We start from the raw sequence: 56910 nt of genomic DNA on the forward strand, positions 1-56910 counted from the left end.
CTTGCAGTTGGCAAAAGAGCTGGGTTTTGACTTCGTCGAGATGTCGGTGGATGAAACCGACGCCCGTCTGTCGCGGTTGGACTGGAGTCGCGAGCAACGTCTGGCGTTGGTCAATGCTATCGCTGAAACCGGTGTGCGGGTGCCGTCTATGTGCCTGAGCGCACATCGTCGTTTCCCGCTGGGCAGCGAAGATGACGCGGTACGTGCGCAGGGTCTGGAGATCATGCGTAAAGCGATCCAGTTCGCCCAGGACGTCGGTATTCGTGTTATTCAACTCGCGGGTTACGACGTTTACTATCAGGAAGCCAACAACGAGACGCGCCGCCGTTTCCGTGATGGGTTGAAAGAGAGCGTTGAGATGGCGAGCCGCGCACAGGTGACGCTGGCGATGGAAATCATGGATTACCCATTGATGAACTCGATCAGCAAGGCGCTGGGCTATGCGCACTATCTGAATAACCCGTGGTTCCAGCTCTACCCCGATATCGGCAATCTGTCGGCCTGGGATAACGACGTGCAGATGGAACTACAAGCCGGAATCGGGCATATCGTCGCTGTACATGTGAAAGACACCAAACCTGGCGTTTTCAAAAACGTGCCGTTTGGTGAAGGGGTTGTCGATTTTGAACGCTGTTTCGAAACACTCAAGCAAAGCGGCTATTGCGGGCCATACCTGATTGAGATGTGGAGTGAAACGTCAGATGACCCTGCGACTGAAGTAGCGAAAGCGCGTGATTGGGTGAAAGCGCGTATGGCAAATGTAGGTCTGGTGGAGGCGGCGTAATGCAAAAGCTCAAACAGCAGGTGTTCGAAGCCAATATGGATCTGCCGCGCTATGGCCTCGTGACCTTTACCTGGGGTAACGTCAGCGCTATCGATCGTGAACGTGAGCGGGTGGTGATCAAGCCCAGTGGGGTCGCCTATGAGAGCATGACCGTTGACGATATGGTGGTGGTGGATATGTCTGGGTGCGTGGTGGAGGGCGGTTATCGTCCTTCTTCCGATACCGCAACCCATCTGGCGCTGTACCAGTGTTATCCATCGCTTGGCGGTGTGGTACATACCCACTCTACCCACGCTACCGCATGGGCGCAGGCGGGGCTGGCGATTCCGGCACTGGGAACCACCCATGCGGACTACTTCTTTGGCGATATTCCCTGCACCAGGGCATTAACGGAAGAAGAAGTGCAGGGCGAATATGAATTGAATACAGGTAAGGTGATCATCGAAACGCTAGTCGACGTTGAGCCGCTACATACACCGGGCATTGTGGTCTATCAGCATGGCCCGTTTGCCTGGGGTAAAGACGCCTATGACGCGGTGCATAATGCGGTGGTGATGGAAGAGGTGGCAAAGATGGCGTGGATTGCGCGCGGCATTAACCCTGGACTTAATCCGATCGACGATTACCTGATGAATAAACACTTCATGCGTAAGCACGGTCCGAACGCCTATTACGGACAGAAGTAAGAAAAATGTCCCGGAGCTAAATCTTTAAGGGGATGTTATCGGTCTGGCTCCGTGGGCGTTTTACAAAAAAAAGCCCCCAATCAAGGGGGCAAGTCAAACTGTGGCAATGTTCTCGTTGGTTATTTCTGAGTAGCTAGCGATAAATATCCGCGCTGGCGTGCATATTTCCGTTACTACCGGGTTCCCTGGTGAGGATCACATGATAGTAGGTTGCGCCTTGCGCATCGGTCTCTTCATTCAGGGCCTGATTTGCTTCACTTTCAGTGGCGAAGTTATGGTTTATGTAAATCACGCCTAAGCTCTGCACATCATCCATATTCCTGGCCTGACGATGGGTAATCTCAATGGCTGCTATTGCATTTGCACTGAGCAAAAGCACAGCCAGAAGGGTCAACACACGGGCTCGCATAGGTACCTCCTCGACTGCCGTCTCTGGTTAGCTCTCTCCTGCGAGTGGATAACTTCTGATTTAATTTTAATCACAATTGACTGCGTCGATAGCGACCATTTCTGATGCAGTTGTTCAAAAAATTACCGCATAGCCGACTTTTCTTTAATTAACAATCAGCTGATACCTTCCGCTGCGGTTAAAAATTCCTGTTTTCCCAGCATAAGCTCTTACCAAATGGTCAATTTAACCAGGCGAGTACGCCGTTTATAGTGAGCTGAAAAATAATATAACTTCATGATTATAAGGCAAAAACTTATGGATACTTCATTCATGGATTTCAGCTACTTCGTGATTATGTTTATGGTTGCGCTGGTGGCGGGTTTTATTAATGTGGTTTCAGGGGGCGGTGGATTTCTCTCTATTGGCGCATTGTTGATTTCTGGGTTGCCGCCAGCCAATGCGCTGGCGACCAATAAAATTCAGGCATTGGGCAGTTCACTCACCTCCGGAATTTACTTTTTACGTCGGGGGCATATCAACGTGCAGGAACACAAGTATGTGTTCTTATCTGCCTTTATCGGTTCCGCGCTGGGTACCACGCTGATTCAGTTCATTGAGCCGGACCTGCTTAAAAAGCTGTTGCCGGTGCTGATTATCACCGTGGCCATTTATTTTATTTTTGCCCCTAATCTCAGTGAACCGAAAAGAAAACAGCAGGTATCGCTATTTCTCTTTTCACTTATCGGCGGTGGGTGCATAGGCTTTTATGATGGGTTTCTCGGCGCAGGAGCAGGTTCATTTTATACACTCTGCTATATCCTGCTGTGGGGATACAGCATCGATAAAGCGCAAATCCATTCCAATTTTATTAACCTGGCGTCGAACATCGCCTCGATTCTGTTCTTCATTTTCGGCGGTAAAATGATCTGGTCGCTGGGACTGGTGATGTTCGTTGGGCAATCTCTCGGTGCGCGTCTCGGAGCCTCGGTGGTACTGACGCGCGGGAAGAAAGTCATCCGGCCGATGATTGTGATTGTCTCGATTTGCATCAGTGTCAAAATGCTGATGGATATGTATTAATGACGGTTTGATAAATATTCATACAATCACCTTGAGTTTACCAGCTGTCGCCAGTATTATGACGCGTCATTTTTCAGCCGACCTTTAACACGTTCCTTGCCTCCATGGGCCTCGGCTGACCCAGACAGGAGGCTGAATAATCCGTAAGGAGCAATTCGATGCGTCATTACGAAATCGTTTTTATGGTCCATCCTGACCAGAGCGAACAGGTTCCGGGTATGATCGAACGCTACACTGGTGCAATCACTGCAGCAGAAGGTACGATCCACCGTCTGGAAGACTGGGGCCGCCGTCAGCTGGCTTACCCGATCAACAAACTGCACAAAGCTCACTACGTTCTGCTGAACGTTGAAGCGCCGCAGGAAGTTATCGATGAGCTGGAAACAAACTTCCGCTTCAACGATGCCGTTATCCGTAGCATGGTAATGCGTACTAAGCACGCTGTTACCGAAGCATCTCCGATGGTTAAAGCGAAAGACGAGCGTCGTGAACGTCGCGATGATTTCGCAAACGAAACCGCAGATGATGCTGAAGCTGGGGATTCTGAAGAGTAATTTCTGATGACCAACCGTCTGGTGTTATCCGGCACAGTGTGCAGGACGCCGCTTCGCAAGGTCAGCCCATCAGGAATTCCTCATTGCCAGTTCGTGCTTGAGCATCGTTCTGTGCAGGAGGAAGCCGGTTTCCACCGGCAGGCGTGGTGCCAAATGCCCGTTATTATTAGCGGACACGAAAACCAGGCCATTACTCACAGTATAACGGTCGGTAGCGCAGTAACTGTTCAGGGGTTCATTTCTTGCCACAAGGCAAAGAACGGCCTGAGCAAAATTGTTCTGCATGCCGAGCAGATTGAATTGATAGATTCTGGAGACTAGCCATATGGCACGTTATTTCCGTCGTCGCAAGTTCTGCCGTTTCACCGCGGAAGGCGTTGTTGAGATTGATTACAAAGACATCGCAACGTTGAAAAACTACATTACCGAAAGCGGTAAAATTGTCCCGAGCCGTATCACCGGTACTCGTGCAAAATACCAGCGTCAGCTGGCTCGCTGCATCAAGCGTGCTCGCTACCTGTCCCTGCTGCCGTATACCGATCGTCATCAGTAATCGGCCGCTGTCTATTAACGACTTTAAGAGGATAAGGTAATGCAAGTTATTCTGCTTGATAAAGTAGCAAACCTGGGTAGCCTGGGTGATCAGGTTAACGTTAAAGCGGGCTACGCTCGTAACTTCCTGGTACCACAGGGTAAAGCTGTTCCTGCTACCAAGAAAAACGTTGAATTCTTCGAAGCACGTCGCGCTGAACTGGAAGCCAAACTGGCTGACGTTCTGTCTGCTGCTGAAGCTCGCGCTGAGAAAATCAATGCACTGGAAACCGTAACCATCGCGTCTAAAGCAGGCGACGAAGGTAAACTGTTCGGTTCCATCGGTACTCGCGACATCGCTGACGCTGTAACTGCAGCTGGCGTTGAAGTGGCTAAGAGCGAAGTTCGTCTGCCGAACGGCGTTCTGCGTACCACTGGCGAGCACGAAGTGAGCTTCCAGGTTCACAGCGAAGTGTTTGCTAAGCTGACTGTAAACGTAGTTGCAGAATAAGTTTTTATTCTAAAAACCGCGTAAAAGCGCCGGCCTTGTGCCGGCGTTTTGCTTTTCTGCCCCCCTGTTTTCGCTCTGGCTATTCTTTATCCTTTTCGCGATAATCATAAAAATAAAACACAATTTCAAAGTGGTGATGGCATGGACACAACGCACCAACCTCTGTTCGCGCGTAAAAACGTGGTCTATCTGAGCGCGGCATTTTGCTGCCTGCTATGGGGGAGCGCCTATCCGGCGATTAAAAGCGGATATGAAATATTCCAGATTGCCACCGACGATATTCCGTCAAAGATTGTTTTTGCCGGATACCGCTTCTTATTTGCAGGATTATTACTGTTGCTGCTGGCGATGGCGCAGCGCAAACCCATTGGTAGGTTAAGTCCACGCCAGTTTGGTCAGCTTACGCTGCTGGGACTGACACAAACATCACTGCAATACATCTTCTTTTATATTGGTCTGGCATTCACCACGGGCGTGAAAGGCTCAATCATGAACGCCACCGGAACGTTCTTTAGCGTGTTGCTGGCCCACTTTATCTATCAGAACGACAAGCTGAGCTACAACAAAGCGTTGGGCTGCATTCTGGGCTTCACTGGCGTGATGGTGGTGAATTTTAACAGCGGGCTGATGGATTTCAGCTTTACCTTGTTAGGAGACGGTTCGGTAGTGATGGCGGCCTTTATTCTCTCTGCCGCTACGCTATACGGAAAACGTATTTCGCAGACGGTTGACCCGACGGTAATGACGGGGTATCAGCTGGGGATGGGCGGTCTGGCTCTGGTTATCGGTGGCTACGCTTTTGGTGGGACGCTCACCGTACACGGCTCTGCGTCAGTGGCAATCCTGGGCTACCTGACGCTGCTCTCCTCGGTGGCCTTCGCACTGTGGAGTATTCTGCTCAAATACAACCGCGTGGGAATGATCGCGCCGTTTAACTTCCTGATCCCGGTCTCTGGCGCGGTGCTGTCGTCGATTTTTCTTGGCGAGAACATTCTCGAATGGAAATACGCAGTGGCGCTGGTGCTGGTATGTTCGGGGATTTGGTGGGTGAATAAGGTGAAGCGGTAACACTTCACCTTGAAGTCTGATGGCACGGCCGACTCTCTTGTAGGCCGGGTAAGGCGAAGCCGCCACCCGGCAATCAGCACGATTAACGCGCGCGAATAAAGCTACCGTTAGGCTGGCGGGTAAACAACACCTGCTGACCGTTGCTGGTATCGATGGTTAACCCCGTGACCACGCCATTGGCATTCTGCCTGATTTGTATCATCTGACCGTCTTTCAGGTTGCTCAGCGGTTTTCCTGCGCCTTCAACCTGCGCCATGGCATACACATCGGTCGGCGGAAGGCTATGGTCACGGAATACCTGGGCCAGCGTTTTTCCGGAGTCTACACGATAGGTACGCCACTGCTGGTCAATCCCGCTATCTGGCTGGAAAGGCTGCGTCTGGGGTTGGGACTGTTGGGCTTGCGGCTGCGCGTCGGGATCGCCTTCCTGGATGGGTTCCGGTGCGACCGGCGCCATCTGACCCGGATCGTTTTGCGGAGCGACCAGTTGCGCCTGAAGCTGGGCTTCAGTAGGTGGCTGCGACTGTGACTGGAAATCCAACTGGGCATCACGCGTGACCGCAGGAGTATCGCTGGTATCGTTGGAAGGGAGCAGGAAACCGATCACCAGTATGATGGCGGCAGCAATAATGCCGCGGCGATGCATAGGCGGTAGCGGGTCCATAATGCGAAAATTGTCCGGTGCATGCCAGATTTTCGCCAGGGTTGGTTTTAATTCAAAGCGCCCGGGCATGGCTTTCCTCCTGCTCCGCGTCTCGTTCCTGAATCATAGAGTATAGATGCCTGATTCTATGATATTTGCCTTCGTGCCCGCTTTCGTGACGTCAACGCGGGATATTCCTATTGTTTATGTTTCCTCGCGATTTGTCATCTGTTCCCGAGACAAAGTTTTACCGGATGCGGCATGGCTGCTATGCTGCCCGCTACTTTACATCCGATGAAAGGAAATATGATGGCCACCCCGACTTTTGACACTATCGAAGCGCAAGCAAGCTACGGCATTGGTTTGCAGGTAGGACAGCAGCTGAGCGAATCCGGTCTGGAAGGGCTGTTGCCTGAAGCACTGGTAGCGGGTATCGCTGACGCGCTGGAAGGCAAACATCCAGCCGTACCGGTTGACGTTGTGCACCGTGCGCTGCGTGAAATCCACGAGCGTGCTGATGCAGTGCGTCGCGAGCGTTTCCAGGCTATGGCCGCTGATGGCGTCAAATATCTGGAAGAAAACCGCGAGAAAGATGGCGTAAACAGCACTGAATCCGGTCTGCAGTTCCGCGTTCTGACGCAGGGCGAAGGGGCTATCCCGGCACGTACCGACCGTGTACGCGTGCACTACACCGGTAAACTGATCGACGGTACCGTGTTCGACAGCTCCGTTGCCCGTGGTGAACCGGCTGAATTCCCGGTTAACGGCGTTATCCCTGGCTGGATTGAAGCGCTGACCCTGATGCCAGTGGGTTCCAAATGGGAACTGACCATTCCTCAGGAGCTGGCTTACGGTGAGCGTGGCGCGGGTGCGTCCATTCCTCCGTTCAGCACCCTGGTATTCGACGTTGAGCTGCTCGAAATCCTGTAAGCAGTGACTTCTGTTCCCCTCAGCCTTGGGGGGAACAGAAAAATAGCGTGAAAAGCTATAGTTATACCAATGTCGATATTTTATCTTGCAAATGTCGTACTTGCGCGTATTTTTGTGAGCTGATTCGCGCTATCAGAGTGATATGACACTCACTTTAAACATAAAATTAACATTATATCTAAATCTTAGTATTCATCCCGCCAATTCTTACCTAATATCGATGAGTCCTGATAACAGGATCGTCGTATCATAGACACACCAAAGGCCGTAGAGCCTGAACAACACAGACAGGTACAGGAAGAAAAAACATGGTAGATCAGGTAAAAGTCGAAGCCGTTGAAGAGGCTTCGTCTGAACAGTCGCTGCGGCGCAATCTCACAAACCGTCATATTCAACTTATTGCCATTGGTGGCGCTATCGGTACCGGCCTGTTTATGGGCTCCGGGAAAACCATCAGCCTCGCCGGGCCGTCGATCATCTTTGTTTATATGATCATCGGTTTTATGCTGTTTTTCGTGATGCGTGCAATGGGGGAATTGCTGCTCTCGAATCTCGAATACAAATCTTTTAGTGATTTTGCCTCCGACCTGCTCGGGCCATGGGCTGGGTATTTTACCGGCTGGACCTATTGGTTTTGCTGGGTCGTGACCGGGATGGCGGACGTCGTTGCCATTACCGCGTATGCGCAATTCTGGTTCCCTGGGCTATCCGACTGGGTGGCATCACTGGCGGTAATCATTCTGCTGCTGGTCCTCAACCTCGCCACGGTGAAAATGTTTGGTGAGATGGAATTCTGGTTTGCGATGATCAAAATTGTCGCCATCGTCGGCCTGATCGTGGTTGGTCTGGTGATGGTGCTGACGCACTTCCAGTCACCTACTGGCGTTCAGGCATCGTTCACCCACCTGTGGAATGACGGTGGCTGGTTCCCGAAAGGCCTGAGCGGCTTCTTTGCGGGCTTCCAGATTGCGGTGTTCGCGTTCGTGGGTATTGAACTGGTTGGGACGACGGCGGCGGAAACCAAAGATCCGGAGAAATCCCTGCCGCGCGCGATTAACTCGATTCCAATCCGTATCATCATGTTCTACGTGTTCGCGCTGATTGTGATTATGTCCGTCACCCCGTGGGGCTCGGTGGTTCCAACCAAGAGCCCGTTTGTCGAACTGTTTGTGCTGGTCGGCTTGCCGGCGGCGGCGAGTCTGATTAACTTTGTGGTTCTGACGTCTGCGGCGTCTTCTGCAAACAGCGGTGTGTTCTCGACTAGCCGTATGTTATTCGGTCTGGCGCAGGAAGGCGTGGCACCGAAAGCGTTCGCCAAGCTGTCTAAACGTGCTGTTCCGGCGAAAGGCTTAACCTTCTCCTGTATCTGCCTGCTGGGCGGCGTGGTGATGCTGTACGTTAACCCAAGCGTGATCGGTGCGTTCACCATGATCACCACCGTATCGGCGATTCTGTTCATGTTTGTCTGGACCATCATTCTTTGCTCGTACCTGGTGTACCGCAAACAGCGTCCGCACCTGCATGAGAAGTCGATCTATAAAATGCCGTTAGGCAAGGTGATGTGCTGGGTGTGCATGGCGTTCTTTGTGTTCGTACTGGTACTGCTGACGCTGGAAGAGGATACCCGTCAGGCGCTGATCGTCACGCCGCTGTGGTTCATTGCGCTGGGGCTGGGCTGGTTGTTTATCGGTAAGAAACGTATGGCAGGTGTCCGCTAATAAAAAAAGAGCCGCGACGCGGCTCTAATACTTCATAAATCAGGGCGCTCTCAGGCGCCCTTTTTATTCACCAGCGAGGGCACGCGGGAACAACACATTGTTTTCCAGACTGATGTGTTCCATCAGGTCGTCGATCAGTTCGTTAATGCCGTTATACATGGCTTTCCAGGTGGTGCAGGCTTCCGGCGGTGGCGTCACGTTTTGGGTGATGTGCTTGATCACTTCGACCAGCTCACCAGCGTCGTCATGCTCGCTTTCCATCACGCTGATTGGCCCCATCGCCTGGCTACCCATTCCCTGTTTGATCATCGGGAACAGGATCTGCTCTTCTTTCATCATGTGGCTGGACAGTTCGTCATGCAGCATGGTCAGGTTTTTCGCCAGACCGCGCGGTACGTTTGGCTTGTCTGCGTGCACGCGTTCAACTTTGGTGGCCTGCAGGATCAGTTCCGGCAGCTGTTCGCGGTGGCGGTCATGATAACGAACGACGATATGGTCGATAATTTCTGCCAGTGCCACGCTGCGCCAGTCTTTTTCCAGCGGTTGCTCAGCCAGTTTTGCCAGTTCGGCTTCGATAGCCTCGACATCCAGCTCTTTACGTGCGGCAGCGCGTGCCAGCGTTTGCTTACCGCCGCAGCAGTAATCCATATCGTACTTACGAAACAGTGCCGAAGCGCGAGGAATAGAGAGCGCCAGTTCACCTAAAGGTTGATCGCGATAAGACATAGCCGTTACCTCATTCTCAATAATATAAGATGTATTTTAAATGCAACTTATAGTGAAGGATATACCCCTTTCGGGGTGGTGGGATTTGTGATGGTTGTCACGAAAATTTCTTATGCCGTTAACCTGCTGAATCTTATTGAAAAGGCGCAAAGCGGCGAAAAAAGCCGCGTCAGAAGATTAAATAAGCGGACGTGGCTGCCGATAGTTAGACCTCAGACAATACCTGCATAATAAAAAGGCAACAGATGTTCAAACGAATCAAAGTGATAACCTTACTTATCACCGTGTTACTTTCCCTGGGCGCGATGCAGCTCATTTCAGCAGGCGTCTTTATTGGCGCACTCAACAACGATAAGCAAAATTTTAACGTGTCTCAGCTTTCCAGCCAGAATGTGGCCGAATTTACCGATGCGTGGATTAGCCTGAACCAGGCGCGCGTCACGCTCAACCGGGGCATGTTGCGTCTGCAGGGCACGATGGCCAGCGAAGTTAACGGCGGGCAGCTAACAGAGCTGGTAAGTACGGCAAATCGCCTGCTGGCAGAAGCAAAAGAGCATTACGATAAATACTATGCGCTGCCGGAAACGCCGGGTCTGGATGAACATCTGGCCGACCGGCTGGAAGAACAGTACGGCATTTATTCGACCACACTGGCCAAAATGAACGTGCTGTTGGCGGAAGGCAAACTGGAAGATATGTTCAAACAGAATGCCGAACAAAAGCAGACGGCAATGCAGGGTGTTTATCAGGAATGGCGTGCGGCGCAATCCGCGCTGGCAAATTCGGGCGTGCAGGATAACGAAAATGACTACCAGAAGATCATCTGGCTGCTGTCTGCCGTCATGCTAATTGTGGTCACGGTGATTGTCGTTAGCTGGATAGCCATGCAGCGCGTGCTGTTGAAGCCACTGCGCGAGGTAATGGAACATATTCGCCATATCGCTGCAGGTGACCTGACCCACAGCATTAGCGCTGACGGCAGCAATGAAATGGCGCTGCTGGCACGTAACGTCCGCGACATGCAACAGTCGCTGGCGAACACGGTTAGCGTGGTGCGCGACGGGGCCGATACCATTTACACCGGGGCGGGTGAAATCGCGGCGGGCAGTAACGATCTCTCCTCGCGTACCGAACAGCAGGCCGCATCGCTGGAGGAAACCGCTGCCAGCATGGAACAGCTTACCGCCACTGTGAAGCAGAATGCGGATAATGCACGACAGGCGACTAGCCTGGCAAAAAATGCCTCGCAGACGGCGCAAAAAGGCGGCACGGTGGTTGATGGCGTGGTGCGTACCATGGATGAAATCGCCACCAGTTCCAGCAAAATTGCGCAAATTACCACTGTTATTGACGGTATTGCCTTCCAGACCAATATTCTGGCGCTAAACGCGGCGGTAGAAGCGGCGCGGGCTGGTGAGCAGGGGCGCGGATTTGCGGTAGTAGCAGGAGAAGTGCGAACCCTGGCGCAGCGCAGCGCGCAGGCAGCGAAAGAGATTAAGGCCCTGATTGATGATTCCGGTCATCGGGTCAATGCTGGTACTGCACTGGTGCATGAAGCGGGTAAAACAATGGCGGAGATCGTCAGCGCCGTCACCCGCGTGACCGATATCATGGGTGAGATTGCTTCGGCCTCTGATGAACAGAGCCGGGGAATCGATCAGGTTGGTCAGGCCGTTGCTGAGATGGATCGCGTGACGCAGCAAAACGCCTCGCTGGTGGAAGAATCTGCGTCAGCGGCGGCTGCACTTGAAGAGCAGGCGGCACGCCTGAATCAGACCGTTGCAGTGTTTAAAGTGTCGCGCCGGATGGTGGCGTAAACGCCTTATCCGGCCTATTATCGCGTAGGCCGGATAAGCGCAGCGCCATTCGGCACATTATGATTGTGGAATCACGACGACGCTCGGTTTCTCCGGCTTGGCTTTGACGGCCACCACCACACCGATAACCAATAACGCGATGCCGCTAATCGTCAGCACCGGCGGCATTTCATGGCGCAAGATAAAGGTATACAGCAGTCCCGCCAGCGTCTCGAACACAATCAGCGGCCCGAGGATCACCGTCGGCAGCTTTTGGCTGGCGATGTTCCAGCACAATGCCCCCACCCACGAACACAGCACCGCAATGGCGACCATCAGGCTGATAAATACGCCCGGACGCGGGCCGAAGGGCAGGGAGAAGTCCGGCGTTTGCCCGTTCAGCCACAGGCAGGCCGCAATGTAACCGAGCAGAGAAACGGGCAGCGTCACCAGCGCCTGGGCGGTGGCCCACATCATCGGATGCTTATCAGGGTTTTCACGCAGCCAACGGGCATTTCGCAGCGCATACCACGCCCAGCACACCACGGAAACCAGTGCCAAGGCGATACCCGACCCGTAGCGCCAGCCGCTAAAATCAGGTAGCCCCTGATTCAACTCAGAAATATTCACGCACAGCAGGCCAATGCCGATCAGCACCAGCGCCGGGGCCAAACGCCACCAGGATAATTTACCGTCACGCTGACTATAGAGCAGGTTGGCGAAGACCGGGATCACTACCGGTAACGTGCCGATGATCATCGTCGAGACCGGCGCGCCGGTGCGCTGAATGGCGCTGGCCAGACAAACATAATAAATCAGATTGCCCATCATCGTCAGTGCCAGCGCGGTTCTCCAGTCTTTGCACGACAGCTGACGCAGACGTCCGCGACCCAGCCAGGCCAGTGGCAGGGCAATCAGCCCTAGCGCCAGGTAGCGTCCCATCGACTGCAATACCGCCGGGTATTCCGGCACGATCAACGGCCCGACAAAAATCAGCCCCCACATCAACCCCGCCAGCAGGGCGTACAACACACCGCTAATCATTTTGACATCCACATCATTGAACATTACGCCGAGTGTAGGCAGGGAAAACGCCGCTGTATTGTATGAGATTGCGCATTAGCGCGAATAAACCTGCTTCTGATAACGCACAGGCGTAATACCGTAGCGATGGGTAAACGCGCGGGTGAGGTGCGACTGGTCGGTCAGGCCGGTTGCCGCAGCAACGTCGGCGGCGGGCATACCGCGCGTGAGAAAATCTTTGGCGCGCCACAGGCGAACAGCCATGAGCATCTGATGCGGCGTGACGTGAAAGTGCAGTTTGAACTGGCGCTGAAAATGCCAGGGGCTAAGCGCAGCCACGCAGGCCAGTTCGTCGAGCGTAACCGGGTGCATGTAGTTATCATGCAGATACTCGCGCACGCGATCAAAGCGATGTGCGCCTTCCCGCGACACCGGCGCATGACGAGCCAGTGGCTGGAAGGTGTCGATCAGATCGAGCAGCAATCCTTTTTGTGCCAGCGGATCCTCGGTGTTCCACATCCCGTGGATCAGCGAACAGATCTGGCGTGAACGGTGGGGATCGTGGCGCGTCACATCATGGAACCACCAGTGGCGGATCCCGGTGACCTCCTGCAGAAGAGAGGGGTCGAGATAAATCATTCGGTAGCGCCAGCCGTCGGCGGTTTCAGCCTCGCCGGTGTGCAGCTCATCGGGATTCATGGTCACGACGGAATGGGCCGGTGCCACATACTGGGTGCCACGATAGCGAAAACGCTCGGCGCCGGCTTCGATCGCGCCAATGCCAAACGCTTCGTGGGTATGAGGCTCAAACGCGTAACGTGAGATATGCGCATGATACAGCTCAACGCCCGGCACCTGTGCCAGATGGCGAAAACGGGCGCTGTCTTTCTCATCAATGAACTGCTCAGGTACACCCTGCACGTTATCTCTCCCCACGCATCGTCTTATCATTATCAGAGAGGATGCGCAGGGATGCCACCGTAATTAACCAAATTTTAACAGTTATACGATGCCGCTGACGCTCTCCGCCAGCGATGTGGTCGGGCGTTTAATCAGTGTGCTCAGCGTATGGCTGTCGTCAAACAGTCCGCCTTTTGAGGCACCAATATCCGAGTCGGCCAACATCTCTGCCAGTCCGGCAGGCAGGCCAAACCCTTTCAGCGCGGCAGCAAAATCGGCCTCGCTGAGGTTCTGATACACCACTTTTTTGCCGCTCTGTTGAGCCAGTTCAGCGGCCAACTGGCTCAGCGTCCAGCCTTCATCGCCCGCCAGCTCGTAGATTTTCCCGGCATGGCCTTCTTCACTGATAACACGCGCGGCGGCAGCGGCGTAGTCCGCGCGGGTGGCGGCGGCGATTTTGCCGTCCCCGGCGGCACCAATAAACACGCCGTGCTCGAGGGCGGCGGGGGCGCTGGCGAGATAGTTTTCGCTGTACCAACCGTTACGCAGTAGCGCGTAATCAAGGCCGGATTCTGCCAGCATCTTCTCGGTTGCCACGTGTTCATCTGCCAGCCCCAGCGGGGAGGTGTCGGCATGCAGCAGGCTGGTGTAGGCGATGAATTTCACTCGTGCAGATTTCGCCGCATTGATCACGTTGCGGTGCTGTAGGGTACGCTGTCCGACTTCGCTTGAGGAGATCAGCAGCAGTTTGTCGATGCCTTGCAACGCGGTGGTAAAGGCGGCTTCGTCGGTATAATCCGCCTGGCGGACGGTAATACCCTGCTCGCTGAGGGCAGCGGCTTTAGCAGGGTTACGCACAATCGCCACAATCTGGCTGGCGGGAACGGTTTTCAGCAGGTTTTCAATAACGTGTTGGCCCAGTTGGCCAGTGGCGCCGGTAATCGCAATCATGAGGAACTCCAGGTTTTGTCTTGTGTTGACTCACGCTAACACCTAAACTTACTTTTAGTAAGTACGCACAAAAAGGTAAGTATAAAAATGACAGCTTCGACGCTTTCTCAGCAACTGCGCGACGGCAACTTATTTGCTGAACAGTGTCCTTCCCGCGAGGTGTTAAAACACGTCACCAGCCGTTGGGGGGTATTGATTCTGGTGGCGCTGCGCGATGGCACGCACCGTTTTAGCGATCTGCGCCGTAAGATGGGCGGCGTCAGTGAAAAGATGCTGGCGCAATCCTTACAGGCGCTGGAGCAGGACGGGTTTATCAACCGGGTGTCGTATCCGGTGGTACCGCCACATGTGGAATACAGTCTGACGCCATTGGGTGAGCAGGTGAGTGATAAAGTCGCCGCACTGGCGGACTGGATAGAAATGAATTTACCGCAGGTTTTGGCGCAGCGGATCCCGGCGTGAACGATGTGCCGGATGGCGCTGCGCTTATCCGGCCTACAAGTCGGCTTCATGCGTAGGCCGGATAAGACGCTATTGCGTCGCATCCGGCACTAAAATTACTTACTCAAATCCAGCTGATAAATCGCAAAACCGATATCGTCGGTGGCGACTTTCTGCAGCGGATACTGTCCTTTTTCTTTGATAAACGCGGCGGCTTTATCGGACGGCGAGGTTTCAAAACGAATATCCAGCTTCGTCTCACTGTGGATCGGCGCCAGACGCCAGTTGTTATCCGCCGCCGGGTGAATTTCACCGGCACGTTTCGTCTCGGCCCCTATCCACGCGGCCAGCACCGAGCGGTTTTCATCCGGTGAGGCAAAGGCGATATGGCTGTCGCCGGTACCGGCAAACTTACCGCCGTAGGCGCGATAGTTATTGGTTGCCACCAGGAAGGTAGCGTTCGGGTCGACAGGTTTTCCGTTAAAGGTCAGATGTTTAATACGCTCCGCCTGCGGGTTGACTGTCTGGCATTCGCCGTCGTAACGGGCGGGTTGTGACACATCAATCTGATAGTCCACACCGTCAATCACGTCGAAGTTATAGGTACGGAAGCCGTCCCAGTTGATCAGCGATTGCGGTTTGCTGCTGTGAATATCAATCTGATTAAACTGCCCGGCGGAGCATTCCAGCCATTCTTTTACCTCTTTACCGCTGGCTTTTACCACCACCAGAGTGTTGGGATAGAGGTACAGGTCAGCGGCGTTACGGAAGGTGAGCTGGCCTTTTTCCACTTCAACAAAGCTGGCCGGATCGTTCTTACGTCCGCCCACTTTAAACGGCGCGGCGGCGGAAAGCACCGGCAGCTTCGCCAGATCCGGATCGCCCTGAATAAAGCGTTCAACGTAGGCTTTTTGCGCGTTGTTCACCACCTGCACGGTTGGATCGTCTTGCACCAGCGCCAAATAGCTGTACATGTTATCGGCCGATTTACCGATTGGCTTGCTGACGAATTCGCGTGTGGCGTCGTGGTCGGCCTTCAGGATTTCAACGATTTTTTTGTCTTCCGCGGCCAGTGATTTTTTCGCCGCTGCGTCATAAATCGGGCGAGCTTCAGCTTTCGCCTGAGTGACCTGCCATTTCCCGCTGTCGTTATTCAGTACCAGATCCACCACGCCCAGATGATCGCCCCACATGCCAGGCATCACTGCGGGAATACCGTTCAGGGTACCTTGGGTGATATCCGCGCCTTTGATGTTGGCAAAGTCTTTCCCCGGGAACACGGCGTGAGCATGACCAAACATGATGGCATCAACGCCCGGTACTTCGCTGAGGTAATAAACCGAGTTCTCCGCCATCGCCTGATACGGGTCGGCAGAAAGGCCCGAGTGAGCCACGACGACGACCACATCCGCGCCTTTCGCCCGCATTTCCGGTACGTATTGACGTGCGGTTTCGGTGATGTCATTCACTGTCACTTTGCCGCTGAGATTGGCTTTATCCCAGGTCATGATTTGCGGTGGCACAAAACCTATGTAGCCAATTTTCAGCGTCTGCTTGTGACCCTCTTTGTCGACCACCTCGGTGTCTTTAATCAAATAGGGGGTAAAAAGCGGTTTTTTGGTTTTAACGTCGATGATATTGGCGTTAACGTAAGGGAACTTCGCGCCTGCGAGCGCCTTATGCAGATACTCCAGACCGTAGTTAAACTCATGATTGCCAAGGTTGCCGACCGCGTAATCCAGCGTATTCAGCGCCTTATAAACCGGGTGCGTTTCACCAGCTTTCAGCCCTTTCGCCGCCATGTAATCCCCGAGCGGGCTGCCCTGAATCAGATCGCCGTTATCGACCAGTACGCTGTTTTTGACTTCATTTCTGGCGGCATTGATCAGACTTGCCGTACGTACCAGACCGAATTTTTCCGTTGGTGTATCTTTGTAATAATCGAAATCCATCATGTTGCTATGCAAATCAGTGGTTTCCATTATGCGCAGATCGACGGTTGAGGCATTCACGCTGGCAGCTATCAGCGTGGCCAGAAGCGTTGCACTAAACTTAATCATCAGGGGCATCCTTTTTAGAACCAGGCCACAAAAGAAAATGTATATAAAGATTATTGCTTACAGAAGTGTGAATCATGCCATGAATAGAGCGTTTAAAACCGCAGACGCTATCACAGTTGGCGGATTGTCTGACGATCGGGTATAAGTAAAACAACGAGTTAACACCGCTGCCATAAATGAGGTGGAGAATGTTAGAACATGTATGCCAGCTTGCACGGAACGCGGGCGATGCCATTATGCAGGTCTACGATGGAATCAAACCGATAGAAATCACCAGCAAGCAGGATGATTCTCCGGTCACGGCGGCGGATATTGCCGCGCACACGGTGATCCTTGAAGGATTACAGGCGCTGACCCCAGATATTCCGGTGTTGTCAGAAGAGGACCCACCGGGCTGGGATATCCGCCAGCACTGGCAGCGCTACTGGTTGGTTGATCCGCTGGACGGCACCAAGGAGTTCATCAAACGTAACGGTGAATTTACCGTTAATATCGCGCTGATCGAGAAAGGCAAACCGGTGCTGGGCGTGGTATATGCCCCGGTAATGAAGGTGATGTACAGCGCGGCCGAAGGAAAAGCCTGGAAAGAAGAGTGCGGCGTGCGCAAACAAATCCAGGTGCGCGATGCGCGTCCACCGCTGGTGGTGATAAGTCGGTCGCACGCTGATAATGAGCTAAAAGAGTATCTGCAGCAGCTCGGTGAGCACCAGACCACGTCGATTGGATCATCACTGAAGTTCTGTCTGGTGGCAGAAGGGCAGGCGCAGCTGTACCCGCGTTTTGGGCCGACCAACGTCTGGGACACTGCGGCAGGACACGCTGTTGCTGCTGCCGCCGGAGCGCATGTTCACGATTGGCAGGGTAAACCGCTGGATTATACCCCGCGTGAATCATTCCTTAACCCCGGCTTCAGGGTTTCTATTTACTGAGTAATTTGTGCAGCAGGGCAATCACCTGCTGCACCTCTTCCTGCGTTAATGCCCCGTCTTTGGCCCATTGAACGCGACCGTCTTTGTCGAGGACCGCGATGGCTGAGCTCTCTTCGTCCAGTTGCCAGGTTTTACGCGCGATGCCGTTGCTGTCGACGATAAACTGTGACCATGGGTAGAGCTTCTTATTGCTCTCAAGGCTGCTGCGCACAAACATGCCGGAGCCAGGAATGGCATCATCCGTGTTAACGATGGTAGTGGTCTGGTAGTTGTCGTGCGGCAAATTTGCCGCTTTGATGGCTTCAATCAATGTCGCGTTTTTCTCTTTTGCCGAGGTGCGCCCGGCGATGTGTTGCACAATGCGAACTTTCCCCGGCAACTGCGCGCTATTCCAGTTTTTGTAGCTAAACTTATCGTTATCAAGAATCAGTTCGCCGCGATCGGCGATCCCGACTGGCGGCACGCGCTGGTTGGTTTCAAATTTATGTGCAGAGGCCATCATCGGCAGCAACAGACACGACAGCGCCAGCAATTTTTGTAAGGTCATGGTGTTTCCTTCTTTCTTTATTTTGCAGGTGATCGGACCACTTGAGAGTGGAATTTAATCATATGTGCGAATGATGCTTTTTCCCGCAAGCGCGATGCCAGTTTGCGGACGGGCGCACAAATCCTGCAAAAAATGAAGGCTTATACTGAGGACAGTGAAGCGATAAAAAGATAATTCTGAATAATTGTAACCTGAAGGTAAATAAACTTATACACGCTGGAAACAACGTAGAGATAGTCTATAGTCATATGGCATTAAAATTTGCGCCTGAGGATTGTCGGACCGATTGTGGTACCGCAAAGGCGTAATGCTCAGCAGGAGACAACAATGAAAATTTTCCAACGGTACAACCCGCTGCAGGTGGCGAAGTACGTGAAGATCCTGTTTCGTGGACGGTTATATATCAAGGATGTAGGCGCTTTTGAATTTGATAAGGGTAAGATTCTTATCCCAAAAGTGAAGGACAAACTGCATTTTTCTGTTATGTCAGAAGTTAACCGTCAGGTCTTGCGTCTGCAAACTGAGATGGCTTGATCAAAGTGCTATGCGGTAGTTTAAGTAGTCTATAAAAAACGGCTCCTGTAACAGGAGCCGTTGATGTTTTCAGGCTGGCAAACTTATGCCGCGCTGTCTTCTTTCGCATCCGGCAGTTTTGGTGTCAGCACGGTGGGCTTGCTGTCCAGACGCGTCACCAGCAGCTGATCGATCTTGTAGTTATCGATGTCCACGACTTCAAATTTATAGCCTGAGTACTTCACCGAGTCGGTACGTTTCGGGATTTTTCGCAGCATAAACATCATAAAACCACCGATGGTTTCATAATTACCGGATTGCGGAAATTCGTCGATATCCAGTACGCGCATCACGTCATCAATGGGCGTACCGCCGTCGATAAGCCAGGAGTTCTCGTCACGCGCCACAATCTGTTCTTCCAGACCCTGACCGACTAAGTCACCCATCAGCGTGGTCATCACGTCGTTAAGCGTGATAATGCCCACCACCAGCGCGTATTCGTTCATGATAACGGCGAAGTCTTCACCTGCAGTTTTGAAGCTTTCCAGCGCCTCAGACAGCGTCAGCGTATCCGGGACAATCAGCGTATTGCGGATCTGCACGCCGCTGTTCAGCGCCATGCTTTGGTTGGCCAGTACGCGGTTCAGCAGATCTTTGGAGTCTACATAGCCGATGATGTGATCGATATCTTCATTACATACCAAAAACTTAGAATGTGGATGCTCCGCTACTTTGTTCTTCAGGCTCTGCTCATCTTCGTGCAGATCGAACCAGATGACGTTCTCACGTGATGTCATGGAAGACGGCACGGTACGGGATTCCAGTTCGAACACGTTTTCGATCAGCTCATGTTCCTGCTTACGCAAGACACCTGCCAATGCGCCTGCTTCAAATACGGCATAGATATCATCGGAGGTGATGTCATCTTTGCGCACCATTGGGATCTTGAACAGCCGGAAAATACTGTTCGCCAGCCCATTGAAGAACCACACCAGCGGACGGAACACCATCAAACAGAAGCGCATCGGGTTGATGATGCGCAAAGCCACAGTTTCTGGCGCAATCATACCGATGCGTTTCGGGGTTAAATCCGCGAACAGGATGAACAGGCCAGTCACCAGCGAGAACGACAAAATAAAGCTCAGTTGTTCGGACAGCTCTGGGGCAAAGTACTTAGAGAAAAGACCGTAAAAGACCGGAGAAAACGCCGCATCACCCACGATACCGCCAAGAATGGCGACGGCGTTAAGGCCAATTTGCACAACCGTGAAGAACATGCCGGGGTTTTCCTGCATCTTCATAACGCGTTGCGCATTAATGTTGCCTTCATCGGCAAGCAGCTTAAGTTTAATTTTGCGTGATGCGGCAAGCGAGATCTCGGATATCGAGAAAAACGCACTCACGGCGATCAGGCAGAGAATGACTAAAATACTGTTTAACATATCTTATCCAGCCGTTCAGGCCAGATCCTCGGAAGGGGAATGGATAAATTCGTATGAATCTATATTGAATTCAAACTAAAGACCGGCTCGTGGAAGTGAGCCGGTAAATTCAGAAGCTAGTATAGCGTAAGGCACTGTAAAGTCGCCAGAGGCGGATTATTGCGGCTTATCCAACGGCGTTAATTCGGCGTACGGTCTGCATCTCTTGTTCGCAATAGGGCGAACCGTCTGGCTTGAGGACATCATGAAACCATAGCTGTGCGGTCTTGGCGTTGAGGGGGATATCCGGCCACGGTAGCCAGGTTTGCGTTTTACCCTGCACCAGCCCCCAGTGATAGCTGGAAACGCGCTGCGCGTTAAACAGCGGCAACTGTTCTTCTATTCGGCTACCAACGTGGCGGGCCAGCCACTCGGTACAGAAAACCGGTCTGCCAAACTCAGCAAGCTGTGACAAAAGAGACAGTTGGCCTGGGGTATCAACATACGCATGGTAGCTAATTACATCTGAAAGTCGCAGAGCGGCAACATCTATTGGATGGGTAAATGCATTCCCGCACGCTTCGCGATCGTCAATATGCCAGGCGGCGACGGTTAATGGCTGGGACGGCGACTCCTGTCGTGCCCAGCTAAACAGGCGGGTTAGCAGGGTCAAGGCGTAAATTTCCAGCCGGTCGTCGAAGCGAGCAAATTCACGCGTACTACAGAAGATTCCACCATTGCCGGGTTCATTATAGAGATCCCAGACGCAGATGCGCGAATCATAACGAAAGTAACGGATGATATCGCGGACGTAGGCTTCAATGTGCGGCCAGCAGGTTCTGTCCATTACGCTGGCCCGTCCCGGGCTGCCAGCGGCCTGGCTATTATGCACGCCGGGAACCGGAGCTTTTTGCTGGCCGATAAACGGCTCATCGCCAGAAAAGGCGCAGTCGTCGAGCAGCGTCAACATCACCTTGATGCCGTGGGTATGTGCGATGCCCAGAAATGTGTCGATGCGGCTAATCAGGCCATCGCGGTCATGCTGCCAGACGGTAAACGGTAAATTCGTCCGCAACTGGTTATAGCCGTACTGGCTGGCCCAGCGAAGTTCCTGCTCGATGGTGCGAATATCGAAACTGTCGGCTTGCCACATGTCGAGCCAGTTGACCGCGGTGCGTGGCAAATAGTTGAAACCGCAGCCCCAGGGTTGCTGTTGATACCAACGTTGCGCCTGCGTTTTACTCCAGGGTTTATACATGATGCGCTCCTTATTCTGCATCTGAGAGGCTGACGCGTCCCGTGGCCCGCTGCGTTGCACGGCCACCCCAGACTTCATCGTATTCGTAGCCAGTGAGCTGTTTTATCACCACTCGGGTTTCCTCATCGCAGTCGCGATAGTTACCTCCCAGCTTGCGGCGGGCTATCTCTTTGAGCAGCAATTTATGTGTCTCACGCGTGAGTTTGAATTTGTAGGTGGTGTAGAAGCTGACAGCCAGTAGCGCGGCGGTAGCAAAGATCATCAAGCCGATAATAGCGTGCAGCGCCATTGCAGGCTGTGCTCCACTGCCTTTCACAAAGCCTGACTCCTCCAGCACCATGCCGATCAGCAGGATGGCGATCGCTACGGTGCTCTTGCGGGTGAGTACCATCACGCCGGCAAAAATGCCTTCGCGGCGCTGTTGGGTCACCATCTCGTCTATGTCGGGTATAAAGCTGTAAATATTCCACGGAATATAATAGAGCCCCGAGCGTGCCATGCCGAGCAGAATAAAGACGGCGGAGAACAACACGTTGGAGACCTGAGTTTGGGTATAATAGATAATAAATAAGAAGGCCAGTACGCAGAATATACAGGCATACGCGAAGCGCAGTGCCGCTGAAGGCGTAATATTAAGTTTGTTTAGTAATAACATAAATCCATAAGTGCCAAAGACTGAAGCAAAGGCGGCAATGCTTAACCAGCCGGAAACAGAAGCTGCGTCCTGATTCAAACAATAGATGACATAAAAGGTAAATACTGAACCAAATACATCCATGGCGGTGAAAGAGAAAATATAAATAATAATATGCAAACGAAAGGCGCGAATTCTGAACGAGGAAAAGAGATCGAGTATCAGGTACTTCAGATGATTGAACAATCCGCTACTGCGCTGGAGGTTCGTTTTAAAAGTCTCCTCCTGCACATCTTTGGCCTCCCATGTGCAGCGCCAGGTAATAAATACAGCGATGCAGAAAATCACAGAAAATAGCAGTCCGGTCAGGGTGTAGGTAAACGGATTATCTTTACCGGTAAACTGCATCAGGATGCCGGGTACCGAGACGGCCAGAAAGCCGCCTAACTGCGAGCAGATCATGCGTACGCCGGAAAGGCGGCTGCGCTCTTCGTAGCGGTTAGTCATCTCTGCTGCCAGGGTTTCCCACGGCACCAGCACCATGGCCGACAGTAGCTCAATCGACAAATAGGTTCCCAGGTAATACCAGTAACCCATATCGGTCAGCCACAGCAGGGCATAGAGAAACATTAACGGCGAACTGAGTAATAAAAAGAAGCGACGGCGGCCAAATTTCCGCCCAAGCCAGGTGTTGCCAAAATTATCGGTAATATATCCCATAATTGGGCTGAGTAGCGCATCAATCACGCGGGCAATAGCAAAAATAGAACCTGCTTCCAGGACACTTAAGCCGCAATAGGTGGTATAAAAAAATAAAAGCCAGGTGCCGATAATGGCGAAAGCCCCGCCACCAAATAAATCAGTGATGCCGTAGCCGATTGCTACACCATAACCGACTCTGCGTTCAGTTGGTTTAACCATAATTATTTTTCCAGTTATATACACGTCATCCTTCAAGCTGCCTCTTTGTTAGCTACGCCTGCTCACCCCGGTCACTTACTAATGTAAGCTTCTGGGAGTTGCCAGACTTGCCGCCTTGATGCATCTTGAATGATTTTGTGTATAGGGTATTTGTATGCCGGTATTACTCGGCTGATTTATTTACTTCTGGAATGCTTGATGAATTTTAATTATTAATATTTATCCATTGTCGCATCAGGGATGACCGATAAATAGCGTCTACCATCAACAGCGATTTTTGGGCTTGATGAATATCGATATACTTTGTCTGACCATTATGGGTAATAGCATGATAGAACTGGCGAATGGCCAGTTGGTGACCAAGACCCCAGTAGCTTTTGGTGCTGCTGTCCGGTGAACCATCGCTGTCCAGTTTCAGACGCTGGTCCTTTGTGATGCGCCATAGCGTATTGTCGGTCAGTTGAAGCATGCCGTTTTCACAGTGGATCTCCAGCAGCAGCGGCGAATCGAGCGTATTGCAGTTGCTGGCGTAAAACAGGCCACGGGCACCATTCGAAAAATGCAGCGTTGCCATTGCACTGTCTTCAGCTTCCGTCACCGCCGCCAGTTCGCCGCTATCTACCACGCCTTTTAAGCGTGTTACCCCCCCGGCAAACCATTGCATCAGGTCCAGGGTATGAATGGCCTGATTGATCAGCAAACTGCCACCTTCGCGGGCAAAACGCCCGCGCCACGGACTGTCGCTGTAGTAGGCCCCGGAACGTGACCAGGTCAGCACGGCTTTAATGCTGAGCATTCTGCCGAGCGTATTTTTTGCCAGCTCATCGCGGATGCGTAGGCTGGTTGGATTAAGCCGGTTTTGGTAGCACACGCCCAGTAATCCCGGCGCCGAGGCTGCGGCGTCAGCGATGTCGGCAACTTCACCCCCATTCATGCCTACCGGTTTTTCGCAAAAGACATGTTTCCCGGCAGCAAGGGCGGAGAGAATCATATTTTTATGCTCAAAATGCGGCGTACAGATATGCACGACGTCAATGTCGTTATCCAGCAGCATTTCGCGGTAATTGGGGTAAAAGCGACAGTTGTAAGCCATCGCCTGCTGTAGCCCGCTGACGCTGTCAGTGTCGACCAGCGCGCGCAGCGTAACCCCCGGTAATAACCGCAGGGCGTTGACGTGATTGCGGTGAATCGCTCCGGCACCAATAATGGCGGCATTTAACGTTTTCATGTTGCCCCCATTATGCATGCGCATTGGCGAGCATTTGCGCCTTCACGCACAGCTCGGCGGCTTTAAAGGCGTGGGCCTGGGTCATGGCATTTTCGGTGCGATTCAGACAGTCGAGAATAAACTCGCCGAAGAACGGGAAGCCCACTTTGCCCGCGACCGGATAACGGAATTCCCCGTCTTTATTCACCAGATACACCACATCCTGTTCACCGCGGGTGATATCCACATACTTGCGGATCTCGATATAGCCCTCGGTGCCCAGCAGCGTCAGGCGCCCGTCACCCCAGGAGGTGAGGCCATCTGGGGTGAACCAGTCGCAGCGGAAATAGCCCGTCGCGCCGTTATCGCCTGCCAGCATTGCATCGCCAAAGTCTTCAAATTGTGGATACTGCGGATGATTGACGTTGCGTACCTGGCTTGCGACCACCTGCGCCTCGCTGTTGCCGGTATAAAACAAGAACTGCTCAATCTGATGGCTGCCGATATCGCACAGAATACCGCCGAAGTAGCGTCGGTCATAAAACCAGTCCGGGCGTCCGCTACCTTCGCGATGCGGGCCGGTGCCGAGCGTTTGCATTACGCGGCCAATCGCCCCCTGTTTGACCAGTTCACCGGTGAAAACGGCGCTTTCAACGTGCAGACGCTCGCTGTAGTAAATCGCGTACTTGCGCCCGGTCCTGGCCACCATTGCTTTGGCGTCTTCCAGTTGCTCGAGGGTGGTCAGCGGTGCTTTATCGGTGAAATAGTCTTTACCTGCCGTCATCACCTTTAGTCCCAGCGGACAGCGTTCAGAAGGGATCGCCGCCCCGGCGACCAGTTTCACATCGCGATCGTTGAGGATGGTCTCCAGCGAATCAGCAACCTGAGCCTGTGGATACTGCTGCAGGAATTTCTCCACTTTCGCCGGGTCCGGGTCGTATACCCACTTCAACGTGGCTCCGGCTTCGATCAGCCCGTTGCACATCCCGTAGATATGGCCGTGGTCGAGCGTGGCGGCGGCAATCACAAACTCACCGGGTTTTACCACCGGCTGCGGTTTGCCGGTCGGGGCGTAGTTCATTCCGTCTGTCTTGTTCATTACTCTGCTCCTGAATCTAAGTCTTTACCCAGAGGGATGGCACCGACTTCCGTAAAATTGCTCACGGAGGCGGATTTCTCATAAAAATGCGGGGCTTTTGCCACCAGACCGCCGGTACGATAAAAATCGTCGTGGCTGGGGATGGGCAGCGTCACCACCGTGCGGGTGATGGCGGATTTGTAGATGGCGGTAATCAGCTCCAACGAACGTTTACCCTGTTCCCCGTCGACCAGTGGGGCGGTTTGTTGTTCGATGGCGCTAAGCAGGTTGTCGATTTGTCCGCTGTGCAGCGTCCATTTAAGTGCAGGCGTGGCATGAAACAGCGCGTCCAGTTGCTCTTCCAACTCGTGATTATTGTCCGCTTGTGGAAAACCGTTATCCGCCGACTGGCTGGCATAGACCTTCCACGGGGCGGAGATCCGCGCCTTTTCGCCTTGAATGACGATTTTCTGATCTTCACCATGATGCACGACGGATGCGGTGAGTTGAGCCAGCGCCCCGTCTGAATATTTGAAAATGGCCGCACTGAGATCTTCCACTTCCGCGTTGTCATGGGCGACGTTGCTCATCATCGCTACCACATCGCTCGGGAAGCCGAGCATCCACTGAATGGCGTCGATGTGGTGTACCGCATGATTCAGCGTGCAACCACCACCTTCTTTCTGCCAGGTGCCGCGCCACCATAGATCGTAATAGCTGTGTCCGCGCCACCAGAATGAATCCACCTGTGCATGGCAAATTTTGCCCGCCAGGCCGGAATCAACGGCGGCTTTTAAGCGCCAGAAGGCATCGGTAAAGCGGTTTTGTGCGATGACCGATAACATTTTTCCGCTGGCTTTCTGCGCGGCAATCATCGCATCACACTCTGCGAGCGAGGCGGCCATCGGTTTTTCGCACAGCACGTGTTTGCCTGCGTGTAGGGCATCAACGCTGATGGCTGCGTGCACGTACGGTGGAGTACAGACGTCGACAACATCCACATAAATACCCGCGTCCAGCATGGCCTGATGGCTGTTGTAGACCTGTGCTTCGCTCAGGCCGTAGCGTGCTTTCTTCTCTTCGGCTTTCTCCGGGTAGATATCAACCAGCGCGACGATCCGGCAGCGATCCGCAAACTGTAAATAGCTCTGAATGTGGTTATGGGCGATGTTTCCGGTGCCGATAATGGCAATATTCAGCATGGTCATCCCCTTAACGCTGCCAGCTTGCGGAGGCGTCCAGCGTGCGGCTGGCCGTGGTTTTCTCGACCGATGAAGCAATACGCTCCTGCAGCAATCGGGCGTAGTGCTGCTCGTCAATCGGCAGCTCAACCCAGTCATCGGTCCAGGTGGAAAGGTGCATGGCGTTGGACAGCGTCAGGCCGCGAATACCTTCCAGACCGGGGGCGATGAGCGGTTCGCCGTGCAGGACCGCGGCGGTGAAATTAGTAGTGATAACATGATGTTCGCTGCATTCAGGGGCGGTAGGGATAGTGACTTCCCAGCACTCCGGCTCGCCAAAGCCGTTTTGCCAGCGGGCGTTGAAGTCGGTTTCGGATTCGCGTAGTTGCCAGAAGCGCAGGCGGCCTTCTTCCACCACCACTTTTCCGCGATCGCCGACGATCTCAAGGCGGTTGGTGCCAGGGGTTTCGGCGACGGTGGTGATGAACACACCGGTTGCGCCGTTGGCATATTCCGCGTAAGCGGTGACCTCATCTTCCACTTCAATCTGGCGGTGTTTGCCAAACTGACAAAATGCGCGCAAGCGTATGGGCATGCCGACCAGCCATTGCCACAAATCAAGCTGGTGCGGGTCCTGATTGAGTAATACGCCTCCGCCTTCACCTTTCCAGGTTGCGCGCCAGCCGCCGGAGTTGTAGTAGCTCTGCGAGCGATACCAGTTGGTGATTATCCAGTTGGAGCGGCGCAATTCGCCCAGCTCGCCGCTGTCGATCAGATCTTTCACTTTCTGATATAGCGGGTTCGGGCGCTGGTTGTACATCATGCCGAACACCACATCACATTCGTGGGCACAGGTGTTCATCTCGTGGACCTGCGCGGTATAGACCCCGGCTGGTTTTTCGCACAATGTATGAATGCCCAGACGCATCGCCATCATCGATAAACCCGGATGCTCATAGTGCGGCGTGGCGACGATAACCGCGTCGACAAGCCCGCTGTTCAGCATCTCCTCAGCGCTGATAAACAGCGCAACCGCATCACCGACCAACTGACGAATGGCGGTGTGTTTGTCGGCGTTATTATCGCAGACCGCTGTCAGGCAGGCGTCCTTCACCGTCCCGGCCAGCAGGTAACGGGCGTGGACGGTGCCAATATTTCCCACGCCAATAATGCCAAAGCGTAATTTTTTCATGTCGGGCCTTTTCATCAGAAATAAGGGATAAGCGGACCATAAGAAACGCCTGGAATATCGACAATATGATTTTGTGAGAGTGATTGCAGGATGAGCAAGAAGTTCGCACGAAGGTTGAAAAAGTGTTTTAGAGTCAATGAACTAGGTTTGCAAAAATTTGCAAAGATAGATTGCGAGCGAGGTCACAGAATGTCAGGCAAGCTAAAAATGGATGAAATCGCTGCCTTAACCGGATTCTCGGTGAGCACGGTGTCGAGGGTACTGAGTGGGAAGTCCTGTACCAGCGATAAAGCCCGGGAGGCCATCGTGAAATGCGCGCGCCAGCTAGGGGTGCTTGATACGTTGGCCTGCGGGCGGCTGTTGATTAACGGGATTGCGGTCTTCGCCCCACAGCGCACGTTCATCGCGCAGGGCGATGTGTTTTACCTTGAAGTGACGCGCGGCATTGCCGAAGCGATCGCGCCGCATGATGTGTACCTGAGCTACTGTGGGCTGGATGAGCAGCGAGCCGACATCAAGGTCTTTCTGGAAAAGGCCAACAACAAGAATATCAATGCCATTATTCTCATCGGCATTGATGACCCCACCGTGCATAAGCTGGCACAGTCGTTGGGGAAACCCTGCGTGCTGATTAATTCACAGGATAAAGAAGGATTATTGGATGCAGTCTCGCCCGATCACCGGGCGGTTGGCAACCAGGCGGTACAGTATTGTTAACACCAAGCTGTAATGTCCCCTTTGAACCATTCTAAAATGTCCCCAGACAATTCTCTGGGGGATTTTTCATGATCAAAGAGACTGTTACGATGAGTCATAAGGAACTCGACCGACTTCACATTATTCAGGAGTCACTTAATCGCCATATTACTCAGGAACAAGCTGCGGCACGCATTGGCATTTCTATTCGGCAGGTTAAACGTCTGGTGCAACGGTATAGAAATGAAGGGCCTTCTGGTCTAGTTTCCCGCCGACGTGGAAAGCGTCCCAATAATTCCTTTTCTACCGAATTCAGAGCAACAGTAATTTCACTCCTCAAAGGCCGCTACGCTGATTTTGGACCTACGCTTGCGTGCGAAAAATTGCGCGAGATACACGGCTTGTGTTTATCCATTGAAACTCTCAGGAAGTGGATGGTAGAGGAGGGCATATGGCGCGAACGTCGTCGTAAGTTTGCCCGAATTTATCAGCGCCGGATGCGGCGCCCATCCTACGGTGAACTCATCCAGATTGATGGCTCGCCTCATGACTGGTTTGAAGGTCGGGGCCCCAAATGCACACTGATAGTCTTTATCGATGATGCTACCAGCGCTCTGATGGCGCTACGATTCGCTCCTGCAGAAACAACCCGGGCTTACATGGAAACCCTCCGGGGTTACCTTAATGATCATGGCGTACCACTGGCTCTCTATTCTGACAGACACAGTATATTCAGAGTAAATAACCCGGAGCGGGAAGGAGAGTTGACTCAGTTCACACGTGCGATAAAGACACTGGGCATCGAGCCAATCCATGCCAACAGCCCGCAGGCAAAAGGGCGGGTAGAGCGTGCCAATCAGACACTGCAGGACAGGCTGGTCAAAGAAATGCGGCTTCAGGGTATCAGTGATATTGAAACAGCAAACGCATGGTTGCCGACCTTTATTGAAGCCTATAACAACCGGTTTGCTACGCCGCCTCGTATTGCTGATAACGCCCATCTTGATGTACACCATTCTGAAGAGGAACTGGGTTATATCTTCAGCCTCCAGGCGAAGCGCGTTCTCTCCAAAAATCTCACTTTCCAGTACAAAAGCAGTGCGTTTCAGATTCGCAGTGAAGGCCGGGGATATCGACTTCGGCATTCGGTTGTCACGGTATGCGAAAGCTTTAACGGTGAAATTAAGGTTCTGTATGATGGGAAAGCGTTGGGATGGGAAAAATATGTTGATGGCCCGGAGCCTATACCACTGGATGATGAAAAAAGTGTCCATGAACGTGTGGATAATGCCCGTTTTGATTTACGCTCAAAATTCTACGTAAAACCTAAAGCTGACCATCCTTGGCTCACGCGCCGCACGCAAAGTAATCAGCAAGTGAAGCCCCCTAAATTACCCAGAAAGAAGGCTGATCCCGATAAAATGGACTGAAACCAGGCGTTATTCAGTTGAGTGCATATCCAGTCATAGGATAGATTCTTACGTAGCGTTTCTGGCGTGCATTTTCGGGTGGTTTGTTACTGTTTTTAACGGGGACACGTCAGAAACGCGCTCAGGCCGTCTGAGCGGTACGCGTAATGCGGCGTTATGGTAAATAGCCTATGCTAATGTCCGCTAAGAGCTGTGAGTTCAACTGATGGACGCAACACACTTATTGAACCGTTCTGCGGGTGATTCATAGTCTAGCGTTTTTCTCGGCCTTTCGTTGAGCTGTCTGGCAACACTGTTAAGTCTTTGCTGGCTGTGAACCGATAAGTCAGTTCCTTTTGGAAAATATTGTCTGAGCAATCTGTTCGTATTTTCATTTGAGCCACGTTGCCAGGGGGATTGAGGATCGCAGAAGTAAACCTGAATATCTGTGGCTACAGTAAACCGGGTGTGGCTGGTCATTTCAGCGCCCCGGTCCCAGGTTAATGTTTTATAAAGTTCAGCAGGTAATTCCCGGGCTTGTCTGATGAGTGCAGATATAACCGTTATGGTCTTGTTGTCTCTGATCTTCGCCAGCATAACAAAACGGGAATGACGTTCTACGAGGGTGATTATATAGGAGTTTTTCGAGCCCTGAATCAAGTCACCTTCCCAGTGACCTGGAATGGCTCTGTCAGCCGCCTCTGGTGGCCTTTCGCTGATAGGTATCGTGTTCGGGATTGACCCTAATCCTTTCCCTTTAAGCGATGACGTTCTGGATCTACGCACTGCTCTTCCGCTTCTGAGGCATTGCTGCAGCTCTTTTTTTAATGCTCCCCGGGTTTGTATAAAAAGCGTTTTATAAATCGTTTCGTGTGACACATGCATTTCCTGATTATCCGGATAACAACGTTTCAGCCAACCGGCGATCTGTTCCGGCGACCAGTCCTGATGCATCTTCTCTGCAATGATTTTACACAATGCGGGGCTTTCAATTAGCTTGCACGGTTTTGGTCTCAGCGCATTTTCCCACGCAGTAGCATCGGCTTTTGCTGCTCGGTATTGTTTTGCACCACTGTGCCTCCTGACCTCGCGGCTAATCGTTGAGGGCGCTCTTGATAATTTGGCGGCGATGTCCCTGATGCTGAGTTTTGCTACCAGCCCTCTGGATATCTCCTCTCTTTCATCAAGCGAAAGCGCTAATCGGTGCCGTTTTCGCACGGGAGGACGGTAGCCGCCTGTCTGGTGGATAGTGGGCATAATGGAAGAATGATATCTGTCGAACATTCTGGCGATATCATGTAGAGAATCACCTTGCTTATATCTGTCCCAGATAATTGCCTTCTGCTCTGGCGTGTAGTTAATCCGAGTTCTTCGTTTCATGACAACGTCCCCCTTGATTAAGGATAGCGTTGCATCGACCCATTGAACTCACAGCGAGAAGCGGACATTGCAGACTGCCCAGTAGAAAAAGTGCTATCAGAATTATCTAAAGGAAGATCGTATTTACCATGTCTCATTCTAACTGTTTAATAAATTACAAAAATTAAAATTTCCATTTAATATCATCGCGTTAAGCAAGAGAATTAAACCTCTCATTTAATTTATGATTCTTATTTAATTCATGAGTTGGTGTAAAAATAGGTTGCCGCACTATAGAAAGACACATATTTAAACCCAGCAGGAAATCATATTTGAAAGTAATGTGTTTAAGGGGCTGCGTAACAAGAACAGCAAGTAAACACATAGTAATAACAGTTACCATTCCCATTTCGCAAGTGGCCATATCAGAGGTGAACTAATGCCTGCTGCAATTTTAAGAATTAAGGTTATCCTAATAATTCTTTTGTATGATTAAGATCATCGATAAATTTACTAAGGACTCATTAATGAAATTGCGACTCTGGAATCTATTACCCCATGATTACGCTCCTTTTTTTCGTATTCTTCACATCATTGTGGCATTTCTAATATTATCACAAATTATTAACTCTAATCTGACAGAGACCGAAGCAATTGGTGAACATAGTCTTGAAGGAGTTATAACCTGGATGCACATTATTTCAGGGTTAGGACTGATTATTTGTGGTTTTATTATGTTAAGTTGGATGCTTACTCAAAGAGGTTTTACTTATTATTTTTCATGGGTAGGGCTTGACTTTAGTGGTATTAAGCAAGATATAAAAACGTTGACTAGTTTCCGACTGCCCGATGCACATTCGGGAGGTATTGCCAGTACAATCCAAGGATTTGGAGTTCTAGCATTGCTAATTGTAGCACTTTCAGGTGGCCTATGGTTCTTGTTGAATACCATGCAGTCAAATCTGGCTGAAACAGTAATCCACTGGCATAAGTTCTTTACTACTTTCATTGAGGTCTATTTTTATGCACATGGTGCAATGGGAGTTTTGCATATTTTAATTGAAAAATATAAAAGCCGCTCAGTTAACCTAAGTGACTAATCTGTTGTGAGATAATATTACTTCAAGTTGAAGAAAACCCTAAAAATAAAATTTAGTTTACTAGAAGATGAAACAGCACTTGCAGAGACTTTTTAATTAAATTTAATAAAAACGAAAAAATATTCATGGCGAAATGATTGTTTAATTATCTATCATGGATAGAAATGTGAGTTAGTCGTCCTATTTTAGGAAGTTAATAATGACTAAAACAAAAGGGTTACCTCGTCCGCTGACGCACTACGCTTGGCTTTCCATTGCCACGGCTATTGCCACTATCGGACTCAAAGGTGTGGCGTGGAAAATGACCGGTTCGGTCGGTCTGCTATCTGATGCCATCGAATCCGTAGTTAACCTCGCAGGAGCCCTAATGGCGCTCTGGATGCTGACCTTGGCTGCGCTTCCGGCCGATGAGAACCATGCATATGGGCACGGCAAAGCCGAATATTTCTCGAGTGCTTTCGAAGGATTTCTGATCCTATTGGCGGCAGCCAGTATCGCCTATACCGCAGTTGAGCGGATGTTAACTCCACAGCCGCTTGAGGAGATTGGTCTCGGATTACTGGTTTCAACAGTCGCATCAATCCTTAATTTTGTGACGGCTCGCATTTTGTTAAGGGCTGGCAGGCAGCACAACTCTATCACTCTTGAGGCAGATGCTCATCACCTGCTGACCGATGTCTGGACGTCGGTCGGTGTCATTTTTGGTGTCGGACTGGTTTATCTGACCGGCTGGTTTTGGGTCGATCCGATCGTTGCATTGCTGGTCGCAGCCAACATCGTTTGGACTGGTTATCAGCTTATGAGTCGTTCAGCTGCAGGTCTGATGGACGTATCGCTACCCACGGAAGAACTCAAAAAAATCGAGTCACTGCTGGCAGGATATCGTGAACAGGGGCTTGATTTCCATGCACTACGTACACGCCAGGCTGGCGGGCGGGCGTTTATGACAATGCACATCCTAGTTCCTGGGCGATGGACTGTTCAATATGGGCACGACTGGGCCGAGCGTATAGAGAATGATATCCGCACCGCACTGCCTTTTATCCATATCACCACTCATGTGGAACCGTTGGAAGATCCCGCGTCAATGAACGACCAAACGCTCGACATTTCTGATCACTAAACTAACCACATGTCGCTGGTCGGGCAGGGTAACAAACCTCGCTCTACAAAAATTTCAGGTATTCTCTATAATTCTGAGGGTACTTGATGTGACCTGCGCCCAATTGTTGGGCACGCAATATTTTTAAAAAGTCCGCTTCACGCCCTGAGACATTCGACAAGCTTTTTATGGCTTCAGTAAGGGCGACTTTCGCGCTTCCAGTGCCAGCAAGTATTTCGCTTCGTCGTACCGGGTTCTGGTCTTCCAGCAGCGGTAAATTATCCTTATCCATTTGAATGCCAGAGCCCGGATCGCTGACTGATGAGATTTTCCTTTTTCTCGCAGCCCCTGATAATACAGCTTGGCCCAGTATGAGGAGTTTACCGTCTTAGCAGCCCATTCCACGAACGTCTGTCGAACGAATTTGGCACATTGCCAACGCCAGTGTACCCAGGATTTTTGACCACTTCGCTCGGTTACTGGTGCGATGCCAGCGTAGTTTTGAATTTCTTCTGCGCTATTGAAGCGGTCGCGGTTATCACCCAGTGCGGCAAGCATCCGTGGGCCCATACACGGTCCCATTCCAGGGAGTGATTTGAACAGTTCTGCATCCGGAAGCGTATCGAATAAGGATTCAATACGTTCGTCGTAGGTTCTGATTAGGTCGCCTGCCAGTTTGATTTGGGATGCAAGTGCTGTTGCCATCAATGCATTTGCCTCGATGACAGTTTTATCTGTGGTCAGGGGAATAGCGCTGGCAATACTTGCAACCCGCTGTTCGGTATATGCAACAGCAGGACCACCTTTAGCGTTCATAAAATGACGGACAGTATCGCTGCGAGCCCGTTTGAGTTGTTGCAGGCTCGGCCAGCGAATGATTAGCTCGCAGAACAGTGAGCTGTCCCGATGGGAGAACCATTCCAGGGGCTGGGGGTAATACTGCTTAAGCGTGTTGATGAGCCGATTAACAAAGCGACGCTTGTCTTCGACCAGCAGTCGGCGCTGCTCAACTAATTGCTGGAGTAATCGGATATCCGGATTGTCGGCTTCAATGGCTTTTATCTTGTGGGGATAACGTAGCATCAGGTCTAATGCCAGTTCAGCATCCTGCGGATCATCCTTCGCACCGCTGGGCCAGAAAGCCTGTCGGTAGCGGGCCAGTGACAAGGCGTGTATTGGAAAAACAGTGACAAATGGGTACTTCTGGAGGGCATACACCACCGGGCCTTTCTTCAGCTCAACGGCAATAGCAATCCTACCTTTCACCCTCTGGTGTAACTCATTGAGCCAGATATCAAGCGCCTCAGGCGTATGTTCAATCACATGGAATATGCGATCACCGTTTTTAAACTGAACGCAGACATCATGTTTTTTATCCGCCCAGTCCAGACCAACATGAGCAGCAAACTGATCTTTCGCAGTCATCACCAACTCCTTTTATCGGGGATTGGTATGCATTCCACGCTCTTCGAAAGAAATATAGTCAGCAGTTTTTCTGCATGCCCTGAGTATTCGTTAGCGAACGTGGAGCACTTACTGGCTCGAAAGCAAAGCGGCAATCATTAAATCACATGATTCTGGCACAATATTCGTAACCAATAAGCGCATACCCTGAATCACTTAAAAGTGTAACTCTCAGGGTGTGAATGACTATATCTGGCACAAAGCGGACAGTGATCACCGTTCTTACGACTACTTTCTGACTTACTTCGTGACTTGCCCTAAGCATGTTGTAGTGCGATACTTGTAATGACATTTGTAATTACAAGGGGTGTAAGACATGGGTAGCATTAACCTACGTATTGACGATGAACTTAAAGCGCGTTCTTACGCCGCGCTTGAAAAAATGGGCGTAACTCCTTCTGAAGCGCTTCGTCTCATGCTCGAGTATATCGCTGACAATGAACGCTTGCCGTTCAAACAGACACTCCTGAGTGATGAAGATGCTGAACTTGTGGAGATAGTGAAAGAACGACTTCGTAATCCTAAGCCAGTACGTGTGACGCTGGATGAACTCTGATGGCGTATTTTCTGGATTTTGACGAGCGGGCACTAAAGGAATGGCGAAAGCTGGGCTCGACGGTACGTGAACAGTTGAAAAAGAAGCTGGTTGAAGTACTTGAGTCACCCCGGATTGAAGCAAACAAGCTCCGTGGTATGCCTGATTGTTACAAGATTAAGCTCCGGTCTTCAGGCTATCGCCTTGTATACCAGGTTATAGACGAGAAAGTTGTCGTTTTCGTGATTTCTGTTGGGAAAAGAGAACGCTCGGAAGTATATAGCGAGGCGGTCAAACGCATTCTCTGAACCAAAGCATGACATCTCTGTTTCGCACCGATGGTGACACTTCTGCTTTGCGTTGACACCAGGCGGTACAGTATCTTTTTGAACAGGGGCATCGGCGTATTCTCCACGTGACCAGTCTGCGGCGTGAAACCTTGTACTGGCGGCTGGAAGGCATAAAGGAGATCTATCGACAGTATCAGGTTCCCTTTGATGCCAGACGCGATCTGCTGGTGACGGAAGGATTTTCTGAGCCTGAGGCGATACAGGCGATTGGAGACCGGCTACGTGAGCTGCCGCAGAGTGAATGGCCGGAAGTGATTTTTTGTGCCGGGGCATCGATGTCCAGCGGTGTTCGCCGAGTGCTGGAAGAGTTGGGAGTACGCATTCCCGATGATATCTCGCTGATGACCACGGACGTCAAAGAACTGGACGGCCATGTGGTTTCTGCTGTCACTAGTATTACCATTCCCTGTCGGGCATTAGGCGTAGAAGCGGTGCATTTGCTGCAAAACCGCCTCAATCGCCCCTCTGCACCGGTGTTTAATCTGCTGCTCAAGGGCAAAGTGACGGAAAGGGGAACCGTCGCCAATGCCACGCGCCATGCCGCGCTGGCGCGGGAACAATAGCTTGCCCGATAAGCGCAGCGCTATCGGGCAACAACAGATTAATTCTGTGGCGGCAGGCATACGCCAATGCCGCCAATGCCACAATATCCATAAGGGTTTTTATGCAGATATTGTTGGTGATCGTCCTCGGCATAATAGAACGGCGTGGCGGTATTAATCTCTGTCGTGATGTGGCGGTCATCGCCCGCAGCGGTCATCGCCGCCTGAAAACGCGCGAGGCTGGCATCTGCTGCACTCTTTTGCTCCGGCGTGAGCGGATAAATAGCCGAACGATACTGCGTGCCCTGGTCATTGCCCTGACGCATGCCTTGCGCCGGGTCGTGACTCTCCCAGAACACCTGCAGCAGTTGCTCGTAGCTGATAACATGCGGATCATAAACGATACGCACCGCTTCGGCATGGCCCGTTTCGCCGGAACAGACTTCCCGATAGGTTGGGTTGGGCGTGTAGCCTCCGGTGTAGCCCGCGGCAGTGCTGTAAACACCGGGCAAAGACCAGAATAAACGCTCCACGCCCCAGAAACAGCCCATGGCGAACAGGGCGATTTCCATTCCTTCGGGCACGTTGGTCATTGAATGTTGATTAACCGCATGCAGCGTTGCCACGGGCATCGGGGTATTGCGTCCAGGTAGAGCATCCGTTTGAGAAACAAGATGCTTTTTATCAAATAAACTCATGGCCGTTCTCCCGAAATCAGTCATTTGGGTTAAGGTTGTAACCAGACGCGTCTTTGCCCACAATAATTGACGTGAATGCGTCTAGAGTTAAACATAAGAAATATTTGGGTTGTCGTCTGTTTTTCAACTCTTATTGTTGATTTTTTGTTAAGCCGAGGAACGGCAAAGTATTTTTTTCCAGGGGTGGGAAAAAAGGATATTCAGGAGAAAATGTGCCACATATCCGTCAGTTGTGTTGGGTGGGGCTGCTGTGCTTAAGCGGCTCGGCCGTCGCCGCAAATGTTCGCTTACAGGTCGAAGGATTATCAGGACCGCTGGAGAAAAACGTCCGTGCGCAGTTGTCCACGATTCAAAGTGATGAAGTCACACCGGACCGACGTTTTCGTGCGCGCGTTGACGATGCCATTCGCGAAGGGTTAAAAGCGCTGGGCTATTTTGAGCCGACCATTGATTTTGAACTGCGTCCGCCGCCGGCGAAGGGACGTCAGGTGCTGATCGCCAAAGTCACGCCCGGTGAGCCAGTGTTGATTGGCGGAACCGACGTTATTTTACGCGGCGGGGCACGCACCGACCGCGATTATCTGGATTTGCTGAAAACGCGTCCGGCAATTGGCACGGTCCTTAATCAAGGGGACTATGACAGCTTCAAAAAGTCATTAACCAGCGTGGCGCTGCGCAAAGGCTACTTCGACAGCGAATTTAATAAAAGCCAACTGGGGATTGCGCTCGATCGTCGCCAGGCATTCTGGGATATCGATTACAACAGCGGCGAGCGTTATCGCTTTGGTCATGTCACCTTCGAAGGCTCGCAAATTCGCGATGAGTACCTGCAAAACCTGGTGCCGTTCAAAGAGGGTAAAGAGTACGAATCCAAAGACCTGGCGGAGCTGAACCGTCGTCTCTCGGCAACCGGCTGGTTTAATTCTGTCGTTGTGGCGCCTGAGTTCGACAAAGCCCGTGAAACCAAAGTATTGCCGCTGAAAGGCGTGGTTTCACCACGTACGGAAAACACCATTGAAACTGGGGTGGGTTATTCAACCGACGTCGGGCCACGGTTAAAAACTACGTGGAAAAAGCCGTGGATGAACTCCTACGGCCACAGTCTGACCACCAGTGCCAGCATTTCCGCACCTGAACAGGTCCTTGATTTCAGCTATAAAATGCCGCTGTTAAAGAACCCGCTGGAGCAGTATTACCTGGTGCAGGGGGGCTTTAAGCGCACTGATTTAAATGACACCGAGCAGGACTCAACCACGTTGGCCGTCTCCCGCTACTGGGACCTCTCCAGCGGCTGGCAGCGTGCGATTAACCTGCGCTGGAGTCTCGACCACTTTACCCAGGGTAACGTCACCAACACCACCATGCTGCTGTATCCGGGCGTAATGATCAGCCGGACGCGCTCCCGTGGCGGCCTGATGCCCGTCTGGGGCGATTCCCAACGCTATTCCATTGATTACTCCAACACCGCCTGGGGCTCTGACGTCGACTTCTCCGTCTTTCAGGCACAAAACGTCTGGATCCGTACGCTGTATGACAGCCATCGATTTGTCATGCGCGGCAACCTCGGCTGGATTGAAACTGGTGACTTCGACAAAGTGCCGCCGGACCTGCGTTTCTTCGCCGGGGGCGATCGCAGTATTCGTGGTTACAAATACAAATCGATTTCGCCTGAAGGGAGTGATGGCAAGCTGAAAGGTGCCTCCAAGCTGGCGACCGGTTCGCTGGAATACCAGTACAACGTGACCGGTAAATGGTGGGGGGCGATGTTTGTGGATAGCGGTGAAGCGGTGAGCGATATCCGCCGAAGCGACTTCAAAACCGGTGCCGGGGTTGGCGTTCGCTGGCAGTCGCCGGTGGGCCCCATCAAGCTCGATTTTGCCGTTCCTGTCGGCGACAAAGATGAACATGGTTTACAGTTTTACATCGGTCTGGGGCCTGAATTATGAGTTTATGGAAGAAGATAAGCCTCGGCGTACTGATTTTTATCCTGCTGTTGTTGGGCACCGTGGCGTTCCTGGTGGGCACCAAAACGGGCCTGCATCTGCTGTTCAATGCGGCTAATCGCTGGGTTCCGGGGCTGGAAATTGGTCAGGTTACCGGTGGCTGGCGGGATCTGTCGCTAAAAAATATCCGCTACGATCAACCAGGCGTGGCGGTGAATGCCGGTGAAGTGCATCTGGCCGTTGGACTCAACTGCCTGTGGGACAGCAGCTTGTGCGTCAACGATCTGTCGCTGAAAGACATCAACGTGGCGATCGACAGCAAAAAGATGCCGCCCTCAGCGCCGGTTGAGGAAGAAGACAGCGGTCCGTTAAACCTTTCCACGCCTTACCCGATCACGCTTTCCCGCGTGTCGCTTAACAACATCAATATCAAAATTGATGACACCACGGTGTCAGTGCTGGATTTTACCTCCGGACTTAACTGGCAGGAAAAAACGCTGACCCTGGAGCCCACATCATTACAGGGGTTGTTGATTGCCCTGCCAAAAGTGGCGGACGTGGCGCAGGAAGAGGTGGTGGAACCGAAGATCCAAAACCCGCAGCCGGATGAAAAACCGCTGGGCGAAACGCTGAAAGACCTGTTCTCAAAGCCTGTTTTACCGGAAATGACCGACGTTCATCTGCCGCTGAATCTCAATATCGAAGAATTTCGTGGTGAGCAGCTGCGTGTGACCGGAGATACCGATTTAACGGTGCACAGCATGTTGCTGAAGGTCAGCAGCATTGACGGCAACATGAAGCTCGATGCGCTGGATATCGACTCCAGCCAGGGATTGGTGAATGCCAGCGGTACGGCACAACTCACCGACACATGGCCGGTTGATATTACCCTCAACAGCACGCTCAACATCGACCCGTTAAAAGGCGAAAAGGTGAAGCTGAAGATTGGCGGGGCGCTGCGTGAGCAACTGGAAGTCGGCGTGAATCTGTCCGGCCCGGTGGATATGGATCTGCGTGCGCAGACGCGTCTGGCGGAGGCAGGATTACCGCTCAACCTGGAAGTGGTCAGCAAGCAGATTTACTGGCCGTTTACCGGCGATAAGCAGTTCCAGGCCGATGACATCAAGCTCAAACTGACCGGCAAGATGACCGACTATACGCTCTCGATGTACGCCGCTGTGAAAGGCCAGGATATTCCTCCGGCGACCATCACGCTGGATGCCAAAGGCAACGAGCAGCAGATCAACCTCGACAAACTCAGCGTCGCGGCGCTGGAAGGTAAAACCGAGCTGAAAGCGCTGGTGGACTGGCAGCAAGCTATTAGCTGGCGCGGGGAGCTGACGCTGGATGGCATCAATACGGCGAAAGAGGTGCCGGACTGGCCATCAAAACTCAATGGTTTGATTAAAACCCGCGGCAGCCTGTACGGCGGAAGCTGGCAGATGGAAGTTCCGGAGCTGAAGCTGAGCGGTAACGTGAAGCAGAACAAGGTCAATGTGAACGGCTCGCTGAAGGGCAACAGCTACCTGCAGTGGACCATCCCCGGCCTGCATCTGGAACTGGGGCGCAATAGCGCAGAGGTGAAAGGTGAACTGGGAGTAAAAGATCTCAACCTCGACGCGACGATTGATGCCCCAAGTCTGGATAACGCGCTGCCGGGGCTGGGCGGAACGGCAAAGGGGCTGGTCAAGGTGCGTGGCACGGTAGAGGCACCGCAGTTGCTGGCGGATATCACCGCCCGTGGTTTGCGTTGGCAGGAACTGTCCGTGGCCCAGGTGCGTGTTGAAGGTGACGTGAAATCGGCAGAACAGATTGCCGGTAACCTCAACGTGCGTGTTGAGCGGATTGTGCAACCTGACGTAAATATCAATCTGGTTACGCTGAACGCCAAAGGAAGCGAAAAGCAGCATGAGCTGCAACTGCGCATCCAGGGTGAGCCGGTCTCCGGACAGCTGGACCTGGCCGGGAGCTTTGATCGCAAAGAGCAGCGCTGGAAAGGGGCATTGAGCAACACCCGCTTCCAGACGCCGGTCGGCCCGTGGTCCCTGAATCGCGCCATTGCGCTGGATTACCGCAATCAGGAACAGAAAATCAGCATCGGGCCGCACTGCTGGAACAACCCGAATGCGGAGTTGTGCGTGCCGCAGACGATTGATGCCGGGGCGGAAGGCCGCGCAGTAGTGAACCTTAACCGTTTCGATCTGGCGATGCTGAAACCGTTTATGCCGGATACCACCCAGGCCAGCGGTGTGTTCACGGGTAAAGCCGATGTGAGCTGGGACACTACCAAAGAAGGGTTGCCGCAGGGACAAGTAACGCTGAATGGACGCAATGTGAAAGTGACGCAAAGCGTGAACGATGCCCCGCTGCCGGTGGCGTTTGACACGCTGAATCTCACCGCCGACCTGCACAACAACCGGGCCGAACTGGGCTGGCTAATCCGCCTGACCAATAACGGTCAGTTTGATGGCCAGGTACAGATAAGCGACCCGCAAGGACGACGTAATCTGGGTGGTAACGTCAATATCCGTAATTTCAATCTGGCGATGGTGAACCCCATCTTCTCGCGTGGCGAAAAAGCGGCGGGGATGCTAAACGCCAACCTGCGCCTCGGTGGTGACCTGCAAAGTCCACAATTGCTCGGCCAGTTGCAACTCAGTGGCCTGGACGTTGACGGCAACTTTATGCCGTTCGACATGCAACCCAGCCAGTTGGCCGTTAACTTCACCGGTACCCGTTCAACGCTTGCGGGCAGGGTAAACACGCAGCAGGGACAGATTAACATCAGCGGTGATGCCGACTGGAGTCAGCAAGATAACTGGCGGGCGCGTATCGCGGCCAAAGGCAGCCGGGTACGCATCACCGTGCCGCCAATGGTGCGCCTGGATGTGTCGCCGGATGTGGAATTTGAAGCCACGCCGAATCTGTTTACCCTGAATGGTAATGTTGATGTGCCGTGGGCACGTATTGTGGTGCACGACCTGCCGGAAAGCGCGGTGGGGGTCTCCAGCGATATGGTGATGCTCAATAACGATCTGCAGCCGGAGAAGCCGCAGAGCGCCGGTATTCCGATCAACAGCAACCTGAATATCCACGTCGGCAACAACGTGCGTATCGATGCTTTTGGTCTGAAAGCGCGTTTGACGGGTGATCTAAAAGTGGCACAGGATAAGCAGGGGCTGGGCCTCAACGGGCAGATTAATATCCCAAGCGGTCGCTTCCATGCCTATGGCCAGGACTTGATTGTCCGTAAAGGCGAGCTGTTGTTCTCCGGTCCACCGGATCAGCCACTGCTCAATATCGAGGCTATTCGTAACCCCGATGCAACAGAAGACGACGTGATCGCCGGTGTTCGCGTAACGGGTACGGCAGATGAACCGAAAGCGGAAATCTTCTCCGACCCGGCGATGTCACAGCAAATGGCACTCTCTTATCTGCTGCGCGGGCAAGGGCTCGACAGCGAACAGAGCGATAGTGCGGCAATGACGTCTATGCTTATTGGCTTAGGGGTTGCGCAAAGTGGTCAGGTTGTGGGTAAAATCGGGGAGACGTTTGGCGTAAGCAATCTGGCACTGGACACGCAAGGGGTGGGTGACTCATCCCAGGTGGTTGTCAGTGGATATGTATTACCAGGTCTGCAGGTGAAATATGGTGTGGGTATATTTGACTCTTTAGCGACACTCACGCTACGTTATCGTCTGATGCCTAAGCTATATCTGGAAGCCGTGTCTGGCGTCGATCAGGCACTTGATCTGCTCTATCAGTTCGAGTTTTAGCAATGCGAATATTTGTTTATGGTAGTTTACGCACGAAGCAAGGTAACAGTCACTGGATGACCAACGCCCTGTTGCTGGGTAATTTCAGTATCGATAACTACCAACTGTACAGCCTGGGCCACTATCCAGGCGCGGTTCCGGGAAACGGAACGGTACACGGGGAAGTTTATCGTATTGATAACGCCACGCTGGCGGAGCTCGATGCGCTGCGCTCGCGCGGCGGTGAGTATGCACGCCAGTTAATTCAGACGCCTTACGGAAGTGCATGGATGTATGTATATCAACGTCCGGTCGATGGGTTAAAGCTGATTGAAAGCGGTAACTGGTTAGACCGGGATAAGTACTAACATATACCTGATGGATTTCGAGTTGCATCAAGGCAGCGACGCAGAGAATCCCCAGTCACGTACATCAGTACGTGACTGGGGTAAGCGAGGAAAGCCAACGCAGAGGCAGTTTGAAAGACGACAGGTATAACACGCCACCCTCGGGTGGCGTTGTTTTTTAGGATTTAGAACTCCACTCGCGCGCCGAGGTTATAGCGGCGTCCTTCCACCTGCGCGGACTCACTCCATGCGGTCGTGAGTTTCGGATCCTCATCCAGCACGTTGTAGATCCCTGCCATCAACTGTGTGTGCTTGTTGAGTCTATAGCGTACGCCCACGTCCACCATGGTGTAGTCATCATACTTGTTGTTATTACCGCTGTTGCGGTTGCTGCTGCGATAGTTCACAGTGCTCCACACGTCGAGGCTTTGCGTCGCGGCCCAGTTCAGCGACAGGTTCGCCATATGACGTGGGTAATCGTTCAGCGCGTAGCCTTTGTTGACGCCGCTTTTCTGCTCGCTGTGGTTCCAGGTGTAGTTGGCATTGGCTTTGACGTCGGCGCTAATCTGCCAGTCAGCATTGAGCTCGACGCCGTACACATCGGCCTCGCTGACGTTAAAGTATTTACTCACCGAGTCGGCGTTGTAGCCATTGACTGAACACTGGTTGGTTGCCGTGGTTTCACAAATGGTTTGTTCCGCAATCTTGTCTTTAAATTGCGTATAGAAAACGGTGCCATCGAGCGACAGCACATCGCCTGTCCAGTACAGACCCAACTCGGAGTTAACGCTTTTCTCCGGTTTTAAATCGTCATTGCCCACCGTCAGGAAGGGATAGGGCACGGTTGAACCGTAAGGGGTGACGAAGTCGCTGGAGGTGGCCCGTAGCTCCGGTTTCTTATACCCGGCGGAGACGCCGCCTTTCAGCGCCCAGTCCTCGCTAAATGCCCAGTTGCCATACATTTTCGGCGTAATATGTGTACCAAAGTTATCGTCCTGGTCCATACGTGCTGAGGTGGTCAGGATAAAATCGTCGATGCTCCAGCCGTCTTCCACGAATAATGCCCAACCGTTGCGGCTGATTTTGGTGACGGGATCTGAGCCTGGCAGCGTTTTGTTGGCGACATCAAACCGGTCGTTTAACTCTTCGCGGGTGAAGTTCGCCCCGACGGTCAGCTTATGGGTGTCGAGCGTGAAGGTGGTTTGCGAATTGGCGACGTAGTTTTCCATCTGTACATACTGCGGTGACTGCCCGTCATAAACGTATTTTGAGCGGCCTTTTTCGTAGTTAATGTAGTTGGTTGTCGCGATAGTATCGTCTGCATACCAGCCGGTATGGGTCAGGGTAGCGGCGTTACGATCATACAACCATGACCACGGTGCACCGCGTTTCTGGGTGCGGTTTTTCTCTTGCTCACCGGTGACAACGTTGAGGTCGAAGAGGTTATTTTCGCTGGCGGCCAGACCTAACGTCATATCCACGGATTTGCGGTTATGTTTGCCGAAGTAATTATTGCGATCGTCATCGCGGCGGTCGAGCCAGTCGGCAGCCACGCTTAGCCCCAGAACATCGGGAATGATTGGCCCCATGGTGAACAGATTCATCTGACTGGTATTGCCGAGATACTGATGTTCCTGAAGCCAGGTATTGGCGGCAATTGCCGTCGTCCAGTCTTTCGTCCCGTACGGTTTTTTGGTGATGACGTTGACCACGCCGCCGATGGCGTCTGAGCCGTACAGCGACGACATTGGTCCGCGAATGACCTCGATGCGCTCAATGGCCTCCATCGGCGGTAAGAAGTTAGCTTCGGTGCCGATGTCGTGCCCATACGGGCGCGACTGGCCGGTATTTTGTTTGACGCTGTTCACCATGAAAGCGGTATAGGACGGGTCCATGCCGCGGATCATAATACTGCCGGCATTCATCCCGCTGCTGTTCGACACCGAGACGCCGGGAATATTTTTAATCGCTTCACCTACGCTGCGGTCTGGCTGAATATCCAGCGTTTTACGGTCGATAACTGAAATAGTTGCCGGGGCTTCACGCTTTTGCTGCGAGAAACCGGACGCCGTAATCACCATTTCATCTTCGCTATTGCGTGAGGTTTCCGTTAATTCTTCGGCCTGCGCGGGAAAAATAACCCCGCCTGAGAATGCAACGATCCCTGTCAGCGTAATAAGTTGACGCGTTTTCATAATCTAAGACACCTGAAAAGTAAAAATAAAAACGTCACCTTGCCGCGCAACATGGCGGCAAGGTGCAAAATAGTTTTTGATTATTAGTATTTAGACAAATCGATTTTCAGCACGTAGTCGGGCTTGACGCCAATCATTTTTTCCGGCTGCTTTATGCTGACATACAAGGTGTTAGCGTCCGGTGAAAGCGCCAAACTGTTAGGTAAGGCATTGGTTTCAATGCTGTGTTTTACCTGATAGGTGTTGCTGTCGACAATGCTGACCTGTTTGGCATTGCGGTGCGTAATATAGACTTCCTGACGCTTCTCGTTATAGAGAACGGCCAGTGAATTAATGACCTTAATCGGCGTAATAACTTTTCCGGTATTAATATCTACAACCAGAACATCGGCTAAATCAGGATCGGTCAGGAATGCGCGATTATTTTTGCTATCAAGGGCGATATTCAGGAAGAAATGTTTTTTGGCATGCTCAACGGCAAAACGGTTAATTATTTTATGGCTGGTGGTGTCCAGTACAATCAGCTCGTTTCTGCCATTTACCACGTACAGGCGATCGTTTTTTGCATCAATCGCCATGCCTGTCGGGTATTCGCCCATATTTTCAAGGGTGGCGATTTTCTCACGCTTTTGCGTATCTACCACCCAGACAATGCCTTTTTCAGCCACGCCGGAAACATACAGACGGTGGTGTTGCTTATCGAGCACCATTTCACGCGTATGGATGATTTCCTTCGGGTTGCTGGCGTCGCTTAGCTGTAGTATCGCCAATTCTTTGCCGCTGCGGGTATCGATAATTGTCACTGAACCTTCCAGCGTATTACCGACATACAGCACCTGATTTTCTTCATCCAGCGCGGTAGCAAACGCCCGGCGGCTGGTTTCGATGACTTCGGTGGTGGTGAGTTTCTCCAGATCGAGTTTGTAGATAATCCCGCGGGTTTTGTCTTTATCAAACGACGGAGAAGAGGCGGCAAAAAGCGCCTTTTGCTGGCCATCAACCGCCAGCTCATACACCCCGTTACCGACATCGCGGGTCAGAAAATCTTTCTCAGACAGCGTCTTTGCCGCACCGGGCAGGCTGGTAAATAACAACGTAGTGGCGAGGGCCACGGCGGAATAGTGTTTCAGGGACTTCACAGTGTGGAGGTTCATTGACGTTTATTCACATTTATTTACGTGTTGCGAATGATAATGAGATCTAATCTCATTCGCAAATAAGTTGAGCAAAATGTGACTACCCAATCTGGTAGGTCAAAATAAAAACAGCGGGGCGCGGGAAAACAAAGGAAGGAAAATTAAGAAGTAAAAACCCTTACTGGCCAGCGGTGGCGTTCAGGGTTTTGAGCTCAGGCGAACTTACTTCTTCGCACGCTCGAAGGAAGCAATGATTTCAGCTTTAGCGGCTTCAGCGTTGTCCCAGCCGTCAACTTTCACCCATTTGCCCGCTTCGAGATCTTTGTAGTGCTCGAAGAAGTGAGTGATCTGCGCTTTCAGCAGGTCCGGCAGGTCGTTCACATCTTTGATGTGATCGTATTCTTTGCTCAGCTTGGTGTGCGGTACCGCAACCAGTTTCGCATCTTCACCGGATTCGTCGGTCATTTTCAGTACGCCAACCGGACGGCAGCGGATCACTGAACCTGGCTCCAGCGGGTACGGAGTTGGGACCAGAACGTCAACCGGATCGCCATCCAGAGACAGGGTGTGGTTGATGTAACCGTAGTTGCACGGATAGAACATCGCAGTGGACATGAAGCGGTCAACGAACAGGGCGCCGCTCTCTTTGTCAACTTCGTATTTGATCGGATCTGCGTTGGCAGGGATCTCGATAACAACGTAGATATCTTCCGGCAGATCTTTACCGGCAGGGACGTTGAGTAAGCTCATGTCTGTTTCCTTTAAATATGCTATGGCAAACAAGTGGCGGGTATTATAGCCAACTCGCGCTGAATGTCTCCGCTTGTTTTCGATTTCCCTCCTTGGATTTTGGCCTTTTTCCTCTGCGCTGATGACAGAAAAATCCATAACTTCAGCTGCATTTTTCATAGGGTAATGAAAGCGATTACAAAGTTGTGATTAACGTTTTATTTACTTTTTTGAAGTGTGATGTAACGCAATCCGTTACATGCTCGATTGTCTATAGTTTTTTCGCGACTGTTTATTAATCAACAATAATCACCCTACGAGGACGCACTTATGTGGAAGCGCTTACTTTTAGTCACAGCAGTTTCGGCAGCCATGTCATCTATGGCGATGGCAGCCCCTTTAACCGTAGGATTTTCGCAGGTCGGGTCTGAATCCGGCTGGCGTGCAGCAGAAACCAACGTGGCAAAAAGCGAGGCCGAGAAGCGGGGCATTACGCTGAAAATCGCTGACGGCCAGCAAAAACAGGAAAACCAGATTAAAGCGGTACGTTCATTCGTCGCCCAGGGCGTTGATGCCATTTTCATTGCACCGGTGGTGGCAACGGGTTGGGAGCCGGTATTAAAAGAAGCAAAAGATGCCGAGATTCCGGTCTTTTTGCTCGATCGTTCCATCGATGTCAAAGACAAATCTCTCTATATGACCACCGTGACGGCCGACAACGTGCTGGAGGGCAAATTGATCGGCGACTGGCTGATTAAACAAGTGGACGGCAAGCCGTGTAACGTCGTTGAGCTGCAAGGGACCGTCGGCGCCAGCGTGGCGATCGATCGTAAAAAAGGCTTTGCTGAAGCCATTGCCAATGCGCCAAATATCAAAATTATTCGCTCCCAGTCCGGCGACTTCACCCGCAGTAAAGGCAAAGAAGTCATGGAGAGCTTTATTAAAGCGGAAAACAACGGCAAGAACATCTGCATGGTTTATGCCCATAACGATGACATGGTGATCGGGGCTATCCAGGCAATCAAAGAAGCAGGCCTGAAGCCGGGCAAAGATATTCTGACCGGCTCTATCGACGGTGTGCCGGATATCTACAAAGCGATGATTGACGGCGAAGCCAACGCCAGCGTCGAGTTGACGCCGAACATGGCCGGTCCAGCTTTTGATGCGCTGGAGAAATTCAAAAAAGACGGCACCATGCCTGAGAAGTTGACCATTACCAAATCTATCCTCTATCTGCCGGATACCGCGAAAGAAGAGTTAGAGAAGAAGAAAAACATGGGCTACTAATTTTCACAGAGCATAACCCGTAGGCCTGATAAGCGCAGCGCCATCAGGCGTTGAGATGCCGGATGGCGACGCAAATGCGTCTTATCCGGCCTACATCCAGACCGGTTTAAACAATACCGGAGGAATGCCATGACCACCGACCAACATCAGGAAATCCTTCGTACCGAAGGATTAAGCAAATTTTTTCCTGGCGTCAAAGCGCTGGATAACGTGGATTTCAGTCTGCGCCGCGGTGAGATTATGGCGCTGCTCGGTGAAAACGGGGCCGGGAAATCGACGCTGATCAAAGCACTGACTGGCGTTTACCATGCCGATCGCGGCACCATCTGGCTTGAAGGCCAGGCTATCTCACCCAAAAATACCGCCCATGCCCAGCAACTGGGGATTGGCACCGTGTATCAGGAAGTGAACCTGCTGCCCAATATGTCGGTGGCAGATAATCTGTTTATTGGCCGCGAGCCGCGACGTTTTGGCCTGCTGCAGCGTAAGCAAATGGAAAAGCGTGCTACGGAGCTGATGGCCTCCTACGGTTTTTCCCTTGATGTACGCGAGCCGTTAAACCGTTTTTCGGTGGCGATGCAGCAAATCGTCGCCATTTGCCGGGCTATCGATCTGTCGGCGAAAGTGTTGATCCTTGACGAACCCACCGCCAGCCTGGATACCCAGGAAGTCGACATGCTGTTCGGTCTGATGCGCCATCTGCGTGATCGCGGCGTCAGCCTGATCTTCGTCACCCATTTTCTCGATCAGGTCTATCAAGTCAGCGATCGGATCACCGTCCTGCGTAACGGCGGCTTTGTTGGCTGTCGCGAAACCCGTGACCTGCCGCAGATCGAACTGGTGAAGATGATGCTCGGTCGGGAACTGGATACCCACGCGTTACAGCGCGCAGGCCGTACTTTGCTGAGTGATAAACCTGTGGCCGCTTTCAGCAACTTTGGCAAAAAAGGCACGATCGCACCATTCGATCTGCAGGTCCGTCCCGGTGAGATTGTCGGCCTGGCGGGGTTGCTGGGATCGGGACGTACAGAAACGGCAGAAGTGATCTTTGGTATTAAACCCGCTGACAGCGGCAGTGCGCTAATCAAAGGCAAACCGCAGACCCTGCGATCGCCGCATCAAGCCTCATGTCTGGGGATCGGCTTCTGCCCGGAGGATCGCAAAACGGACGGCATTATTGCTGCCGCCTCGGTGCGGGAAAATATCATCCTGGCCCTGCAAGCGCAGCGAGGCTGGCTGCGGCCGATTTCGCGCAAAGAGCAAAATGAAATTGCCGAGCGTTTTATTCGCCAGTTGGGTATACGAACCCCCAACGCCGAACAGCCGATCGAATTTCTCTCCGGCGGCAATCAGCAAAAAGTTCTGCTGTCGCGCTGGCTGCTGACCAAACCGCAGTTCTTGATCCTCGATGAACCCACGCGTGGGATCGACGTCGGGGCGCACGCCGAGATCATCCGCCTGATCGAAACACTGTGCGCCGACGGCCTGGCGCTGTTGGTGATCTCCTCTGAACTGGAAGAACTGGTGGGTTACGCCGATCGGGTCATTATTATGCGCGATCGCAAACAGGTGGCCGAGATCCCACTGGCTGAACTGTCCGTACCGGCGATCATGAACGCCATTGCGGCCTAAGGAGACTGTTGTGATGCCTCAATCTCTCCCTCAATCCAACCCCGTGAAGCGACGGTTTCGCTGGCCGAAGGGCATGCCGCAACTGGTGGCGCTGCTGCTGGTGCTGCTGGTTGACAGCCTGGTGGCCCCGCATTTTTATCAGGTGATTTTGCAGGATGGCCGCTTGTTCGGTAGCCCGATTGATATTCTCAACCGTGCCGCGCCCGTGGCGCTACTGGCGATTGGTATGACGCTGGTGATTGCCACCGGCGGTATCGACCTTTCCGTTGGCGCGGTGATGGCCATTGCGGGGGCTACTACCGCCGCGATGACGGTTGCCGGGCACAGCCTCCCGGTGGTCCTGCTTGCGGCGTTAGGCTCCGGTATCCTGGCTGGATTGTGGAACGGGATTTTGGTAGCCATCCTCAAGATCCAACCGTTTGTTGCCACGCTGATCCTGATGGTGGCCGGGCGCGGGGTGGCGCAGTTGATCACCTCCGGGCAGATCGTCACGTTTAACTCGCCCGATCTGTCATGGTTCGGTAGCGGATCGCTGTTGCTGTTCCCGACGCCGGTGATCATCGCCCTGCTGACGCTGGTGGCCTTTTGGCTGCTGACGCGTAAAACGGCGCTGGGCATGTTCATTGAGGCGGTCGGCATCAACATTCGGGCGGCGAAAAATGCCGGGGTGAATACCCGCGTCATCGTGATGCTCACCTATGTGCTGAGCGGTCTGTGCGCGGCCATCGCCGGAATTATCGTCACGGCGGATATTCGCGGGGCCGATGCCAACAATGCCGGGTTATGGCTGGAATTAGATGCCATTCTGGCGGTAGTTATCGGCGGCGGTTCGCTGATGGGCGGGCGGTTTAACCTGTTGCTGTCGGTAGTGGGGGCGTTGATTATTCAGGGCATGAATACCGGGATTTTACTGTCTGGCTTCCAGCCGGAGTTGAACCAGGTGGTCAAAGCTGTGGTAGTGCTGTGCGTGCTGATCGTCCAGTCACAACGCTTTATCAGCCTGATAAAAGGAGTGCGTGGTCATGATAAAACGTAACTTACCGCTGATGATCACCCTCGGCGTCTTTGTGCTGGGCTACCTCTATTGCCTGACGCAGTTCCCGGCCTTTGCCTCGACGCGCGTGATCTGCAATATCCTGACCGACAACGCCTTTTTAGGCATTATCGCCGTGGGTATGACCTTCGTGATCCTCTCTGGCGGCATCGATCTTTCCGTTGGTTCGGTGATTGCCTTTACCGGCGTCTTTCTGGCAAAAGCCATTGGTTACTGGGGTATTTCTCCGCTGCTGGCGTTCCCGCTGGTTCTGGCGATGGGCTGCGCGTTTGGCGCCTTTATGGGGTTACTGATTGATGCCCTGAAGATCCCGGCGTTTATTATTACGCTGGCGGGAATGTTCTTCCTGCGCGGCGTCAGCTATCTGGTCTCCGAAGAGTCTATCCCGATCAACCACCCGATTTATGACACGCTCTCCAGCCTTGCCTGGAAGATCCCCGGCGGGGGGCGTCTGAGCGCTATGGGACTGTTGATGCTGGGCGTAGTGGTGATCGGTATCTTCCTTGCGCACCGTACGCGCTTTGGTAATCAGGTGTATGCCATTGGCGGTAGCGCGACGTCAGCCAATCTGATGGGGATCTCAACCCGTAGTACGACAATTCGCATCTATATGCTCTCTACCGGGTTGGCGACGCTGGCTGGGATTGTCTTCTCCATTTATACCCAGGCCGGTTATGCGCTGGCAGGCGTCGGCGTAGAACTGGATGCCATTGCCTCGGTGGTGATTGGCGGCACGTTGTTGAGCGGCGGGGTGGGCACGGTACTGGGCACGCTGTTTGGCGTGGCGATCCAGGGACTGATCCAGACCTACATTAATTTTGATGGCACATTAAGTTCCTGGTGGACGAAGATCGCGATTGGCATTTTATTGTTTATTTTTATTGCCTTACAACGCGGTTTGACTGTGTTGTGGGAAAACCGTCAAAGCTCGCCAGTGACCAGAGTGAGTACGACGGTAATGCCAAAGTAACGTGCTGATTTTTCACAAAACATCTAAATACCTAAACTTTTTCCGGTTGTAGTCGATAGGTTCTTTACAGGTCTGTTTTAATCCTACAACCGGAAATATAACAATGCCAAAATCCCTTTCAATTCGATCAAGTTTGTTGGTGTTATTGTCTCTGCTGACGTTCCTTCTATTGCTGACCGGAGGTATGGGGCTATACGCTTCTACCAGAATCATTACTTCATTGATTTACCACGGTATTATGAGCGCTGCGATGGTGGTTTCTATCATATTGCTGGCAGTTATTTGGTTTATGCTGCGAAATAAGTTTCTCAAACCGCTGGATAACATTGTGGAGCAACTGGAACGCCTGGCAACGGGGGATTTGTCGCTGGTTACGGCGCTGTCGGCCAGCGCCGAATTCAACCGCCTGAACGTGGCGATGGATGAAATGCGCCATGCACTAGGAGATTCAGTGCAACGCGTACGCGATGCCAGTTCGCAAATTGACATCGGCAGTCGCGAACTGACGGCCGGGAACCAGCATCTGGCGCAGCGCACTGAATCGACAGCCACTTCGTTGGAGCAAACTGCAGCCAGCATGGAAGAACTGACGGCGACCGTGAAACAGAATGCGCAAAACGCAGAACAGGCACACCAGTTGGCAAAATCGGTGTCGGACACGGCCGATCGTGGCAGCGAGATGGTGTGTTATGTGATCGAGAAAATGCGCGATATTTCCGGCAGTTCCAGCCGAATCGCCGACATCCTCAGCGTGATTGACGGTATTGCTTTCCAGACCAATATCCTGGCGCTCAACGCTTCTGTTGAAGCGGCACGTGCTGGTGAGCAAGGGCGGGGTTTTGCGGTCGTCGCGGGGGAAGTACGTAATCTGGCCAGCCGCAGCGCCGAAGCGGCAAAAGAAATCCGCACGTTAATCAGCGATTCACACACACACGTGGGGGAAGGTAGTGAGCTGGCGCAGCAGGCGGGAGAAACCATGGACGAGATTGCCAATGAAGTGATGCGCATGACCAAACTGATGCGTGAAATCGCCAGTGCGTCGCAGGAACAGAGTCGTGGTATTGAGCAGGTGAATATTGCGGTGATTCAGATGGATGAAACGGCGCAGCAAAATGCGGCGCTGGTACAACAGTCTTCAGCGGCCACCCGCTCGCTGGAAGAGCAGTCACATGCGCTGCTCGAAGCAATGGCCGCATTTAAGCTACAGACAACGTAACCGAACGTAGGCCTGATAAGGCGAAGCCGCCATCAGGCAATAAATTGCCGGATGGCAACGCTGCGCTTTTTATCCGGCCTACGTCCGAGCGATCAATGATGATTACGCGTCCGGGAACTCACGGATTAAACGTTCGACGTCTTCAACCATATGGTCGTTACCGACGAAGAACGAACGGCGCTGGTGCAGGCTCTCCGGGATGATATCCAGAATACGGTTTTTACCGTCGCTCGCCTTGCCGCCCGCTTGTTCGGCCAGCAGGGCCATTGGATTGCATTCGTACAGCAGACGCAGTTTCCCATCCGGGTGGCTGGCGGTGCTCGGGTACAGATAGATCCCGCCTTTCAACAGATTGCGGTGGAAATCCGCCACCAAAGAGCCAATGTAGCGCGAGGTGTACGGGCGCTGAGTGGTTTTATCTTCTTCCTGGCAGAATTTAATGTATTTCTTCACGCCATTTGGGAATTTGATGTAGTTGCCTTCGTTGATGGAGTAAGTGCTACCTTTGGCCGGGAAGCGCATGCGCTCCTGGCTGAGGCAAAACACGCCCAGTGAAGGATCGTAGGTGAACGCATGTACGCCGCAGCCGGTGGTGTATACCAGCATGGTGGATGAGCCGTAGACGACGTAGCCTGCAGCAACCTGCTTGTTGCCCGGTTGCAGGAAATCCTCTTCCGTTACCGGCGTACCGACAGGGGTGACACGGCGATAAATCGAGAAGATTGTGCCGACAGAGACGTTAACATCGATGTTCGATGAACCATCCAGTGGATCCATGAGTACAACGTATTTTGCGTGTTCACAGCCTTCGAAGACGACGATTTCATCTTCTTCTTCAGAGGCAATGCCCGCCACAATATCGCGTGCCTTCAGTGCAGCTTTCAGTTTTTCGTTTGCGAACAGATCGAGCTTCTGCTGAACCTCTCCCTGTACGTTCTCAGCACCGCTGGCACCCAGGATATCGACCAGACCGGCCTTGTTGATATCGCGGTGGATGATCTTGGCGCCCAGCTTTATTGCCGATAACAAAGCAGTCAGCTCACCAGTAGCATGAGAGAACTCGTGCTGCTTTTCGACAATAAATTCACCTAACGTTTTCATAACACTTTCCCTGCAAATTGTATGGAGTAAAGCGACCGCCATAATCTTAACAAATATTTCAGACCTCGCGCTTAGGTGAATCGCGCCAGCAAACTGCGGATTATCCTGAAATGCGTTTCTCAGTTGCCTGACATATGCGTAAAATGGCCCCCAGATTAAAAAAGGATAGTGACGTATGCGCATTCATATTTTGGGAATTTGTGGCACCTTCATGGGCGGTCTGGCGATGCTGGCGCGCTCGCTCGGTCATGAAGTAACGGGTTCGGACGCCAATGTGTATCCGCCGATGAGTACCTTACTTGAGAAACAGGGCATCTCCCTGATTCAGGGTTACGATGCCAGCCAGCTTGACCCACAGCCGGACCTGGTGATTATTGGCAATGCCATGACTCGCGGTAATCCGTGCGTGGAAGCGGTGCTGGAGAAGAACATTCCGTTCATGTCTGGCCCGCAGTGGTTGCATGACTTTGTGCTGCGCGATCGCTGGGTGCTGGCGGTAGCGGGAACGCACGGTAAAACCACCACTGCGGGAATGGCGACTTGGATCCTCGAAGTCTGTGGCTATAAGCCGGGTTTCGTCATCGGTGGTGTGCCGGGTAACTTCGAGGTTTCTGCGCGTCTGGGCGAAAGTGACTTTTTCGTTATTGAAGCGGATGAGTACGACTGCGCGTTCTTCGATAAGCGTTCCAAATTTGTGCATTACTGCCCGCGTACGCTGATCCTCAATAACCTTGAGTTTGATCACGCGGACATCTTCGACGATCTGAAAGCCATTCAGAAACAGTTCCACCACCTGGTGCGTATCGTGCCGGGCCAGGGACGCATCATCTACCCGGAAAACGACATCAATCTGAAACAGACGATGGCGATGGGCTGCTGGAGCGAGCAAGAACTGGTCGGCGAGCAAGGCCATTGGTTGGCGAAGAAACTGACCACCGATGCCTCCGAGTGGGAAGTGCTATTAGACGGTGAGAAAGTGGGCGAAGTGAAGTGGGGCCTGGTCGGTGAACACAACATGCACAATGGCCTGATGGCGATTGCCGCTGCCCGCCATGTTGGCGTGACTCCTGCCGATGCCGCCAATGCGCTGGGCTCTTTCATCAACGCCCGTCGTCGTCTTGAACTGCGCGGTGAAGCTCATGGCGTGACGGTGTATGACGATTTTGCCCATCACCCGACGGCGATTCTGGCGACGCTTGCCGCGCTGCGCGGAAAAGTCGGCGGCACGGCGCGGATTATTGCCGTGCTGGAACCGCGCTCTAACACCATGAAAATGGGGCTGTGCAAAGACGATCTGGCGCCGTCGTTAGGTCGTGCTGACGAAGTGTTCCTGCTGCAACCACCGCACATTCCGTGGCTGGTATCAGAAGTCGCGGAAGCCTGCGTTCAGCCAGCTCACTGGAGCGGCGATGTTGACACACTGGCGGACATGGTGGTGAAAACCGCACAGCCTGGCGATCACATTCTGGTGATGAGCAACGGTGGGTTTGGTGGCATCCATCAAAAGCTGCTGGATGGTCTGGCGAAGAAAGCCCAGGCACAAGCGGAAGAGTAAAAAAATGCCCGGTGGCGCGCAATGCTTACCGGGCCTACGATCGACTGTAGGCCGGATCGGGCGTTTACGCCGCCATCCGGCACTTTCAGCATACGAAGAAATTAGACTTCGTTTTCCGCCAGCTCACGCAGATACTGGAAAATCTGACGTGCTGATTTCGGCGGCTTGTTGCCTTCCTGCTCTTTCTTCGCATTGCGTACCAGGGAACGAAGCTGTTGGCGATCGGCGTTCGGCCACAGTCTGAGGACTTCCGCTACCGCATCATCACCTTCAACGATCAAACGATCGCGCAGCTGCTCCAGCTTGTGAAACATTACAACCTGTTGGTTGTGACGGTTCTTCAGCTTATCCAGCGCCTGACGGATAGGATCGACATCGCGCTGGCGCAGCATCTTGCCAATCAGCTGTAGCTGGCGGCGACGGCCTTCCATCTTAATACGCTGTGCCAGCTCAATGGCGGCACGTAAATCCGCATCGAGCGGGATTTTATCCAGCGCATTTTTCCCCAGTTTTACCAGTTCCACGCCCAGGTGTTTCAACTCCTCGGCGTCACGTTTTATTTCACTTTTACTAACCCAGATAATTTCATCGTCTTCGTCTTCGATGTCATCACCGGGAACGTCGTCGAGCCAGTCTTCGGGCTGCTTAGTCATGTCAGGCTCCTTAAAAAAAGAGGCTAATGTTACCAGTTAAGATGCGCACTGAAAAACGGTTCTCTGTTAGACTTCAGAGAAACTCTCTCTACATTATGGCATTTGCGATGAAAGTAATCTCACAAGTTGAAGCGCAGCGTAAGATTCTGGAAGAAGCAGTCTCGACAGCACTGGAATTAGCGTCAGCCCAGTCGGACGGTGCAGAAGTCGCCGTAAGCAAGACGACGGGTATTAGCGTCAGCACCCGTTATGGTGAAGTGGAGAACGTAGAATTCAACAGCGACGGGGCGCTGGGCATTACGGTGTATCACCAGAACCGTAAAGGTAGCGCGTCGTCCACCGATTTAAGTCCACAGGCGATTGCGCGTACCGTGCAGGCCGCGCTGGATATTGCTCGTTACACCTCGC

General features: G+C 52.5%; 52 protein-coding genes and 3 pseudogenes (2 of these 55 running past the window's edge). 31 read left to right on the top strand and 24 right to left on the bottom strand.

Annotated elements, in window-relative coordinates; translation table 11 throughout:
• A protein-coding gene (gene ulaE, locus IMQ48_RS18605; RefSeq protein WP_196210180.1) for an L-ribulose-5-phosphate 3-epimerase UlaE crosses the window boundary here: on the top strand, positions 1-784 show its 3' portion. 71 nt of this gene lie to the left of the window's left edge; only the last 784 of its 855 coding nucleotides appear in the window; its start codon lies beyond the left edge, outside the window; the stop codon is at positions 782-784.
• On the top strand, positions 784-1470 hold the full coding sequence (locus IMQ48_RS18610; RefSeq protein ID WP_196210181.1) for an L-ribulose-5-phosphate 4-epimerase: 687 nt from the start codon (positions 784-786) through the stop codon (positions 1468-1470). Before ulaE ends, IMQ48_RS18610 begins: the two co-directional genes overlap by 1 nt.
• A 133-nt stretch (positions 1471-1603) precedes the next feature.
• Here IMQ48_RS18610 and yjfY read toward each other — a convergent pair whose 3' ends face one another.
• Positions 1604-1879, bottom strand: coding sequence for a DUF1471 family protein YjfY (gene yjfY, locus IMQ48_RS18615; RefSeq protein ID WP_196210182.1), 276 nt, complete (start codon positions 1877-1879; stop codon positions 1604-1606).
• A 297-nt stretch (positions 1880-2176) separates the two neighbouring features.
• On the opposite strand from yjfY, the gene IMQ48_RS18620 reads away from it, so the two are divergent.
• The 6 genes from IMQ48_RS18620 (at position 2177) to IMQ48_RS18645 (ending at position 5605) form a co-directional block, all read left to right on the top strand.
• Complete coding sequence (locus tag IMQ48_RS18620) at positions 2177-2941, top strand: TSUP family transporter (RefSeq protein ID WP_196210183.1); 765 nt, start codon at positions 2177-2179, stop codon at positions 2939-2941.
• A gap of 158 nt (positions 2942-3099) precedes the next feature.
• On the top strand, positions 3100-3495 hold the full coding sequence (gene rpsF / locus IMQ48_RS18625; protein WP_096758559.1) for a 30S ribosomal protein S6: 396 nt from the start codon (positions 3100-3102) through the stop codon (positions 3493-3495).
• A 6-nt stretch (positions 3496-3501) separates the two neighbouring features.
• A complete protein-coding gene (gene priB / locus IMQ48_RS18630) occupies positions 3502-3816 on the top strand; it encodes a primosomal replication protein N (RefSeq protein ID WP_196210184.1) in 315 nt (104 codons plus the stop codon).
• Positions 3817-3820: 4 nt separating this feature from the next.
• On the top strand, positions 3821-4048 hold the full coding sequence (rpsR, locus tag IMQ48_RS18635; protein ID WP_002210155.1) for a 30S ribosomal protein S18: 228 nt from the start codon (positions 3821-3823) through the stop codon (positions 4046-4048).
• A 39-nt stretch (positions 4049-4087) separates the two neighbouring features.
• A complete protein-coding gene (gene rplI / locus IMQ48_RS18640; protein WP_003025676.1) occupies positions 4088-4537 on the top strand; it encodes a 50S ribosomal protein L9 in 450 nt (149 codons plus the stop codon).
• A 141-nt stretch (positions 4538-4678) separates the two neighbouring features.
• Positions 4679-5605, top strand: coding sequence for a DMT family transporter (locus tag IMQ48_RS18645; RefSeq protein WP_196210185.1), 927 nt, complete (start codon positions 4679-4681; stop codon positions 5603-5605).
• An 82-nt stretch (positions 5606-5687) separates the two neighbouring features.
• On the opposite strand, the gene IMQ48_RS18650 is transcribed toward IMQ48_RS18645, so the two are convergent.
• The gene (locus IMQ48_RS18650; RefSeq protein WP_196210186.1) at positions 5688-6338 is read right to left on the bottom strand and encodes an OapA family protein; all 651 of its coding nucleotides are present in this window, start codon (positions 6336-6338) and stop codon (positions 5688-5690) included.
• Between the two features lie 219 nt (positions 6339-6557).
• On the opposite strand from IMQ48_RS18650, the gene fklB reads away from it, so the two are divergent.
• Together fklB and cycA are read left to right on the top strand one after the other, a co-directional pair.
• A complete protein-coding gene (gene fklB, locus IMQ48_RS18655) occupies positions 6558-7178 on the top strand; it encodes an FKBP-type peptidyl-prolyl cis-trans isomerase (protein ID WP_196210255.1) in 621 nt (206 codons plus the stop codon).
• A gap of 308 nt (positions 7179-7486) precedes the next feature.
• Complete coding sequence (gene cycA / locus IMQ48_RS18660) at positions 7487-8896, top strand: D-serine/D-alanine/glycine transporter (protein WP_196210187.1); 1410 nt, start codon at positions 7487-7489, stop codon at positions 8894-8896.
• A 63-nt stretch (positions 8897-8959) separates the two neighbouring features.
• Here the strand turns inward: cycA and ytfE are convergent, their stop codons facing one another.
• Positions 8960-9622: an iron-sulfur cluster repair protein YtfE gene (ytfE, locus tag IMQ48_RS18665; protein ID WP_115259604.1), complete on the bottom strand. Its 663-nt coding sequence runs from the start codon at positions 9620-9622 to the stop codon at positions 8960-8962.
• 245 nt (positions 9623-9867) lie between these two features.
• On the opposite strand from ytfE, the gene IMQ48_RS18670 reads away from it, so the two are divergent.
• Entirely contained in the window at positions 9868-11439 is a 1572-nt protein-coding gene (locus IMQ48_RS18670; protein WP_196210188.1) for a methyl-accepting chemotaxis protein, read from the top strand.
• 57 nt (positions 11440-11496) lie between these two features.
• Here IMQ48_RS18670 and IMQ48_RS18675 read toward each other — a convergent pair whose 3' ends face one another.
• From IMQ48_RS18675 to IMQ48_RS18685, 3 genes are all read right to left on the bottom strand, one after another.
• Positions 11497-12462, bottom strand: a complete 966-nt coding sequence (locus IMQ48_RS18675; RefSeq protein WP_196210189.1) for a DMT family transporter — start codon at positions 12460-12462, stop codon at positions 11497-11499.
• A 75-nt stretch (positions 12463-12537) separates the two neighbouring features.
• Positions 12538-13362, bottom strand: a complete 825-nt coding sequence (locus IMQ48_RS18680) for an AraC family transcriptional regulator (RefSeq protein WP_196210190.1) — start codon at positions 13360-13362, stop codon at positions 12538-12540.
• Between the two features lie 81 nt (positions 13363-13443).
• Complete coding sequence (locus tag IMQ48_RS18685) at positions 13444-14292, bottom strand: SDR family oxidoreductase (protein WP_196210191.1); 849 nt, start codon at positions 14290-14292, stop codon at positions 13444-13446.
• Positions 14293-14379: 87 nt separating this feature from the next.
• Between IMQ48_RS18685 and IMQ48_RS18690 the strand changes: the two genes are divergently transcribed.
• The gene (locus tag IMQ48_RS18690; RefSeq protein WP_196210192.1) at positions 14380-14754 is read left to right on the top strand and encodes a helix-turn-helix domain-containing protein; all 375 of its coding nucleotides are present in this window, start codon (positions 14380-14382) and stop codon (positions 14752-14754) included.
• A gap of 95 nt (positions 14755-14849) precedes the next feature.
• On the opposite strand, the gene cpdB is transcribed toward IMQ48_RS18690, so the two are convergent.
• A complete protein-coding gene (gene cpdB / locus IMQ48_RS18695) occupies positions 14850-16793 on the bottom strand; it encodes a 2',3'-cyclic-nucleotide 2'-phosphodiesterase (RefSeq protein ID WP_196210193.1) in 1944 nt (647 codons plus the stop codon).
• 188 nt (positions 16794-16981) lie between these two features.
• On the opposite strand from cpdB, the gene cysQ reads away from it, so the two are divergent.
• A complete protein-coding gene (gene cysQ / locus IMQ48_RS18700; protein WP_196210194.1) occupies positions 16982-17722 on the top strand; it encodes a 3'(2'),5'-bisphosphate nucleotidase CysQ in 741 nt (246 codons plus the stop codon).
• On the opposite strand, the gene IMQ48_RS18705 is transcribed toward cysQ, so the two are convergent.
• Positions 17712-18269, bottom strand: coding sequence for a YtfJ family protein (locus tag IMQ48_RS18705; RefSeq protein WP_196210195.1), 558 nt, complete (start codon positions 18267-18269; stop codon positions 17712-17714). The two genes, cysQ and IMQ48_RS18705, sit on opposite strands and share 11 nt — an antisense overlap.
• A gap of 327 nt (positions 18270-18596) precedes the next feature.
• Here IMQ48_RS18705 and IMQ48_RS18710 point away from each other — a divergent pair, with 327 nt between their 5' ends.
• Entirely contained in the window at positions 18597-18803 is a 207-nt protein-coding gene (locus tag IMQ48_RS18710) for a DUF1107 domain-containing protein (RefSeq protein WP_003025710.1), read from the top strand.
• Between the two features lie 83 nt (positions 18804-18886).
• On the opposite strand, the gene IMQ48_RS18715 is transcribed toward IMQ48_RS18710, so the two are convergent.
• The 7 genes from IMQ48_RS18715 to IMQ48_RS18745 form a co-directional block, all read right to left on the bottom strand.
• Positions 18887-20224 carry a hemolysin family protein gene (locus IMQ48_RS18715; RefSeq protein WP_196210196.1) on the bottom strand — a complete coding sequence of 446 codons (1338 nt, stop codon included), beginning with the start codon at positions 20222-20224 and terminating at the stop codon, positions 18887-18889.
• Positions 20225-20390: 166 nt separating this feature from the next.
• Positions 20391-21461 (bottom strand): 1,4-beta-xylanase, encoded by a 1071-nt coding sequence (locus tag IMQ48_RS18720; protein ID WP_196210197.1) that lies wholly within the window; start codon positions 21459-21461, stop codon positions 20391-20393.
• 10 nt (positions 21462-21471) lie between these two features.
• Entirely contained in the window at positions 21472-23016 is a 1545-nt protein-coding gene (locus tag IMQ48_RS18725) for an MFS transporter (protein ID WP_196210198.1), read from the bottom strand.
• A 205-nt stretch (positions 23017-23221) separates the two neighbouring features.
• Positions 23222-24244, bottom strand: a complete 1023-nt coding sequence (locus IMQ48_RS18730; RefSeq protein WP_196210199.1) for a Gfo/Idh/MocA family protein — start codon at positions 24242-24244, stop codon at positions 23222-23224.
• A 10-nt stretch (positions 24245-24254) separates the two neighbouring features.
• Complete coding sequence (locus IMQ48_RS18735; protein ID WP_196210200.1) at positions 24255-25322, bottom strand: Gfo/Idh/MocA family protein; 1068 nt, start codon at positions 25320-25322, stop codon at positions 24255-24257.
• Positions 25322-26503, bottom strand: a complete 1182-nt coding sequence (locus IMQ48_RS18740) for a Gfo/Idh/MocA family protein (RefSeq protein ID WP_196210201.1) — start codon at positions 26501-26503, stop codon at positions 25322-25324. The genes IMQ48_RS18735 and IMQ48_RS18740 overlap by 1 nt, the downstream gene beginning before the upstream one ends.
• Before the next feature lie 10 nt (positions 26504-26513).
• Positions 26514-27674: a Gfo/Idh/MocA family protein gene (locus tag IMQ48_RS18745; protein WP_196210202.1), complete on the bottom strand. Its 1161-nt coding sequence runs from the start codon at positions 27672-27674 to the stop codon at positions 26514-26516.
• A 189-nt stretch (positions 27675-27863) separates the two neighbouring features.
• Here IMQ48_RS18745 and IMQ48_RS18750 point away from each other — a divergent pair.
• Together IMQ48_RS18750 and IMQ48_RS18755 are read left to right on the top strand one after the other, a co-directional pair.
• Positions 27864-28385: pseudogene (locus tag IMQ48_RS18750) on the top strand (LacI family DNA-binding transcriptional regulator); the annotation flags it as partial.
• Between the two features lie 74 nt (positions 28386-28459).
• Entirely contained in the window at positions 28460-29800 is a 1341-nt protein-coding gene (locus IMQ48_RS18755; RefSeq protein ID WP_000589001.1) for an ISNCY family transposase, read from the top strand.
• 198 nt (positions 29801-29998) lie between these two features.
• Here the strand turns inward: IMQ48_RS18755 and IMQ48_RS18760 are convergent, their stop codons facing one another.
• A complete protein-coding gene (locus tag IMQ48_RS18760) occupies positions 29999-31159 on the bottom strand; it encodes an IS30-like element ISCfr4 family transposase (RefSeq protein ID WP_000830285.1) in 1161 nt (386 codons plus the stop codon).
• Between the two features lie 506 nt (positions 31160-31665).
• On the opposite strand from IMQ48_RS18760, the gene IMQ48_RS18765 reads away from it, so the two are divergent.
• The gene (locus tag IMQ48_RS18765) at positions 31666-32238 is read left to right on the top strand and encodes a cytochrome b/b6 domain-containing protein (RefSeq protein ID WP_001515348.1); all 573 of its coding nucleotides are present in this window, start codon (positions 31666-31668) and stop codon (positions 32236-32238) included.
• 199 nt (positions 32239-32437) lie between these two features.
• Positions 32438-33361 carry a cation diffusion facilitator family transporter gene (locus IMQ48_RS18770; RefSeq protein ID WP_000167917.1) on the top strand — a complete coding sequence of 308 codons (924 nt, stop codon included), beginning with the start codon at positions 32438-32440 and terminating at the stop codon, positions 33359-33361.
• Positions 33362-33526: 165 nt separating this feature from the next.
• Here IMQ48_RS18770 and IMQ48_RS18775 read toward each other — a convergent pair whose 3' ends face one another.
• Positions 33527-34765, bottom strand: a complete 1239-nt coding sequence (locus IMQ48_RS18775; protein ID WP_145525001.1) for an IS110 family transposase — start codon at positions 34763-34765, stop codon at positions 33527-33529.
• A gap of 229 nt (positions 34766-34994) precedes the next feature.
• Positions 34995-35096: pseudogene (gene ydfV / locus IMQ48_RS23130) on the bottom strand (protein YdfV); the annotation flags it as partial.
• A gap of 24 nt (positions 35097-35120) precedes the next feature.
• Here ydfV and relB point away from each other — a divergent pair.
• The 3 genes and pseudogenes from relB to IMQ48_RS18790 all read left to right on the top strand — a co-directional run.
• On the top strand, positions 35121-35360 hold the full coding sequence (gene relB, locus IMQ48_RS18780) for a type II toxin-antitoxin system antitoxin RelB (RefSeq protein WP_000534858.1): 240 nt from the start codon (positions 35121-35123) through the stop codon (positions 35358-35360).
• On the top strand, positions 35360-35647 hold the full coding sequence (gene relE, locus IMQ48_RS18785; protein ID WP_000323025.1) for a type II toxin-antitoxin system mRNA interferase RelE: 288 nt from the start codon (positions 35360-35362) through the stop codon (positions 35645-35647). Before relB ends, relE begins: the two co-directional genes overlap by 1 nt.
• Before the next feature lie 77 nt (positions 35648-35724).
• Positions 35725-36252: pseudogene (locus IMQ48_RS18790) on the top strand (substrate-binding domain-containing protein); the annotation flags it as partial.
• 38 nt (positions 36253-36290) lie between these two features.
• Here IMQ48_RS18790 and msrA read toward each other — a convergent pair.
• A complete protein-coding gene (gene msrA, locus IMQ48_RS18795; RefSeq protein ID WP_196210203.1) occupies positions 36291-36929 on the bottom strand; it encodes a peptide-methionine (S)-S-oxide reductase MsrA in 639 nt (212 codons plus the stop codon).
• Between the two features lie 212 nt (positions 36930-37141).
• On the opposite strand from msrA, the gene tamA reads away from it, so the two are divergent.
• The 3 genes from tamA to IMQ48_RS18810 are packed head-to-tail and all read left to right on the top strand — an operon-like array spanning position 37142 to position 42995.
• Positions 37142-38875, top strand: coding sequence for an autotransporter assembly complex protein TamA (tamA, locus tag IMQ48_RS18800; protein ID WP_196210204.1), 1734 nt, complete (start codon positions 37142-37144; stop codon positions 38873-38875).
• The gene (tamB, locus tag IMQ48_RS18805; protein ID WP_196210205.1) at positions 38872-42648 is read left to right on the top strand and encodes an autotransporter assembly complex protein TamB; all 3777 of its coding nucleotides are present in this window, start codon (positions 38872-38874) and stop codon (positions 42646-42648) included. The genes tamA and tamB overlap by 4 nt, the downstream gene beginning before the upstream one ends.
• A gap of 2 nt (positions 42649-42650) precedes the next feature.
• Entirely contained in the window at positions 42651-42995 is a 345-nt protein-coding gene (locus tag IMQ48_RS18810; RefSeq protein WP_196210206.1) for a gamma-glutamylcyclotransferase, read from the top strand.
• Between the two features lie 164 nt (positions 42996-43159).
• Here IMQ48_RS18810 and IMQ48_RS18815 read toward each other — a convergent pair whose 3' ends face one another.
• The 3 genes from IMQ48_RS18815 to ppa form a co-directional block, all read right to left on the bottom strand.
• Positions 43160-45169 (bottom strand): TonB-dependent receptor domain-containing protein, encoded by a 2010-nt coding sequence (locus tag IMQ48_RS18815; protein WP_196210207.1) that lies wholly within the window; start codon positions 45167-45169, stop codon positions 43160-43162.
• An 83-nt stretch (positions 45170-45252) separates the two neighbouring features.
• Positions 45253-46323 (bottom strand): YncE family protein, encoded by a 1071-nt coding sequence (locus tag IMQ48_RS18820; RefSeq protein WP_196210208.1) that lies wholly within the window; start codon positions 46321-46323, stop codon positions 45253-45255.
• A gap of 204 nt (positions 46324-46527) precedes the next feature.
• The gene (gene ppa, locus IMQ48_RS18825; protein WP_123651119.1) at positions 46528-47055 is read right to left on the bottom strand and encodes an inorganic diphosphatase; all 528 of its coding nucleotides are present in this window, start codon (positions 47053-47055) and stop codon (positions 46528-46530) included.
• 309 nt (positions 47056-47364) lie between these two features.
• On the opposite strand from ppa, the gene ytfQ reads away from it, so the two are divergent.
• From ytfQ to IMQ48_RS18850, 5 genes are all read left to right on the top strand, one after another.
• A complete protein-coding gene (ytfQ, locus tag IMQ48_RS18830; protein ID WP_196210209.1) occupies positions 47365-48321 on the top strand; it encodes a galactofuranose ABC transporter substrate-binding protein YtfQ in 957 nt (318 codons plus the stop codon).
• Between the two features lie 129 nt (positions 48322-48450).
• Positions 48451-49953 (top strand): galactofuranose ABC transporter, ATP-binding protein YtfR, encoded by a 1503-nt coding sequence (gene ytfR / locus IMQ48_RS18835; protein ID WP_196210210.1) that lies wholly within the window; start codon positions 48451-48453, stop codon positions 49951-49953.
• A 13-nt stretch (positions 49954-49966) separates the two neighbouring features.
• The gene (gene ytfT, locus IMQ48_RS18840) at positions 49967-50989 is read left to right on the top strand and encodes a galactofuranose ABC transporter, ATP-binding protein YtfT (RefSeq protein ID WP_196210256.1); all 1023 of its coding nucleotides are present in this window, start codon (positions 49967-49969) and stop codon (positions 50987-50989) included.
• Entirely contained in the window at positions 50976-51977 is a 1002-nt protein-coding gene (yjfF, locus tag IMQ48_RS18845; protein WP_196210211.1) for a galactofuranose ABC transporter, permease protein YjfF, read from the top strand. Before ytfT ends, yjfF begins: the two co-directional genes overlap by 14 nt.
• Before the next feature lie 103 nt (positions 51978-52080).
• On the top strand, positions 52081-53193 hold the full coding sequence (locus IMQ48_RS18850; protein ID WP_196210212.1) for a methyl-accepting chemotaxis protein: 1113 nt from the start codon (positions 52081-52083) through the stop codon (positions 53191-53193).
• Between the two features lie 102 nt (positions 53194-53295).
• Here IMQ48_RS18850 and fbp read toward each other — a convergent pair whose 3' ends face one another.
• A complete protein-coding gene (gene fbp, locus IMQ48_RS18855; protein WP_196210213.1) occupies positions 53296-54294 on the bottom strand; it encodes a class 1 fructose-bisphosphatase in 999 nt (332 codons plus the stop codon).
• Between the two features lie 175 nt (positions 54295-54469).
• Between fbp and mpl the strand changes: the two genes are divergently transcribed.
• A complete protein-coding gene (gene mpl, locus IMQ48_RS18860; RefSeq protein WP_196210214.1) occupies positions 54470-55849 on the top strand; it encodes a UDP-N-acetylmuramate:L-alanyl-gamma-D-glutamyl-meso-diaminopimelate ligase in 1380 nt (459 codons plus the stop codon).
• Positions 55850-55950: 101 nt separating this feature from the next.
• Here the strand turns inward: mpl and yjgA are convergent, their stop codons facing one another.
• Positions 55951-56502, bottom strand: coding sequence for a ribosome biogenesis factor YjgA (yjgA, locus tag IMQ48_RS18865; protein WP_196210215.1), 552 nt, complete (start codon positions 56500-56502; stop codon positions 55951-55953).
• A 95-nt stretch (positions 56503-56597) separates the two neighbouring features.
• Between yjgA and pmbA the strand changes: the two genes are divergently transcribed.
• Positions 56598-56910, top strand: partial view of a metalloprotease PmbA gene (gene pmbA, locus IMQ48_RS18870; protein WP_096758525.1) — the 5' portion only. The gene runs 1040 nt beyond the window's last position; only the first 313 of its 1353 coding nucleotides appear in the window; it begins with the start codon at positions 56598-56600; its stop codon lies beyond the right edge, outside the window.

The sequence above is a fragment of the Citrobacter sp. Res13-Sevr-PEB04-36 genome (assembly GCF_015672735.1).
Classification (GTDB): Bacteria; Pseudomonadota; Gammaproteobacteria; order Enterobacterales; family Enterobacteriaceae; genus Citrobacter.

What these genes read in the sequence shown, in the direction of transcription:
- priB (WP_196210184.1), top strand. Translation starts at nt 3,502, where the DNA reads ATGACCAACCGTCTGGTGTTATCCGGCACAGTGTGCAGGACGCCGCTT.
- IMQ48_RS18610 (WP_196210181.1), top strand. Translation starts at nt 784, where the DNA reads ATGCAAAAGCTCAAACAGCAGGTGTTCGAAGCCAATATGGATCTGCCG.
- mpl (WP_196210214.1), top strand. Translation starts at nt 54,470, where the DNA reads ATGCGCATTCATATTTTGGGAATTTGTGGCACCTTCATGGGCGGTCTG.
- yjfF (WP_196210211.1), top strand. Translation starts at nt 50,976, where the DNA reads ATGATAAAACGTAACTTACCGCTGATGATCACCCTCGGCGTCTTTGTG.
- IMQ48_RS18735 (WP_196210200.1), bottom strand. Translation starts at nt 25,322, where the DNA reads ATGAACAAGACAGACGGAATGAACTACGCCCCGACCGGCAAACCGCAG.
- IMQ48_RS18760 (WP_000830285.1), bottom strand. Translation starts at nt 31,159, where the DNA reads ATGAAACGAAGAACTCGGATTAACTACACGCCAGAGCAGAAGGCAATT.
- IMQ48_RS18670 (WP_196210188.1), top strand. Translation starts at nt 9,868, where the DNA reads ATGTTCAAACGAATCAAAGTGATAACCTTACTTATCACCGTGTTACTT.
- IMQ48_RS18775 (WP_145525001.1), bottom strand. Translation starts at nt 34,765, where the DNA reads ATGACTGCGAAAGATCAGTTTGCTGCTCATGTTGGTCTGGACTGGGCG.
- relE (WP_000323025.1), top strand. Translation starts at nt 35,360, where the DNA reads ATGGCGTATTTTCTGGATTTTGACGAGCGGGCACTAAAGGAATGGCGA.
- IMQ48_RS18745 (WP_196210202.1), bottom strand. Translation starts at nt 27,674, where the DNA reads ATGAAAAAATTACGCTTTGGCATTATTGGCGTGGGAAATATTGGCACC.
- IMQ48_RS18685 (WP_196210191.1), bottom strand. Translation starts at nt 14,292, where the DNA reads ATGATTGCGATTACCGGCGCCACTGGCCAACTGGGCCAACACGTTATT.
- rpsR (WP_002210155.1), top strand. Translation starts at nt 3,821, where the DNA reads ATGGCACGTTATTTCCGTCGTCGCAAGTTCTGCCGTTTCACCGCGGAA.
- rpsF (WP_096758559.1), top strand. Translation starts at nt 3,100, where the DNA reads ATGCGTCATTACGAAATCGTTTTTATGGTCCATCCTGACCAGAGCGAA.
- IMQ48_RS18715 (WP_196210196.1), bottom strand. Translation starts at nt 20,224, where the DNA reads ATGTTAAACAGTATTTTAGTCATTCTCTGCCTGATCGCCGTGAGTGCG.
- IMQ48_RS18765 (WP_001515348.1), top strand. Translation starts at nt 31,666, where the DNA reads ATGAAATTGCGACTCTGGAATCTATTACCCCATGATTACGCTCCTTTT.
- fklB (WP_196210255.1), top strand. Translation starts at nt 6,558, where the DNA reads ATGGCCACCCCGACTTTTGACACTATCGAAGCGCAAGCAAGCTACGGC.
- ytfQ (WP_196210209.1), top strand. Translation starts at nt 47,365, where the DNA reads ATGTGGAAGCGCTTACTTTTAGTCACAGCAGTTTCGGCAGCCATGTCA.
- ytfR (WP_196210210.1), top strand. Translation starts at nt 48,451, where the DNA reads ATGACCACCGACCAACATCAGGAAATCCTTCGTACCGAAGGATTAAGC.
- ytfE (WP_115259604.1), bottom strand. Translation starts at nt 9,622, where the DNA reads ATGTCTTATCGCGATCAACCTTTAGGTGAACTGGCGCTCTCTATTCCT.
- IMQ48_RS18645 (WP_196210185.1), top strand. Translation starts at nt 4,679, where the DNA reads ATGGACACAACGCACCAACCTCTGTTCGCGCGTAAAAACGTGGTCTAT.
- IMQ48_RS18820 (WP_196210208.1), bottom strand. Translation starts at nt 46,323, where the DNA reads ATGAACCTCCACACTGTGAAGTCCCTGAAACACTATTCCGCCGTGGCC.
- msrA (WP_196210203.1), bottom strand. Translation starts at nt 36,929, where the DNA reads ATGAGTTTATTTGATAAAAAGCATCTTGTTTCTCAAACGGATGCTCTA.
- rplI (WP_003025676.1), top strand. Translation starts at nt 4,088, where the DNA reads ATGCAAGTTATTCTGCTTGATAAAGTAGCAAACCTGGGTAGCCTGGGT.
- IMQ48_RS18730 (WP_196210199.1), bottom strand. Translation starts at nt 24,244, where the DNA reads ATGAAAACGTTAAATGCCGCCATTATTGGTGCCGGAGCGATTCACCGC.
- IMQ48_RS18740 (WP_196210201.1), bottom strand. Translation starts at nt 26,503, where the DNA reads ATGCTGAATATTGCCATTATCGGCACCGGAAACATCGCCCATAACCAC.
- IMQ48_RS18725 (WP_196210198.1), bottom strand. Translation starts at nt 23,016, where the DNA reads ATGGTTAAACCAACTGAACGCAGAGTCGGTTATGGTGTAGCAATCGGC.
- IMQ48_RS18815 (WP_196210207.1), bottom strand. Translation starts at nt 45,169, where the DNA reads ATGAAAACGCGTCAACTTATTACGCTGACAGGGATCGTTGCATTCTCA.
- cysQ (WP_196210194.1), top strand. Translation starts at nt 16,982, where the DNA reads ATGTTAGAACATGTATGCCAGCTTGCACGGAACGCGGGCGATGCCATT.
- IMQ48_RS18690 (WP_196210192.1), top strand. Translation starts at nt 14,380, where the DNA reads ATGACAGCTTCGACGCTTTCTCAGCAACTGCGCGACGGCAACTTATTT.
- fbp (WP_196210213.1), bottom strand. Translation starts at nt 54,294, where the DNA reads ATGAAAACGTTAGGTGAATTTATTGTCGAAAAGCAGCACGAGTTCTCT.
- IMQ48_RS18650 (WP_196210186.1), bottom strand. Translation starts at nt 6,338, where the DNA reads ATGCCCGGGCGCTTTGAATTAAAACCAACCCTGGCGAAAATCTGGCAT.
- yjfY (WP_196210182.1), bottom strand. Translation starts at nt 1,879, where the DNA reads ATGCGAGCCCGTGTGTTGACCCTTCTGGCTGTGCTTTTGCTCAGTGCA.
- IMQ48_RS18810 (WP_196210206.1), top strand. Translation starts at nt 42,651, where the DNA reads ATGCGAATATTTGTTTATGGTAGTTTACGCACGAAGCAAGGTAACAGT.
- IMQ48_RS18770 (WP_000167917.1), top strand. Translation starts at nt 32,438, where the DNA reads ATGACTAAAACAAAAGGGTTACCTCGTCCGCTGACGCACTACGCTTGG.
- IMQ48_RS18675 (WP_196210189.1), bottom strand. Translation starts at nt 12,462, where the DNA reads ATGATTAGCGGTGTGTTGTACGCCCTGCTGGCGGGGTTGATGTGGGGG.
- IMQ48_RS18705 (WP_196210195.1), bottom strand. Translation starts at nt 18,269, where the DNA reads ATGACCTTACAAAAATTGCTGGCGCTGTCGTGTCTGTTGCTGCCGATG.
- relB (WP_000534858.1), top strand. Translation starts at nt 35,121, where the DNA reads ATGGGTAGCATTAACCTACGTATTGACGATGAACTTAAAGCGCGTTCT.
- IMQ48_RS18710 (WP_003025710.1), top strand. Translation starts at nt 18,597, where the DNA reads ATGAAAATTTTCCAACGGTACAACCCGCTGCAGGTGGCGAAGTACGTG.
- ytfT (WP_196210256.1), top strand. Translation starts at nt 49,967, where the DNA reads ATGCCTCAATCTCTCCCTCAATCCAACCCCGTGAAGCGACGGTTTCGC.
- IMQ48_RS18755 (WP_000589001.1), top strand. Translation starts at nt 28,460, where the DNA reads ATGATCAAAGAGACTGTTACGATGAGTCATAAGGAACTCGACCGACTT.
- cycA (WP_196210187.1), top strand. Translation starts at nt 7,487, where the DNA reads ATGGTAGATCAGGTAAAAGTCGAAGCCGTTGAAGAGGCTTCGTCTGAA.
- IMQ48_RS18620 (WP_196210183.1), top strand. Translation starts at nt 2,177, where the DNA reads ATGGATACTTCATTCATGGATTTCAGCTACTTCGTGATTATGTTTATG.
- yjgA (WP_196210215.1), bottom strand. Translation starts at nt 56,502, where the DNA reads ATGACTAAGCAGCCCGAAGACTGGCTCGACGACGTTCCCGGTGATGAC.
- IMQ48_RS18850 (WP_196210212.1), top strand. Translation starts at nt 52,081, where the DNA reads ATGCCAAAATCCCTTTCAATTCGATCAAGTTTGTTGGTGTTATTGTCT.
- cpdB (WP_196210193.1), bottom strand. Translation starts at nt 16,793, where the DNA reads ATGATTAAGTTTAGTGCAACGCTTCTGGCCACGCTGATAGCTGCCAGC.
- ppa (WP_123651119.1), bottom strand. Translation starts at nt 47,055, where the DNA reads ATGAGCTTACTCAACGTCCCTGCCGGTAAAGATCTGCCGGAAGATATC.
- tamB (WP_196210205.1), top strand. Translation starts at nt 38,872, where the DNA reads ATGAGTTTATGGAAGAAGATAAGCCTCGGCGTACTGATTTTTATCCTG.
- IMQ48_RS18720 (WP_196210197.1), bottom strand. Translation starts at nt 21,461, where the DNA reads ATGTATAAACCCTGGAGTAAAACGCAGGCGCAACGTTGGTATCAACAG.